The organism is Nocardioides renjunii, assembly GCF_034661175.1.
Lineage (GTDB): Bacteria > Actinomycetota > Actinomycetes > Propionibacteriales > Nocardioidaceae > Nocardioides > Nocardioides renjunii.
In genome coordinates, this window is record NZ_CP141058.1 from 3,941,104 (window position 1) to 3,998,774 (window position 57,671).

46 protein-coding genes, 1 pseudogene and 3 riboswitches (2 of these 50 only partly in view) are annotated in these 57,671 nt (G+C 70.0%); of the genes and pseudogenes, 23 read left to right on the forward strand and 24 right to left on the reverse strand.

The window, feature by feature from the left end:
* Positions 1-666, reverse strand: partial view of an L-talarate/galactarate dehydratase gene (locus SHK17_RS18935; protein ID WP_322920343.1) — the 5' portion only. The gene continues 519 nt to the left of window position 1, outside the view; only the first 666 of its 1,185 coding nucleotides appear in the window; the start codon lies at positions 664-666; its stop codon lies off the left edge, out of view.
* Between the two features lie 87 nt (positions 667-753).
* The gene (locus SHK17_RS18940; RefSeq protein ID WP_322920344.1) at positions 754-1,689 is read right to left on the reverse strand and encodes a 2-hydroxyacid dehydrogenase; all 936 of its coding nucleotides are present in this window, start codon (positions 1,687-1,689) and stop codon (positions 754-756) included.
* Between the two features lie 107 nt (positions 1,690-1,796).
* Here SHK17_RS18940 and SHK17_RS18945 point away from each other — a divergent pair, with 107 nt between their 5' ends.
* The 4 genes from SHK17_RS18945 to SHK17_RS18960 are packed head-to-tail and all read left to right on the forward strand — an operon-like array spanning position 1,797 to position 6,463.
* Positions 1,797-2,708, forward strand: a complete 912-nt coding sequence (locus SHK17_RS18945; RefSeq protein ID WP_322920345.1) for an AEC family transporter — start codon at positions 1,797-1,799, stop codon at positions 2,706-2,708.
* 58 nt (positions 2,709-2,766) lie between these two features.
* Positions 2,767-4,206 (forward strand): FAD-binding oxidoreductase, encoded by a 1,440-nt coding sequence (locus SHK17_RS18950; protein WP_322920346.1) that lies wholly within the window; start codon positions 2,767-2,769, stop codon positions 4,204-4,206.
* 10 nt (positions 4,207-4,216) lie between these two features.
* Positions 4,217-4,615, forward strand: a complete 399-nt coding sequence (locus tag SHK17_RS18955; RefSeq protein ID WP_322920347.1) for a DoxX family protein — start codon at positions 4,217-4,219, stop codon at positions 4,613-4,615.
* 54 nt (positions 4,616-4,669) lie between these two features.
* Entirely contained in the window at positions 4,670-6,463 is a 1,794-nt protein-coding gene (locus tag SHK17_RS18960; RefSeq protein ID WP_322920348.1) for a M12 family metallo-peptidase, read from the forward strand.
* Positions 6,464-6,493: 30 nt separating this feature from the next.
* Here the strand turns inward: SHK17_RS18960 and SHK17_RS18965 are convergent, their stop codons facing one another.
* Both SHK17_RS18965 and SHK17_RS18970 read right to left on the reverse strand, forming a co-directional pair.
* On the reverse strand, positions 6,494-7,327 hold the full coding sequence (locus SHK17_RS18965; RefSeq protein WP_322423343.1) for a CPBP family intramembrane glutamic endopeptidase: 834 nt from the start codon (positions 7,325-7,327) through the stop codon (positions 6,494-6,496).
* 66 nt (positions 7,328-7,393) lie between these two features.
* A complete protein-coding gene (locus SHK17_RS18970) occupies positions 7,394-7,891 on the reverse strand; it encodes a MarR family winged helix-turn-helix transcriptional regulator (RefSeq protein WP_172267271.1) in 498 nt (165 codons plus the stop codon).
* A gap of 116 nt (positions 7,892-8,007) precedes the next feature.
* Between SHK17_RS18970 and SHK17_RS18975 the strand changes: the two genes are divergently transcribed.
* Positions 8,008-8,946: an NADP-dependent oxidoreductase gene (locus tag SHK17_RS18975; protein WP_322920349.1), complete on the forward strand. Its 939-nt coding sequence runs from the start codon at positions 8,008-8,010 to the stop codon at positions 8,944-8,946.
* Here SHK17_RS18975 and clpB read toward each other — a convergent pair.
* The 6 genes from clpB to SHK17_RS19005 all read right to left on the reverse strand — a co-directional run bounded on the left by clpB (position 8,943) and on the right by SHK17_RS19005 (position 19,662).
* Positions 8,943-11,525 (reverse strand): ATP-dependent chaperone ClpB, encoded by a 2,583-nt coding sequence (clpB, locus tag SHK17_RS18980; protein WP_322920350.1) that lies wholly within the window; start codon positions 11,523-11,525, stop codon positions 8,943-8,945. The genes SHK17_RS18975 and clpB overlap by 4 nt on opposite strands.
* A gap of 78 nt (positions 11,526-11,603) precedes the next feature.
* Complete coding sequence (gene cobF, locus SHK17_RS18985; RefSeq protein ID WP_322920351.1) at positions 11,604-12,398, reverse strand: precorrin-6A synthase (deacetylating); 795 nt, start codon at positions 12,396-12,398, stop codon at positions 11,604-11,606.
* A complete protein-coding gene (cobN, locus tag SHK17_RS18990; RefSeq protein ID WP_322920352.1) occupies positions 12,395-16,813 on the reverse strand; it encodes a cobaltochelatase subunit CobN in 4,419 nt (1,472 codons plus the stop codon). The genes cobF and cobN overlap by 4 nt, the downstream gene beginning before the upstream one ends.
* Positions 16,810-17,619, reverse strand: a complete 810-nt coding sequence (locus tag SHK17_RS18995; protein WP_322920353.1) for an ABC transporter ATP-binding protein — start codon at positions 17,617-17,619, stop codon at positions 16,810-16,812. Before SHK17_RS18995 ends, cobN begins: the two co-directional genes overlap by 4 nt.
* Positions 17,612-18,586: a FecCD family ABC transporter permease gene (locus SHK17_RS19000; RefSeq protein WP_322922057.1), complete on the reverse strand. Its 975-nt coding sequence runs from the start codon at positions 18,584-18,586 to the stop codon at positions 17,612-17,614. Before SHK17_RS19000 ends, SHK17_RS18995 begins: the two co-directional genes overlap by 8 nt.
* Before the next feature lie 59 nt (positions 18,587-18,645).
* Positions 18,646-19,662, reverse strand: coding sequence for an ABC transporter substrate-binding protein (locus tag SHK17_RS19005; RefSeq protein ID WP_322920354.1), 1,017 nt, complete (start codon positions 19,660-19,662; stop codon positions 18,646-18,648).
* 27 nt (positions 19,663-19,689) lie between these two features.
* Positions 19,690-19,828, reverse strand: a riboswitch (cobalamin riboswitch).
* A gap of 71 nt (positions 19,829-19,899) precedes the next feature.
* On the opposite strand from SHK17_RS19005, the gene SHK17_RS19010 reads away from it, so the two are divergent.
* Positions 19,900-20,718 carry a nitrite reductase gene (locus SHK17_RS19010; protein WP_322920355.1) on the forward strand — a complete coding sequence of 273 codons (819 nt, stop codon included), beginning with the start codon at positions 19,900-19,902 and terminating at the stop codon, positions 20,716-20,718.
* 83 nt (positions 20,719-20,801) lie between these two features.
* Here the strand turns inward: SHK17_RS19010 and SHK17_RS19015 are convergent, their stop codons facing one another.
* Positions 20,802-21,509: a 4a-hydroxytetrahydrobiopterin dehydratase gene (locus tag SHK17_RS19015; protein WP_322920356.1), complete on the reverse strand. Its 708-nt coding sequence runs from the start codon at positions 21,507-21,509 to the stop codon at positions 20,802-20,804.
* A 68-nt stretch (positions 21,510-21,577) separates the two neighbouring features.
* Positions 21,578-21,655, forward strand: a riboswitch (cobalamin riboswitch).
* Between the two features lie 49 nt (positions 21,656-21,704).
* Between SHK17_RS19015 and SHK17_RS19020 the strand changes: the two genes are divergently transcribed.
* The 3 genes from SHK17_RS19020 to SHK17_RS19030 are packed head-to-tail and all read left to right on the forward strand — an operon-like array spanning position 21,705 to position 24,729.
* A complete protein-coding gene (locus SHK17_RS19020) occupies positions 21,705-22,358 on the forward strand; it encodes a precorrin-8X methylmutase (RefSeq protein WP_322920357.1) in 654 nt (217 codons plus the stop codon).
* On the forward strand, positions 22,355-23,983 hold the full coding sequence (locus tag SHK17_RS19025; RefSeq protein WP_322920358.1) for a precorrin-2 C(20)-methyltransferase: 1,629 nt from the start codon (positions 22,355-22,357) through the stop codon (positions 23,981-23,983). Before SHK17_RS19020 ends, SHK17_RS19025 begins: the two co-directional genes overlap by 4 nt.
* Complete coding sequence (locus SHK17_RS19030; RefSeq protein WP_322920359.1) at positions 23,980-24,729, forward strand: cobalt-precorrin-4/precorrin-4 C(11)-methyltransferase; 750 nt, start codon at positions 23,980-23,982, stop codon at positions 24,727-24,729. The genes SHK17_RS19025 and SHK17_RS19030 overlap by 4 nt, the downstream gene beginning before the upstream one ends.
* Before the next feature lie 67 nt (positions 24,730-24,796).
* Here SHK17_RS19030 and SHK17_RS19035 read toward each other — a convergent pair whose 3' ends face one another.
* The gene (locus tag SHK17_RS19035) at positions 24,797-25,555 is read right to left on the reverse strand and encodes a hypothetical protein (RefSeq protein ID WP_322920360.1); all 759 of its coding nucleotides are present in this window, start codon (positions 25,553-25,555) and stop codon (positions 24,797-24,799) included.
* Between the two features lie 144 nt (positions 25,556-25,699).
* Entirely contained in the window at positions 25,700-25,828 is a 129-nt protein-coding gene (locus SHK17_RS19040) for a hypothetical protein (protein WP_322920361.1), read from the reverse strand.
* A 145-nt stretch (positions 25,829-25,973) separates the two neighbouring features.
* Here SHK17_RS19040 and SHK17_RS19045 point away from each other — a divergent pair, with 145 nt between their 5' ends.
* Entirely contained in the window at positions 25,974-26,819 is an 846-nt protein-coding gene (locus tag SHK17_RS19045) for a DUF6461 domain-containing protein (protein WP_322920362.1), read from the forward strand.
* Between the two features lie 3 nt (positions 26,820-26,822).
* Here SHK17_RS19045 and SHK17_RS19050 read toward each other — a convergent pair whose 3' ends face one another.
* Positions 26,823-28,583: a sensor histidine kinase gene (locus SHK17_RS19050; protein ID WP_322920363.1), complete on the reverse strand. Its 1,761-nt coding sequence runs from the start codon at positions 28,581-28,583 to the stop codon at positions 26,823-26,825.
* Positions 28,580-29,224 carry a response regulator transcription factor gene (locus SHK17_RS19055; RefSeq protein WP_322920364.1) on the reverse strand — a complete coding sequence of 215 codons (645 nt, stop codon included), beginning with the start codon at positions 29,222-29,224 and terminating at the stop codon, positions 28,580-28,582. Before SHK17_RS19055 ends, SHK17_RS19050 begins: the two co-directional genes overlap by 4 nt.
* Positions 29,225-29,377: 153 nt before the next feature.
* Between SHK17_RS19055 and SHK17_RS19060 the strand changes: the two genes are divergently transcribed.
* Positions 29,378-29,770 (forward strand): hypothetical protein, encoded by a 393-nt coding sequence (locus SHK17_RS19060; protein ID WP_322920365.1) that lies wholly within the window; start codon positions 29,378-29,380, stop codon positions 29,768-29,770.
* 1,041 nt (positions 29,771-30,811) lie between these two features.
* Here SHK17_RS19060 and SHK17_RS19065 read toward each other — a convergent pair.
* Entirely contained in the window at positions 30,812-31,468 is a 657-nt protein-coding gene (locus SHK17_RS19065; protein ID WP_322920366.1) for a hypothetical protein, read from the reverse strand.
* 312 nt (positions 31,469-31,780) lie between these two features.
* Here SHK17_RS19065 and SHK17_RS19070 point away from each other — a divergent pair, with 312 nt between their 5' ends.
* The 3 genes from SHK17_RS19070 (at position 31,781) to SHK17_RS19080 (ending at position 34,371) form a co-directional block, all read left to right on the forward strand.
* Positions 31,781-32,482: a hypothetical protein gene (locus tag SHK17_RS19070; RefSeq protein WP_322920367.1), complete on the forward strand. Its 702-nt coding sequence runs from the start codon at positions 31,781-31,783 to the stop codon at positions 32,480-32,482.
* 312 nt (positions 32,483-32,794) lie between these two features.
* Complete coding sequence (locus tag SHK17_RS19075) at positions 32,795-33,520, forward strand: hypothetical protein (protein ID WP_322920368.1); 726 nt, start codon at positions 32,795-32,797, stop codon at positions 33,518-33,520.
* 155 nt (positions 33,521-33,675) lie between these two features.
* Positions 33,676-34,371 carry a hypothetical protein gene (locus SHK17_RS19080; RefSeq protein WP_322920369.1) on the forward strand — a complete coding sequence of 232 codons (696 nt, stop codon included), beginning with the start codon at positions 33,676-33,678 and terminating at the stop codon, positions 34,369-34,371.
* A gap of 114 nt (positions 34,372-34,485) precedes the next feature.
* Here SHK17_RS19080 and SHK17_RS19085 read toward each other — a convergent pair whose 3' ends face one another.
* A complete protein-coding gene (locus SHK17_RS19085; protein ID WP_322920370.1) occupies positions 34,486-35,736 on the reverse strand; it encodes a hypothetical protein in 1,251 nt (416 codons plus the stop codon).
* 511 nt (positions 35,737-36,247) lie between these two features.
* Positions 36,248-37,450, reverse strand: coding sequence for a hypothetical protein (locus SHK17_RS19090; RefSeq protein WP_322920371.1), 1,203 nt, complete (start codon positions 37,448-37,450; stop codon positions 36,248-36,250).
* A gap of 2,064 nt (positions 37,451-39,514) precedes the next feature.
* Here SHK17_RS19090 and SHK17_RS19095 point away from each other — a divergent pair.
* Complete coding sequence (locus tag SHK17_RS19095; RefSeq protein ID WP_322920372.1) at positions 39,515-40,126, forward strand: GIY-YIG nuclease family protein; 612 nt, start codon at positions 39,515-39,517, stop codon at positions 40,124-40,126.
* 25 nt (positions 40,127-40,151) lie between these two features.
* Here the strand turns inward: SHK17_RS19095 and SHK17_RS19100 are convergent, their stop codons facing one another.
* The 3 genes from SHK17_RS19100 to SHK17_RS19105 form a co-directional block, all read right to left on the reverse strand.
* Entirely contained in the window at positions 40,152-40,880 is a 729-nt protein-coding gene (locus tag SHK17_RS19100) for a hypothetical protein (protein WP_322920373.1), read from the reverse strand.
* Between the two features lie 308 nt (positions 40,881-41,188).
* Complete coding sequence (locus SHK17_RS21185) at positions 41,189-41,569, reverse strand: DUF2511 domain-containing protein (protein ID WP_405030384.1); 381 nt, start codon at positions 41,567-41,569, stop codon at positions 41,189-41,191.
* Positions 41,570-42,578: 1,009 nt separating this feature from the next.
* The gene (locus tag SHK17_RS19105; RefSeq protein ID WP_322920374.1) at positions 42,579-44,054 is read right to left on the reverse strand and encodes a hypothetical protein; all 1,476 of its coding nucleotides are present in this window, start codon (positions 44,052-44,054) and stop codon (positions 42,579-42,581) included.
* Positions 44,055-44,629: 575 nt separating this feature from the next.
* On the opposite strand from SHK17_RS19105, the gene SHK17_RS19110 reads away from it, so the two are divergent.
* The gene (locus tag SHK17_RS19110) at positions 44,630-45,481 is read left to right on the forward strand and encodes a hypothetical protein (RefSeq protein WP_322920375.1); all 852 of its coding nucleotides are present in this window, start codon (positions 44,630-44,632) and stop codon (positions 45,479-45,481) included.
* Positions 45,482-45,650: 169 nt separating this feature from the next.
* On the opposite strand, the gene SHK17_RS19115 is transcribed toward SHK17_RS19110, so the two are convergent.
* A complete protein-coding gene (locus SHK17_RS19115; RefSeq protein ID WP_322920376.1) occupies positions 45,651-46,340 on the reverse strand; it encodes a hypothetical protein in 690 nt (229 codons plus the stop codon).
* Positions 46,341-46,684: 344 nt separating this feature from the next.
* Here SHK17_RS19115 and SHK17_RS19120 point away from each other — a divergent pair, with 344 nt between their 5' ends.
* Both SHK17_RS19120 and SHK17_RS19125 read left to right on the forward strand, forming a co-directional pair.
* On the forward strand, positions 46,685-47,884 hold the full coding sequence (locus tag SHK17_RS19120; protein ID WP_322920377.1) for an ATP-binding protein: 1,200 nt from the start codon (positions 46,685-46,687) through the stop codon (positions 47,882-47,884).
* 35 nt (positions 47,885-47,919) lie between these two features.
* On the forward strand, positions 47,920-49,104 hold the full coding sequence (locus tag SHK17_RS19125) for a DUF6414 family protein (protein ID WP_322920378.1): 1,185 nt from the start codon (positions 47,920-47,922) through the stop codon (positions 49,102-49,104).
* A gap of 153 nt (positions 49,105-49,257) precedes the next feature.
* On the opposite strand, the gene cbiE is transcribed toward SHK17_RS19125, so the two are convergent.
* Complete coding sequence (cbiE, locus tag SHK17_RS19130; RefSeq protein ID WP_322920379.1) at positions 49,258-50,472, reverse strand: precorrin-6y C5,15-methyltransferase (decarboxylating) subunit CbiE; 1,215 nt, start codon at positions 50,470-50,472, stop codon at positions 49,258-49,260.
* 18 nt (positions 50,473-50,490) lie between these two features.
* Positions 50,491-50,637: riboswitch (cobalamin riboswitch) on the forward strand.
* Between the two features lie 24 nt (positions 50,638-50,661).
* On the opposite strand from cbiE, the gene SHK17_RS19135 reads away from it, so the two are divergent.
* The 5 genes and pseudogenes from SHK17_RS19135 (at position 50,662) to SHK17_RS19160 (ending at position 57,464) form a co-directional block, all read left to right on the forward strand.
* Positions 50,662-52,752: a magnesium chelatase subunit D family protein gene (locus SHK17_RS19135; RefSeq protein ID WP_322920380.1), complete on the forward strand. Its 2,091-nt coding sequence runs from the start codon at positions 50,662-50,664 to the stop codon at positions 52,750-52,752.
* Positions 52,749-53,465: a 5,6-dimethylbenzimidazole synthase gene (bluB, locus tag SHK17_RS19140; protein ID WP_322920381.1), complete on the forward strand. Its 717-nt coding sequence runs from the start codon at positions 52,749-52,751 to the stop codon at positions 53,463-53,465. The genes SHK17_RS19135 and bluB overlap by 4 nt, the downstream gene beginning before the upstream one ends.
* Before the next feature lies 1 nt (position 53,466).
* Positions 53,467-54,081 (forward strand): cob(I)yrinic acid a,c-diamide adenosyltransferase, encoded by a 615-nt coding sequence (gene cobO / locus SHK17_RS19145; protein WP_322920382.1) that lies wholly within the window; start codon positions 53,467-53,469, stop codon positions 54,079-54,081.
* A pseudogene (locus SHK17_RS21190) lies at positions 54,078-56,527 on the forward strand (cobyrinate a,c-diamide synthase). Before cobO ends, SHK17_RS21190 begins: the two are co-directional and overlap by 4 nt.
* On the forward strand, positions 56,517-57,464 hold the full coding sequence (locus tag SHK17_RS19160) for a cobalamin biosynthesis protein (RefSeq protein ID WP_322920385.1): 948 nt from the start codon (positions 56,517-56,519) through the stop codon (positions 57,462-57,464). Before SHK17_RS21190 ends, SHK17_RS19160 begins: the two are co-directional and overlap by 11 nt.
* Here the strand turns inward: SHK17_RS19160 and SHK17_RS19165 are convergent.
* A protein-coding gene (locus SHK17_RS19165; RefSeq protein WP_322920386.1) for a DUF6069 family protein crosses the window boundary here: on the reverse strand, positions 57,448-57,671 show its 3' end. Its footprint extends 226 nt past the window's final position; only the last 224 of its 450 coding nucleotides appear in the window; the start codon falls outside the window, past its right edge; it ends in the stop codon at positions 57,448-57,450. The genes SHK17_RS19160 and SHK17_RS19165 overlap by 17 nt on opposite strands.

Consider the following 57,671-nt stretch of genomic DNA (forward strand, 5'->3'; position numbering starts at 1 on the left):
CATGAACGCCCCGTCGCCGAGGTGCTCGCGCAGGGCGGTGACGCGGCGCAGGTCCTCGCGCCAGTCGGGCTGGCCGACCTTGACCTTGATGCCCCCGATGCCCGCCTCGAGCGACGCCGTCGCCTTCTCCTTGATTTCCTCGACCGAGGCCTGGAGGAAGCCGCCGGAGGTGTTGTAGACCCGGCACGAGTCGCGGTGCGCGCCGAGCAGCTTGGCCAGCGGCAGGCCGGCGCGGCGGGCCTTGAGGTCGTAGAGAGCGACGTCGAGGGCGGCGACCGCCTGGGTGGCGACACCCGAGCGACCGACCGAGGCGCCGGCCCACATCAGCGACTCGTAGATCTTGGCTATGTCGCTCGGGTCCTGGCCGATCGCGACGTCCATGACCTCCTTGAGGTGGGCGTACTGCGCCTTGCCGCCGGCGCGCTTGGAGTAGCTGAACCCCATGCCCTCGAGCCCCTGCTCGGTGGCGAGCTCGACGAACAGCATGACCGTCTCGGTGAGCGGCTTCTGCCGGCCGGTGAGCACCTTGGCGTCGCTGACGGGATTGGGCAGCGGCAGCACGACGTGCGACAGCGTGATGCTGCGGATGCGGTCGCCGGTGCTCGCCGGGGCGGTCGGGGCGGCGGTGGGAGCGGCGGCGGCGGGCGTGGTGGCGGTCTGCGACATGGGGCTTCCTCGGGTCGTCACGAACTTGTATGATGAGTGTGCAACTCGTCCTACAACTTCGTCAACCCGTCCCAGGAGGTCGCCGTGTCAGTCGGGGACCGGCGTGACGAGCTCGCCCCGGCCGAGGAAGGCGTCGACGTTGTCGAGCACGAGCCGGCCCATCGCCTCGCGGGTCTGGACCGTCGCGCTGCCGACGTGGGGCAGCAGCACCACGTCGTCGCGGCCCAGCAGCGCCTCCGGCACGTGCGGCTCGTCGGCGAAGACGTCGAGGCCGGCGCCGGCGATCCGGCCCGCCGCGAGCGCGGCGACCAGCGCGTCCTCGTCCACCACCGACCCGCGGGCGACGTTGACCAGGTAGCCGTCCGGGCCGAGCGCGTCGAGGACCGCGGCGTCCACCAGCCCCTCGGTGCCGGCACCGCCGGGCGTCAGCACGACCAGCACGTCGCTCGCCGCCGCCAGCTCGACCGGGCTCGGGTGGTAGGTCCACGCCACGTCCTTGGGGCTGCGCGAGTGGTAGTGGACCTGGGCGCCGAACCCCTCCAGCCGCTCGGCCGCGGCGGTGCCGATGCGCCCGAGGCCGAGCACCCCGACCACGGCGCCCCGCACGTCCCGGGTGAGCGGCAGCCGCTCCCCGCGGGCCCACGCCCCGCTGCGCACGAACCGGTCCGCGGCCGTGAGGCCGCGCAGCACGTCGACGACCAGGAACGCCGCGAGGTCGGCCACCGCGTCGGTCAGCACGTCCGGCGTGTTGGACACCGCGATCCCGCGACGACGCGCCTCGTCGACGTCGACGTTGTCGTAGCCCACGCCGAAGTTGGCGACCGCCCGCAGGTCGGGCAGGGCGTCCATCTCGGCGGCGCCGACCGGGGCGCCGCCGCCGGCGACGGCGACCACGACGCCCGCGGGGTCGCCGAGGTCGGCGAGCTCCGGGGCGGCGTACCGCTCGTCGAGCCACTCGCGCAGGAAGGGCATCAGCCCCCCGAGCTGGACGACACGGACCTGGTGCTCGCTGTGGGACGTCACCCCGCCATCCTTGTCGGACGGGGGTCGGCCCGTCCAAGACGACCTCGCTATCGCCCGATGCCCGGCGAGACGACGTGGACGACCGACCCGCAGGAGACGGACACCCGATGGACCTGCTGATCGGCTTCACCACGATCCTCGTCGTGATCGCCGCCGGCGCCGGCCTCGCCCACGCGGGGGTGCTTGACCGCCGCTCACAGCGCACCCTCGGCGAGATCGCGTTCTTCGTGGCCTCGCCGGCGCTGATGGTCGTCACCATCAGCCAGGTCCGCCTCGAAGCGGCGGCCGCCAACCTCGTCGCCTCGTCGGTGTCGCTGGCCGCGTGCTTCGCGGCGTACGTCGTCCTCGCACGGCTGCGCTGGGGGCTGTCGACCGGACCGCTGCTGATCGGCGCGCTCACCTCGTCCTACGTCAACGCCGGCAACCTCGGCATCGCGATGGCGGCCTACGTCGTCGGCGACATCACCGTCGTCGTGCCGGCGCTGCTCGTGCAGATGATGGTCGTCCAGCCGGTCGCCCTCATCGTGCTCGACCGCATCACCGGCCGCGGCGAGGGTGTCGGCGCAGCGCTGCGCCGGCTGGTCACCAACCCGCTCACCATCTCCGCCGTCGTCGGCGTGGTCCTCGCCCTCACCGGCTGGTCGCTCCCGCAGGCCGTCGAGGACCCGCTGGAGCTGATGGCCGGCGCCGCCATCCCGCTCATGCTGATGTCGTACGGCGCCGCGCTGAGGCTGAGCCCGCCGCTCGGCCGCGCCGGCCACAACGGCGAGGTGCTGCTGGCGAGCGCGCTCAAGCTCGCCGTCATGCCCGTCGTCGCGTGGGCCGTCGGCGTCGCGCTCGGCCTCGACGGGCGGGTGCTGCTCGGCGTCGTCATCACCGCCGCCCTGCCCACCGCGCAGAACATCTTCCTGCACGCCACCCGCTACCGCGTGGGCGAGGATGTGGCGCGGGAGACCATCCTGGTCACCACCCTGGCCTCGCTCCCGGTGGCGCTGCTCGTCGCCGTCGTGCTCGGCTGAGCCGGCGCCCCACCACGACGACACCCGACACCCGCCGCCCGACCCACGAGGAGAACCCGTGACCGACCTGCTCGACCGCCTCCGAGACGTCGTCGGCGACGACCACGTCCTCACTGCGGCCGACGACGTGGCGGCGTACGTCGTGGACTGGACGGGCGTGCACGCCGGCGCCGCCCTCGCGGTGGTGCGGCCCGGCTCGACCGACGAGGTGGCGGCCGTGGTGGCCGCCTGCCACGAGGCGGGTGCGCCGGTCGTGCCGCAGGGCGGCAACACCGGGCTCGTCGCGGGCGGCGTGCCCGACGCGTCGGGCAGCCAGGTGGTCCTCTCGCTCGGCCGGATGCGCACGGTGCGCGACGTCGACCCGGTCGCCGGCACCATCACCGTCGACGCCGGCGTCGTCCTCGCCGACGTGCAGGCCGCCGCCGAGCGGGCCGGCCGCCTCTTCCCCATGTCGCTGGGCTCCGAGGGCAGCTGCACCATCGGCGGCAACCTCGCCACCAACGCCGGCGGCACCGCGGTGCTGCGCTACGGCATGACGCGCGAGCTGGTGCTCGGGCTCGAGGTCGTGCTGCCCGACGGCCGCGTGTGGGACGGCCTGCGCGGGCTGCGCAAGGACAACACCGGCTACGACCTCACCCAGCTGTTCATCGGCTCCGAGGGCACCCTCGGCGTCATCGCCGGCGCGGTGCTGCGGCTCTTCCCGGCCACGCCGCGCCACGCGACCGCCTGGGTCGCGGTCCCCGGAGTGGCCGCCGCGGTGGCGCTGCTCGGCCTCGCGCAGGAGCGCGCCGGGGCGCACCTCTCCACCTTCGAGATCGCCAACCGCCAGGCCCTCGACCTGGTGCTCGCCCACCTGCCGGGCGCCTCGGACCCGCTGGCCGAGCCGAGCGACTGGTACGTCCTCGTCGAGCTCGCCGGGACGGCGACCGACGACGGGCTCGACGACTCCCTCGAGGCGATCCTCGGCGACGCGGTCGAGGCGGACCTCGCCACGGACGCGGCCGTGGCGAGCAGCCCCGTCCGGCGCTCGGCGCTCTGGGCGCTGCGCGAGGGCATCTCCGAGGCGCAGAAGGTGGAGGGCGCCACCCTCAAGCAGGACGTCACCCTGCCGATCGCGCGGCTCGCGGACTGGGTCGACGAGATCGGCCCGCGGGTGGCGGGCGTGCTCCCCGGCGTCCGGCCGGTGACCTACGGCCACGTCGGCGACGGCAACCTGCACTACAACCTGAGCGCCCCCGCCTCCTCCCCCGCATCCACCGACGGTCGGGGCGGCGACGCGGACCTCCGGGCCGCGGCCGCTGACCTGTCCACGGCGATCTACGACTCCGTGGCGGCCGCCAACGGCTCCATCAGCGCCGAGCACGGCCTCGGTCGGGCGAAGGCGGCGGCCGCGGCGTCGTACAAGTCCGAGGTCGAGGTCGACCTGATGCGGGCGGTCAAGCGGGCGCTGGACCCCGACGGCCTGATGAACCCGGGCGCCCTGCTCCCGCCGCCCTAGGCTGGTGGGCATGAAGGCGCAGACCATCGGACGTGTCCTGCTCGGCTGGGCGATGGTCGGCGCGGGGGTGCTCCACCTGACCACCCAGCGCGAGGAGTTCCGCGCCCAGGTGCCGGGCTGGTTCCCGGTCGACGAGGACCTCACCGTCCTCGCGTCGGGGGTCGTCGAGATCGCGCTCGGCAGCGCCTTCGTCGCCCCGCCGCGACAGCGCCGCACCGTGGGCGCGCTGCTGGCGGCGTTCTTCGTGGCGATCTTCCCCGGCAACGTCGCGCAGTACGTCGAGGGCACCGACGCGTTCGGGCTCGACACCGACCGCGCTCGGCTCGTGCGGCTGTTCTTCCAGCCGTTGCTCGTGCTGTGGGCCTTGTGGGCGGGCGGACTGCTCCAGAGGTTTGCGCGGCGCCGCTGAGGGCAGGTAGGGGTCGAGAGAAGGGGGACCTCACCCATGCCCAGGACCCACACCATGGTCGGAATAGCCGGCCTCTGCACCATCGCGCTGGCGGCCACCGCCGCACCGCTGCCCACGGCCGTCGCCTCGCCCGCCGAGCGCGACCGTCCCGTCGAGCTGCTCGAGGCGGCGTCGGCGACCACGAAGGCCGGAGGCTCCGGTGAGCGCTCACGCGCCGTCGAGCTCGACCCCGCCGCGCTCGCCGGCACCCGCGCCGACGACCGCCTGACCCTCGACCTCTTCGACGACACCAGCGTCACCGCGGAGATCGGGGAGCGGACCACCGTCGACGGCATCACGTCGTGGACCGGGACGCTCGTCGGCACGACCGGCACGTTCAGCGCCGTCGAGGCCGGAGGCGTCTTCCACGTCAGCCTCGCGTCCGCCGAGGACGGCTCGTTCGAGGTGAGCAGCACGCGCGACGGCGGCTACGAGGCCGTCGAGATCGCCGCCACCACCGCAGCCGGCGACGACGCGGTGCGTCCCGAGGACCAGCACGGGCACGAGCACGAGCACGCAGGGTCCGAGCGGCGCGGCAGGGTGCATCCGGCCGCGGCCGCCGACGACCCCTCGGTCATCGACGTCGCCATCGTCTATCCCGCCTCCCTGCCCGCCACGGTGGGCGCCCCCGCCATGCAGGCGCAGTTCGCCCTCGGCATCACGCAGACCAACCAGGCGCTGGCCGCGTCGGGAGTCAGCACCACGGTGCGACTGGTGGGGACGCGCCAGGTCGCCGCGGCGCAGCTCTCCACGCTCACCGCGAACTACTACGCCCTCGGCACCGCCGGCGACGGCGTCTTCGACGAGGCGCAGGCGCTGCGCGAGGAGACGCACGCCGACCTCGTGAGCCTGTGGCTCGGCGGCACCTATCCCTCGGGCACCACCTGCGGCCTCGGCTCGCTCGGCGGCACCAACCCGCAGTACGACCCGGACCGCGCGGCATGGACGGTGGTGTGGGCCGACAGGTGCGCGACGGGCAACCTCACCTTCGCGCACGAGCTCGGCCACAACCTCAGTGCCGACCACGACGCCGCGGCGTCCGCACCGCCCAACGGCAGCAAGCCCTACGCCCGCGGCTACGTCGACGCGGCCGGGGCGTTCACGACGGTGATGGCCTACGCCAACAGCTGCCCCACCTGCACGCGCATCGGCTACTTCTCCAACCCCGCCGTGCTCTACAACGCCCGCCCCACGGGCACGCCCGCCGCCAACAACGCCCAGGCCATCGCCGAGCAGATCAGCGCCGTCGCCAACTACCGGCAGTCGCAGATCTACCCCGGCGCGGTGTCGATCGCGGGCCAGGCCCGCTGGAAGGGCAAGGCGGCCGCCAGCACCACCCCGTGGGCCCCGGCCGTCACCCTCGGCTACCAGTGGTTCCTCGACGGCTCGCCCGTCGCGGGCGCCACGGAGGGCACGTTCAGGCTCAAGCGCAGGGACATCGGCAGCACGCTGACCCTGCGGGTCACCGGGTCGGCCCCCTACTACCCGGCCGCGATCGCGGACACCGGTCCGGTGGTGGTCGGCAAGGCGCTCTTCAAGACCAAGCGTCCCAAGCTGCGCGGCCTGCCGCGGGCCGGGCGTGTGCTCTCGGCGTCGGTGAAGGGCTGGAAGCCCAAGCCGTCGAAGAAGAGCGTCAAGGTCCGCTACCAGTGGCTCAAGAACGGCAAGAAGATCAAGGGCGCCAAGAAGTCGACCTACCGCGTCCGCGCCAAGGACCGCGGCAAGAAGATCTCCGTCAAGGTCACGGTCAAGGCGAAGGGCTACGACAAGGCCAAGCGGTCGTCGAAGAAGGTCAAGATCCGCCGCTAGGCGTGCTGGTCGCGCACCCCGCCGGGCGGGTCACAGGGTCGGCAGCCAGTCGACCCGCCCGGCGAGGGCGGCGTACCCCACGAACGCACCCACGTCGAGCAGGGTGTGCGCCACCACGAACGGCAGCACCCGGCCCCACCGGCGGAACAGCCAGCCGAAGAGCAGCCCCATCGCGAGGTTGCCGACGAAGCCGCCGAGGCCCTGGTAGAGGTGGTAGCTGCCGCGCAGCAGCGCCGCGAGGCCGATGGCCGCGGAGTCGCCGAGGCCGAGCTGGCGCAGCCGGACCTGCACGAAGCCGAGGACGAGGAACTCCTCGAGCACCGCGTTCTCGGCGGCCGCGAGGACGAGCACCGGGACCTGCCACCACTCCCCCGGCAGCGACTGCGCCACCACGGTGAGGTTGGTGCCGAGCGCGAAGGTCGCGAGGTAGAACACGACGCCGACCGAGCCCACGCCCAGCGCGAGCCAGGCGCCGCGACCGAGGTCGCGCCACGTGGCCCAGCCCCCGTCGCGTGCCCACACCTCGCGCAGCCGTGTGCCCGAGCGCACCAGCAGGTAGGCCGCCAGCGCGACGGGCACGAGCGCGAAGCCGATCCGCAGCAGCTGGTAGGTCAGGTCGAGCCACGGCCGGTCGGGGGCCAGCGAGTTGTTGAGGTTGGCCGCCTGCGAGGACAGCGGGCCGGGCGCGGTGAGCGCGGAGACGATGCTGACGATCGAGTAGACCGCCGAGCGCCCCAGCGAGACGAGCAGCACGATCGCGAGCTCGGTCCACAGCAGCGCGCGGGCGAGGTCGGGCACCCCGCCGGGCACGGGGGTGTCGGGCAGCCGCCACCACGGGCGCTTGTCGACGGTCGACGTGCTCACGGGGGACAGCATCCCCCAGCCGGCTGAGTGACGGCTGAGGGACGGGGGTCCGAGCGTCTACGACGGTCAGCGCCGGCGACGCGGGCCCGCGGAGCGGGGCGGCGCCGCCCGCATGTGGTCGCGCACCGGCACCAGCAGGTCGCGCAGGCGCCGCGTGTCGGCGCCCGACAGCGGCGAGAAGAGCTGCTGGCGCAGCACCTCGACGTGGCCGGGGATGACGCGCGCGATCACCTCGCGGCCGGCGTCGGTCACCGTGACGGTCACGCTCCGCTCGTCGTCGGCCGAGGGCGCACGGCTGACGAGGCCCGCCTTCTCGAGGAGTCCGGCCTGGTAGGTCAGGCCGCTGCGGCTGTAGACCACGCCGTCGGCGAGGTCGGTCATCCGCTCGCTGCCGGTGGGCGAGTTCAGCGCCAGCCGGGCCAGCAGCTGGAACTGCACGTAGCTCAGGTCGCCCTCCTCGCGCAGCTGCTGCTCGACGGCGTGCTTGAGCAACCCGGCCACGTCCATCAGGGCGAAGTAGGCGCTGAGCTGCTCGGAGTCGAGGGACGAGGAGGAGTCGGGCATGCACCTATCCTAGCGATGCTTCACCTTCGAAGCACTTGCTTTGAGTTCAAAGCATTGCTACCGTTGACCATGTGCTTCGAACTCGAAGCACATCCCCTCCAGAGAAGGACACGACCATGAAGGCCATCCGCTTCCACCAGTACGGCGACGCCGACGTCCTGCGCCTCGAGGAGGTCGAGCTCCCGGAGCCCGGCCCCGACCAGGTGCGGGTCCGCGTCGCGGGCACGTCGTTCAACGGCGTCGACGCCAACATCCGCGCGGGCAACATGCAGGGCCCGATGCCGCTGACCCTCCCGCACACCCCCGGCCTCGACGTCGCGGGCACCGTCGACCAGCTCGGCGACGGCGTCACCGACCTCCGGGTCGGCGACCGCGTGATCGGCTTCCTGCCCTTCGTCGTCGACGGCGCCTCGGCCGAGCACGTCGTGGTCGACGCCGAGAGCCTGACCGCGGCGCCGACCACGATCCCGCTCGCCGACGCCGCCGCGCTGCCCGTGGTCGGCCTGACCGCGTGGCAGGCCGTGCACGAGCACGCCGCCCTCCAGTCCGGGCAGCGCATCCTGGTCAACGGCGCCGGCGGTGCGGTCGGGCGCTATGCCGTCCAGCTCGCCGCGGCCGCGTCGGCCCACGTCGTCGCCACCGGGGGCAGCGACGTCCGCGACCACCTCCTCGCCCTCGGCGCGGATCAGGTCGTCGACCACACCAGCACGGACGTACGCTCCGCGGTGACCGAGCCCGTCGACGTCCTGCTCAACCTCGCGCCGGTCACGCCGGAGCAGCTCGCCGACCTCGCCACCCTCGTCGCCGACGGCGGGGTCGTGGTCAACACGACCGTCTGGATGCCCGCGCCGAGCGACGAGTCTCGTGGCGTGCGCGGCATCGACCTCTACGTCCGCAGCGACGCCGAGCAGCTCGCCGGCCTGGTGGCCCGGGTGGACCGCGGCGAGCTGCTGGTCGACGTCGACCAGAGGGTGGCCCTCGAGGACCTTCCCGCGGTGCACGCCCGGGCGGCCGCCGGCCGGCTGCGCGGCAAGGTCGTCGTCACCCCCGCCTAGGCGAGGACTAGCCCGTCGGGTCCGGCGTCGACGGTGACCGAGCCGCCGTCGGTGACCTCGCCGCCGATCAGCTTCCGAGCGAGCGGGTCGCCGATCGCCGACTGGATCAGCCGGCGCAGCGGCCGGGCGCCGTACGCCGGGTCGTAGCCGATCTCGGCCAGCCAGGCGCGTGCCGCGTCGGTCACCGAGATGTTGATCCGCCGCACGGCGAGCCGCTTCTCGAGCAGCGTGAGCTGGAGGTCGACGATGTGGGCCAGGTCGTCCTTGGTGAGCGCGTCGAACAGGACGACCTCGTCGAGCCGGTTGAGGAACTCGGGCTTGAAGTGCGCCCGGACCACGCCCATCACCGACTCCTTCTTGACCTCCGGCTCCATGAGCGGGTCGACCAAGAAGTTCGAGCCGAGGTTGGAGGTCAGGATCAGCAGGGTGTTGCGGAAGTCGACCGTGCGGCCCTGGCCGTCGGTGAGCCGGCCGTCGTCGAGCACCTGCAGCAGGATGTCGAAGACCTCCGGGTGTGCTTTCTCGACCTCGTCGAGCAGCACCACGCTGTAGGGCCGGCGCCGCACGGCCTCGGTGAGCTGGCCGCCCTCGTCGTAGCCGACGTAGCCGGGCGGCGCACCGACGAGCCGCGAGACCGAGTGCTTCTCGCTGTACTCGCTCATGTCGATGCGGACGATCGCCCGCTCGTCGTCGAAGAGGAAGTCGGCGAGCGACTTGGCCAGCTCGGTCTTGCCGGTGCCGGTCGGGCCGAGGAAGAGGAACGACCCGGTCGGCCGGTTGGGGTCGGAGATCCCGGCCCGCGAGCGGCGTACGGCGTCGCTGACCGCGGTCACGGCCTCGCGCTGGCCGATGAGGCGCTCACCGATCACCTGCTCCATCTCGAGCAGCTTGGCGGTCTCGCCCTGCAGCATCCTGCCGGTCGGGATGCCGGTCCAGGCCTCGACGACGTCGGCGATCTGCTCGGCACCGACCTCCTCGCCGACCAGCGGCTCGAGGTCGAGCTGCTCGGCCTTCTCCACCTCGGCGATCTGCTTCTCGAGCTCGGGGATGCGGCCGTACTGGATCTCGCTGGCGCCGGCGAGGTCGCCCTCGCGCAGCTTCTTCTCGGCCTCGATCTTGAGCTGGTCGAGCTGGCGGCGCAGCTCGCCCTCGCCCTGGAGCTGGTCCTTCTCGCGCTCCCAGCGGGCCTCGAGGCCGCGCAGCTCCTCCTCGCGGTCGGCGAGGTCCTTCTGCAGCACCTCGAGCCGCTCGACCGACGCGGGGTCGGTCTCCTTCTCGAGCGCGAACTGCTCCATCTTGAGCCGGTCGACCTGGCGGCGCAGCACGTCGATCTCCTCCGGGGAGGACTCGTGCTCCATCCGCAGCCGCGAGGCGGCCTCGTCGATGAGGTCGATCGCCTTGTCGGGCAGCTGGCGGCCGGTGATGTAGCGGTCGGACAGCGTCGCGGCGGCGACGAGCGCGGCGTCGGTGATGCGCACGCCGTGGTGCGCCTCGTACTTCTCCTGGATGCCGCGCAGGATCTGGATGGTGTCCTCGACGGTGGGCTCGCCGACGAAGACCTGCTGGAAGCGGCGCTCGAGGGCGGGGTCCTTCTCGATCCGCTCGCGGTACTCGTCGAGCGTGGTCGCGCCGATCATGTGCAGCTCGCCGCGCGCGAGCATCGGCTTGAGCATGTTGCCGGCGTCCATCGCGGAGTCGCCGCCGGCGCCCGCGCCGACGACCGTGTGCAGCTCGTCGATGAACGTGATGACCTGCCCGCCGGCGTCCTTGATCTCCTCGAGCACGGCCTTGAGCCGCTCCTCGAACTCGCCGCGGTACTTCGCGCCGGCCACCATCGCGGCCAGGTCGAGCGACAGCACGCGACGACCCTTGAGGGAGTCGGGGACGTCACCGGCGACGACGCGCTGGGCGAGGCCCTCGACGACGGCGGTCTTGCCGACGCCCGGCTCGCCGATGAGCACGGGGTTGTTCTTGGTGCGCCGCGAGAGGACCTGGACCACCCGTCGGATCTCGGCGTCGCGGCCGATCACGGGGTCGAGGCGCCCGTCCTCCGCTGCCCGGGTGAGGTCGACGCTGTACTTCTCCAGCGACTCGTACGACGCCTCGGCGCTCTCGCTGGTCACCCGGCGGTTGCCGCGGACGGCCGTGATCGCCTCGCGCAGGCCGGCCGCGTCGAGACCGGCGTCGGTCAGGACCTTCTGGGCCGAGGACTCGACGGTGGCGAGGGCCACGAGCAGGTGGTCGGTGGCGACGTAGTCGTCGCGCATCGAGCCGGCCAGGTCGAGCGACGAGGCGAGGACGCGGGTCAGCGCCGCCGAGGCGCTCGGTTGCTGGACGGTCGAGCCGGTGGCGCTGGGCAGGGCGCGCTGCACCCGGACGGCCTTCGCCAGCAGGTCGGCGGCGTCGACGCCTGCCTTCTGGACGAGGCTGCGGGTCGCGCCGTCCTCCTGCTGGAGCAGGGCGACGAGCAGGTGGATCGGCTCGGTGTTGGTGTTGCCGCCGGTGGTGGCGGCGAGCTGGGCAGCCTCGATGACCTCGCGGCTGCGGGTGGTGAACTTCTCGGCACCGAACTGGCTCAACTCATCTCCTCTGTGTGCGTGGTGGGGACCACTGTGGTCCCACCTCGTCCAACGCGCCAGAAGTTGAGTCGATTCCCCTCAACTCTGGGGACGTCGCATGGTGTCAGCGCGCCGGAGGAGGTAGGTGTCCATCACCCAGCCGTCGGCGTCCTTCGCCCGCGCGCGAGCCGCCCGGACCTCCTCGACGACCTCGCCGAGCCGGCCGGCGACGAGCTCCTCGTGGGGGCTGCCGAGGTTGGCGCCCCACCAGATGTCCCACTCGCCCTCCTCCGCTGGAAGCAACGTTGCCTGCAGCCGGCCGTCCAGCATCACGACGAGGTTGTCGTGGCCGGCGGCGACCTCGTCGGCGAGCCGGCGCCCGGTCGTCACCAGCACCGGCCGGCCGACCTCGTGGAGCACGACCCGGTGCCGGGCGGCGAGGAGCGAGAGCGCGGAGATGCCGGGCACGACGTCGTACGCCACGCCCAGGCGGTCGACCAGGCGGTCGACCACGCGGTCGACCACGCGGATCGTCGAGTCGTAGAACGCCGGGTCGCCCCACACCAGGAGGCCGACCGTGCCGGGCCGCTGCGCGATCACCGATCCGTACGCCGCCGCGCGGGCGTCGTGCCAGTCGAGGACCGCGCCGTCGTAGCCGGCGCCGTCGAGGCCCGCGTCGCGGTCGCGCGGCGGGTCGGGGACGGCGACCAGCTCGACGCCGACGTCCTCGCAGACCGCGCGGCGCAGCGCGAGCAGGGGATCACCCGGGCCCTTGTCGGCGGCGATGACGTAGTCGCACCCCGCGATGGCTTCGCGGGCCTCGGCCGTCAACTGCCCGGGGTGGCAGCCGATGCCGACGATCCTGACCCGCACGGCCGGTCCCGCCTCGATCACCGGTCCTCCAGCTCGCCCTCGACGTCGAGGTAGACCTGCTGCAGCGCCGCCATCACGTCGGCGTCGGGCGACTCCCACAGCCCGCGCTCGGCGGCCTCGTGGAGCCGCTCGACGATGCCACGCAGCGCCCACGGGTTGGAGGTGCGCAGGAACTGCTGGTTGGTCTCGTCGAGGACGTACTCCTTGGCCAGCGTCTCGTACATCCAGTCGTGCACGACCCCCGTCGTGGCGTCGAACCCGAACAGGTAGTCGACGGTCGCGGCGAGCTCGAAGGCTCCCTTGTAGCCGTGGCGCTGCATCGCGGCGATCCAGCGCGGGTTGACCACGCGCGCCCGGAAGACGCGGTTGGTCTCCTCCTGCAGCGTGCGGGTGCGCACCGCGTCCGGCGTCGTCGAGTCGCCGACGTAGGCCTTGGGGTCACTGCCGGTCAGCGCGCGGACCGTGGCGACCATGCCGCCGTGGTACTGGAAGTAGTCGTCGCTGTCGGCGATGTCGTGCTCGCGGGTGTCGATGTTCTTCGCCGCCACCTTGATCCGCCGGTAGTTGGCGCGCATGTCGTCGGCGGCCGGCGCCCCGTCGAGGTCGCGGCCGTAGGCGAAGCCGCCCCAGGTCGTGTAGACCTCGGCGAGGTCCTGGTCGCTGCGCCAGTTGCCGGACTCGACGACCTGCAGGATCCCGGCGCCGTACGACCCGGGCTTGGACCCGAAGATCCGGGTGGTCGAGCGCCGCTCGTCGCCGTGCTCGGCCAGGTCGGCGCGCGCGTGGGCGCGGACGTAGTTGTGCTCGTCGGGCTCCTCGAGGCCGGCCACGAGGCGTACGGCGTCGTCGAGCATCGCGACCACGTGCGGGAAGGCGTCGCGGAAGAAGCCGGAGATCCGGACCGTGACGTCGATGCGCGGCCGGCCGAGCTCGTCGAGCGGGACGACCTGCAGGTCGTTGACCCGGCGCGAGGCCTCGTCCCACACCGGCCGCACGCCGAGCAGGGCGAGCACCTCGGCGATGTCGTCACCGCTGGTGCGCATCGCGCTCGTGCCCCACACCGACAGGCCGACGGACTGCGGGTAGGTGCCGGTCTCGTCGAGGTACTTCGCCACGAGCGACTCGGCCATCGCGTGGCCGGTCTGCCACGCGAGGCGGGAGGGGACCGCGCGCGGGTCGACGGTGTAGAAGTTGCGGCCCGTCGGCAGCACGTTGACCAGCCCGCGCAGCGGCGAGCCGGACGGGCCGGCCGCGACGAACCCGCCGTCGAGCGCGTGCACCACGGCGTCGAGCTCGTCGGTCGTGCGCGCCAGCCGCGGCACGACCTGGGTCGCCGCGAACTCCAGCACCCGCTGGACCTCGGGGTCGTCGTGGAGCTCGGCCGCGCGGGCGGGGTCCCAGTCGGCCTTGTCCATCTGCTCGACGAGGTCACGCGCGATCGCCTCGACCCGGTCCACCTCGGCCGTTCCCTCGGTGGTCGAGTAGCCGTCGCGAGGAACGAGCGACGGCATATCGAGACCCAGGCCGAGCGCCGCCCGCAGCCCCGGCACCGCCTGGGCCTGCCCGCCGAACACCTGCGCCGCCCGCATGATCGCGAGCACGAGGTTGACCCGCGCCTCGCCGGCGGGCGCCTCGCCGAGCACGTGCAGCCCGTCGCGGATCTGCGCGTCCTTGATCTCGCAGAGCCACCCGTCCACGTGCATGATGAAGTCGTCGAACTCCTCGGCGTCCGGCTGCTCCTCCAGCCCCAGGTCGCGGTGCATCTCCGCGGCGTGCATGAGCTGCCAGATCTCGCCGCGGATCGCCGGCAGCTTGGCCGGGTCCATCGCGGCGATGTTGGCGTGCTCGTCGAGGAGCTGCTCGAGGCGGGCGATGTCGCCGTACGACTCCGCGCGGGCCATCGGCGGCACGAGGTGGTCGACGATCGTGGCGTGCGCGCGGCGCTTGGCCTGCGCGCCCTCGCCCGGGTCGTTGACGAGGAACGGGTAGACCAGCGGCAGGTCGCCGAGCGCCGCGTCGGTGCCGCAGCTCGCCGACAGCGCGGCGTTCTTGCCGGGCAGCCACTCCAGCGAGCCGTGCTTGCCGAGGTGGACCACGGCGTCGGCCTGGAAGCCCCCCTCCTCGACAGCACTGCCCAGCCAGCGGTAGGCGGCGAGGTAGTGGTGCGTCGGCGCGAGGTCCGGGTCGTGGTAGATCGCGATCGGGTTCTCGCCGAAGCCGCGCGGCGGCTGGATGAGCAGGACGACGTTGCCGGCCCGCACCGTGGCGAGGACGAGCTCGCCCGCGTCGTTGACGAAGAGCGACCCGACGCCCGGCCCCCACGCCTCCACCATCGCGTCGCGGAGGTCCTGCGGGAGGTCGCGGGTCCAGGCGGCGTACTGCTCCGGCGTGATCCGCACGTGCGCGTCCGTCAGCTGCGCGTGGGTCAGCCACTCCTCGTCCTGGCCGCCGGCGGCGATGAGCGCGTGGATCAGCGCGTCCCCCTTCTCGGTGTCGCTCGCGTCCCGGCCCAGGATGTCCGTCACCACGTTCCCCGACCCCAGGTCGTACCCCTCCGCCCGCAGCCGCTGGAGCAGCCGGATGGTCGAGACCGGGGTGTCGAGGCCGACGGCGTTGCCGATGCGGGCGTGCTTGGTGGGGTAGGCCGAGAGCACGAGGGCGAGCCTCTTCTCGGCGTTCGGGGTCGTCCGCAGGCGCGCGTGCCGCACCGCGATGCCGGCGACGCGGGCGCAGCGCTCGGGGTCGGCGACGTAGTGCGGCAGCCCGTCGGCGTCGACCTCCTTGAAGGAGAACGGCGCGGTGATGATGCGGCCGTCGAACTCCGGGATGGCGATCTGCGTCGCCGAGTCGAGCGGGCTGACGCCGTCGTCGGAGGCCTCCCACTCGGCGCGGCTCGAGGTGAGGCACAGGCCCTGGATGATCGGGATGTCGAGCGCCGACATCCGCGCCACGTCCCACGACTCGTCGTCCCCGCCGGCGCTGGCGCTCGACGGTACGCTGCCGCCGGCCGCGAGGACGGTCACGATCAGCGCGTCCAGCGTGCCGAACGCCTCGTAGAGCTCGTCGGGCGCGGAGCGGAGCGAGCCGACGAAGATGGGTACGCCGACCGCGTGGCCGGTCGCGTCCACCGCGTCGGCGAGGGCGTGCGCGAAGGCGGTGTTGCCGCTCGCCTCGTGCGCCCGGTAGTAGAGGACCCCGATCCGCGGCAGGTCCTCGTCGACCGCCGGCCGCTCCGCGAACCCCCACTGCGGCAGCACCGCCGGCGGCGCGAACCCCTCGCCGGTCAGCAGCACGGTGTCGGAGAGGAAGGCGTGCAGCTGGGCGAGGTTGTCCGGGCCGCCCTCGGCGAGGTAGCGGTGGGCCTCGGCGGCGACGCCGATCGGCACCGACGACAGCTCCATCAGCTCGGCGCTCGGGGTCTGCTCGCCTCCGAGGACGACGGCGGGCATGCCGGTCGCGGCGACGCGGGTGAAGCCGGAGCAGAGGTCCTGCGGCGAGCCGAGCAGCCGGCCGACGACGAGGTCGCAGCCCTCGATCACCTCGGCCATCGACTGGTGGCCGGGCCGCGCCGGGTTGGCGAGGACGTAGTCGGCACCCGACGCCCGCGCGCTGAGCAGGTCGGTGTCGGACGTGGACAGGAGCGCGATCCGGGTCATGACGGGTCCTCCGGGGTGACGGGCGGTGCGGTGGTCGGGGTGGTGGTCGGGGTGGTGGTCGGGCGTGGTGGCCGCTGCGCGGGTGCGGGCGAGCCGGTGGCCGTCGACGGGGGTCCCGCGGACGAGGTGCTGGGCGACGAGGTCCTCGGCGACGGCGGCGTCCACGCCGCCGTACCAGACGTCGTCGGGCTGGATGCTGACGACGGGTGCGTGGTTGCAGGGGAACTGGCAGCCGGTCTGGGTGATGAGCACGTCGTCGTCGCCGAGGCCGTGCTCTGCGAGGAGCCGGCCGAGCGCCGTCGCCGTCCGGTCGGAGCCGGCGGCGGTGCAGCGAGGCCCGCGGCACACCAGCACCTGGTGCCGGTGGCCGGGGACGGCGTCCCACGCGGACGACGCCAGCGCCGCCTCGCTCCCGGTGATCGGACGGGCGAGGTCGAGGATGCCGCGCAGCGTGGCCGCGTCGTGGCCGTCGAGGTCGTTGCGCAGCACCGCGGTGGCGACCCGCACGTCGGGGCGTACGCCGTCGCGCTCGCGCCACCAGTGACCGGCCACCCGACGCAGCCAGGACTGCGCCGGGGCGTGCGGGCCGAGGCTGACGCCGGCCAGCGAGATCGTCGTCGCGCCGGCGTCGGCCAGCCGGGTGAGCTCGGCGGAGAGGGACGGGTCGCCGAGCTGGAGGTAGCCGACGCTGCCGCCGAGGCGGCTCGCCGCGGCGGCCAGGCGTGCGTGCTCGGCGACCTCGAGGACCGACATCCCGACGAGCAGGTCGTGGGCGCTCACACGCGCACCTCCCGCCGGGGTCCGTTCCAGCGCACGTGCGGCCGGTCGTGGACCGGGTGCGGCTCGACGGTGGCGTCGACGCCGTAGACGTCCGCGATCAACGCCGAGGTGAGCACCTCGTGCACCGGGCCGGCGGCGACCAGCCGACCGGCGTCGAGGACCGCGAGCCGGTCGCAGTAGGCGGCGGCCAGCTCGAGGTCGTGCAGCGCGGCGACGGTGGTGAGGCCGAGCCCGCGGACGCGGTCGAGGAAGTCGAGCTGGTGGCCGAGGTCGAGGTGGTTGGTGGGCTCGTCGAGGAGCAGCACGGCGGGGCGCTGGGCCACCGCGCGGGCCAGCTGGGTGCGTTGGCGCTCACCGCCCGACAGCGTCTGCCAGCTGCGGTCGGCCAGCTCGGCGACGTCGGCGAAGCGCAGCGCCTCGTCGACCGCCTCGCGCTCGCCCGGCGGGGTGTCGAAGACAGCGAGACGCCCGGTGCGGTGCGGGATCCGGCCGAGCTCGACGACCTGCCGCACGGTGAGGTCGAGCGTCGTCGCCGCCTGCTGCTCGACCAGCCCCACCAGCCGGGCCCGCTCGCGCGGCGGCAGGGCGTGGAGGTTGCGGCCGTCGAGCAGCACGTCGCCCGCGGCCGGTCGGGTCTGGCCCGCGACGAGGTTGATCAGCGTGGTCTTGCCCGACCCGTTGGGCCCGAGCAGGCCCGTCACCGTGCCGGGCTCGCAGACGAGGTCGATGTCGCGGACGATCTCGCGGCCGCCGGCCCGCCAGGCCGCGCCGCGCACCTCGAGGCGTACGCCGTGCGCGTCAGGCATGGTGCCCCCCGCGGCGCAGGAGCCAGGCGAAGAACGGCGCCCCGACGACGCCGGTGACGACCCCGAGCGGCACCTCCTGCCCCTCGACGACCGACCGGGCGACAGTGTCGGCGAGCACGAGCGTGATCGCGCCGACGACAGCGCACATCGGCAGCAGCAGTCGGTGGCCGGGACCGGTGACGAGCCGCACCATGTGCGGCACGACCAGGCCGACGAAGCCGATCAGGCCGGCGTACGCCACCAGGCAGGCGGTGACCAGGGCCGTGCCGACGAGCAGCAACCAGCGCAGCCGGGTCACGTCGACGCCGAGCGAGCGGGCGGACACCTCGCCGAACGCGAAGGCGTCGAGCTGGTCGGCCAGGGCGACGATGCCGACCGTGGCGACGAGCGCGACGACGGCGAGGAACACCGACGACTCCCACCGCAGCCCCGCGACGGAGCCGAGGGTCCACGACAGCACCCGGCGCGCGGCCTGGCTGTCGCCGCTGACGATGACGAGGAAGGCGGTGTAGGCCGCGCAGACCTGGCCGACGGCGACGCCGGCGAGGATCGTGCGGGTCGGGGGCAGGCTGCCCGACCGGCCGGCGGCGAGCAGCAGCACGGCGAGCAGCGCCGCCAGCGCTCCCGCGAAGCCGGCCCCCGCGACCGCGGCCGAGCCGACGAGGCCGGCGAACGGCACGCCGAGCACGATGACCGTCACCGCACCGACGGCCGCGCCGCCCGAGATGCCGAGGAGGTAGGGGTCGGCGAGGTCGTTGCGGGTCAGCGACTGGAGCACCGCTCCGCACAGCGCCAGCGCGGCGCCGACGGCGGCCGCGCCCAGCACGCGCGGCATCCGCAGCTGCCACACGATCTGGTCGTGGAAGAGCGCGACGTCGAAGTCGCCCAGGTGCATCCGCCGGCCGACGACCTCCAGCACCTGCGGAACGGGTACGGGGACCGCCCCCACCCCGAGCGACACCGCCATGGCGACCCCGAGCACCACCAGCCCGAGGGCGAGGGTGCCGAGGCCACCCAGGGTCCGGGTCACCGTGCGGCGGCGAGCTCGAGGAGCTGGTCGGAGACCGAGGCGGCGCCGTCGGCGAGACGCACCCCCGGTGTGGTCTCCGAGAAGGGGACGACGACGTACGCCTCGGCGGCGACGGCGTCGAGCTGCCGGAGGACCGGGTCGGCCTCCAGGTAGTCGATCTTGTCCTCGGCACTCGACCAGGAGGCGTCGGCGAGCACGATCACGTCGGGGTTCGCGGCGACGACCTTCTCCCACGTGCCGTCGGCCCAGCCGTCGTCGAGGCCGCCGAAGACGTTGGTCGCGCCGACCGCGTCGAGCACGAGCTGCGGCCCGCCGCCGCCCGCGCCGACGTACGGCGTGCGGTCGCCGGAGTCGAACCAGAGGACGTCGAGCCCCGTGCCCGCCGCGGTCTCCTCGATCCCGTCGAGCAGCGCCTGCTGCTCGGCGACGAGCTGCTCGGCCCGCTCGGGGACGCCGAAGGCGGTCGCGACCGACTCGACCTCGTCCCAGACCGCGTCGAAGGACGGCTCGGGCCGGTCGGCGGCCTCCTCGCACCCGAAGGGCGAGAGGTACGACGGCGTGCCCGCCGCGTCGAGCTCGTCGCGCGTGCCCGCCACCTTGGCGTCGAAGGCGCTGCCGTAGGACGCGTAGACGAAGTCCGGCTGGGCCGCGAGGAGGTCCTCGCGGGAGGGGTACTCCTCAGCGAGCACGTCGACCGACTCGTAGGCCGCCTGCCACTTGGCTGGGACGGCGTCGTCGAGGTAGGCGGTGCCGGCGAGCTGGTCCTCGACGCCCAGGGCGAGGGCGACCTCGGTCGCACCCTGGTTGAGGGTGACGGCCCGGCGCGGCCGCGCCGCCAGCGTCGTGGTGCGCCCGCAGCTCGTGACCTCGACGGGGAAGATCGACGCGCTGCCGCTCGTGTCGGCCGGGCCCGGATCGGACGCGCTGTCCGCCTCCGGAGCCCCGGCGCAACCGCTCAGGACGAGCACAGCGGTGACGGACAGGACGGTCTTCGGCAACAGCGCGATCCGCACGGATCCTCCTCGGGGTTCTCGCCCCTCGTGATGGGATCCGCGTGGGCCAGTGTCTGGCTACGGCCTGCGCTCGGCAGGCCTCACAGTGGCGGAACCGCCCCGGGCTTGCACCGGGTTCCTGGGTCCCACGCGGAGTGGTGCCGCGAGCCTAGCCGGTCTCTCGCCTGACCCTCCAACGATGGTTGAGCAGCGAGGAACGAGCGTGCCGAAACCAAGGCCGTGCCAAGATCTCGCCCCATGACCGACCGGACCCGCGGCGACCTCTGCCCGGGCGTCTTCCGCCCCTGGCCGGCCGACGACGGCGCGCTCGTCCGCCTCCGGGTCCCCGGCGGCCACCTCACCCGTACGACCCTCCTGGCGCTGCTCGACCTCGCCGAGTCGTACGGCGACGGGCGGGTGCACCTGACCAAGCGGGCCAACCTCCAGCTGCGCGCGCTGCCGTCGATCGACGGCGCCCTGCCGGACGCGGTGGTCGAGGCGATCCGCGCGACCGGCCTGCTCCCGTACCCCGCGCACGAGCTGGTCCGCAACGTGCTCGTCTCGCCGCTGACCGGGCTGGTGGGCGGTCGCGCCGACCTGCGGCCGGTCACCCGCGAGCTGGACGAGCGGATGTGCGCGATGCCGTCGCTCGCCGACCTGTCGGGGCGGTTCCTCCTCGTCCTCGACGACGGCCGCGGCGACCTCACCTCCCGCTCGACCGACCTGGGCCTGGTCGCCCTGTCCGCGGACACCGCTCAGCTGCGGGTCGGCAGCGACCGCTGGGGACCGGTGGTCCCGCTGACCGAGGCGGCCGCCCGCCTGACCGAGCTGGCGCGGGACTTCCAGGAGGTCCGCGGAGCGGCGTGGCACGTCGACGAGGTGCCGGGCTTCGGGCCATCGGAGCAGCCGGACCCGCGGGCGCTCGTGTCGTCGGGCCCCCCGGCCTACGGCGAGGTGGTGTCAGGAGTCGTGCACGTGCCGATCGAGGGTGGTGTCGTTGGGAGCAACGTTGCCTGCACGCTCGGGGAGCAGCTGGTCGTCACCCCGTGGAAGTCCCTCGTGTCGGTGGTCGAGTAGCCCGCGAGGAACGAGCGGGCGTATCGAGACCCCCTCGCTGGTCGAGTAGCCCGCGAGGGACGAGCGGGCGTATCGAGACCCGATCAGCCGACCGCCGCCACGTCCACGCAGATGACACCCCGGTTCCCGTCCTGGTCGGCGATGACCGTCATCCCGGGCGCGTCGCTGTCGTCCACGACGGTCCCGCCCGCGGCGACCGCGGCAGCGATCCGCTGCTCGCGCGCCTCGGCCGCGACGTAGACCTCGAGGTGGAACCGCTGACCCTCGGACGAGTCGGACGCGCCGTCGTCGAACCACAGGTTCGGCACCCGCACCGTCGCGTCGCGGACCTCGTCGCCGGGCGACCCGCGACCCACGGAGTCACCGTCGCCGGTCAGCAGCGCCGCCCAGACCGGCGCGATGGTCGCGGACTGCGCGGTGTCGAGCCCGAGCTCGATCTCGCTCACGGCGGCCGGGTCGGCGGCGAGACCCTGGTCGGCGGCGACCTCGGAAATCCGGCGCGCGAGGTCGACGTCCTGCTGCGTCGGCCACTCGACGACGTACTCCGTGCCGTCGTCGTCGCGGTAGATCGCGTCGGGCGTGACCAGCTCGAGGTCGACGTGCCCGCGACCGATCACGACGCGCGGGTGGTGGCCGACCGCGTCGCCCGCCTTGCCGACGGCGGCGACGAGACGCACGGCCCCGGCGAAGTCGTCCACGACGTAGCGGGCGTGCAGGCCCTGGGCCAGCTTGCGCCAGTCGGTCAGCCCGGCCTCGGCGATCTGCGCGCTCCTGATCATGTCCATGTCCATGTCCGGACCCTAGTCACCAGCGGCGACACCGGACAGGGACTGCCCTAGGCTGCCCCCGTCACGCGACGCAGGAACCCGGTGCGAGTCCGGGGCGGTTCCGCCACTGTCACTCCCTCCAACACATCGGAGGGACCAGCCAGACACTGCCCGCGCGACGTACCCGCCGACCAGGGGCGAGAACCCCGAGGAGCAGTGATGAGCCTTCCCGCGCGCCCGCCGCGCCGCTACGACTACGTCGACGACGGCGCCGCGATCTACGACGAGTCGTTCGCGACGATCCGCCGGGAGGCGTCGTTCGACCACCTGCCCGCCGACGCCGAGCGCGTCGCCGTCCGCATGGTCCACGGCACCGGCCAGACCGACCTCACCCGCGACCTCGTCGTCCACCCGCGGCTCGTTGCGGCAGCGCGTACGGCGCTCGAGGCCGGCGCGCCGATCATCACCGACGCCCACATGGTCGCGAGCGGCGTCACCCGCGCCCGCCTTCCCCGCGACAACGACGTCCTCTGCGCGCTGCGCGACCCGGAGGTCCCGGCGCTGGCGCGGACGATGAGCACCACCCGCTCCGCCGCCGCGCTGTCCCTCCTCGCGGACCGCCTCGACGGCGCGGTCGTCGCGATCGGCAACGCCCCCACCGCGCTCTTCCACCTCCTCGAGATGCTGCTCGACGGGGCGCCGCGACCGGCCGCCATCGTCGGCGTACCCGTCGGCTTCATCGGCGCGGCCGAGTCCAAGCAGGCGCTCGAGGAGGCCCCGATCGACGTCCCCTTCCTCACCGTCCGCGGCCGCCGCGGCGGCTCGGCGATGGCCGCCTCCGCCCTCAACGCGCTGGCCCAGGAGCGGGAGTGACCGGGCGGCTGCACGGCCGGCTCTACGGCGTCGGCCTCGGCCCCGGTGACCCCGAGCTGATCACCCTCAAGGCAGCGCGCCTCATCGGGTCCGCCGACGTGATCGCCTTCCACGCCGGCGTCGGCAAGACCTCCAACGCGCGCACGATCGCCGCCGACCTCATCCCGGACACCGCGGTCGAGGAGGAGCTCCGCTACCCCGTCACGACCGGCCCGACCGCGCACCCGGGCGGGTACGCCGGCGCCATGGCTGAGTTCTACGAGCAGTGCGCCGCGCGGCTGGGCGCCCACCTCGAGGCCGGGCGGACCGTCGTCGTGCTGGCCGAGGGCGACCCCCTGTTCTACGGCTCCTTCATGTACCTCCACGACCGCCTCTCCCCGCGCTTCGAGACCGAGGTCGTCCCCGGCGTACCTGCCTTCGCCGCCGCGACCGCCGTCCTCGCCTCGCCGCTGGTGCGCCAGACCGACGTCCTCACCGTGCTGCCCGGCACCCTCCCGGTCCCCGAGCTGGCCCGCCGCCTCGCCGACACCGACGGCGCGATCATCATGAAGCTCGGCCGCACCTTCCCCGGCGTCGTCGACGCGCTGCGCCAGGCCGGCCGCCTCCAGCACGCGCTGTACGTCGAGCGCGCCTCGATGCCCGCCGAGCGCTGGATGCCCGTGGTCGACGTCGACCCCGCGTCGGTGCCGTACTTCTCGCTGATCGTCGTCCCGGGCGACAGCGTGGCGGAGGACCCCCACGGCCGAAGGGCCTCGTCGGGCTCCTCCCTCGCTGGTCGAGCAGCCCGCGAGGACCCCCTCGCTGGTCGAGTAGGCCGCGAGGAACGAGCGGGCGTATCGAGACCCGACCCCTGCCTCGCTGGTCGAGTAGCCCGCGAGGAACGAGCGGGCGTATCGAGACCCACCACCCTCCGCGTCATCGGCCTCGGCCCCGGCCCGGACACGTGGGTCACCCCCGAGGCCGCCGAGGCGCTCAGCAACGTCGACCACGTGGTCGGCTATGCCCCCTACGTCCACCGCGTCCCGCAGCGCGAGGGCCTCACCCGCCACGCCTCCGGCAACACCGTCGAGGTCGACCGCGCCCGCCTCGCCCTCGACCTCGCCCAGCGCGGCGAGCGCGTGGCCGTTGTCTCGGGCGGCGACGCCGGAGTCTTCGGGATGGCGAGTGCCGTGTTCGAGGCAGCGGCCGACTACCCCGACGTACCCGTCGAGGTCCTCCCCGGCGTCAGCGCCGTCCAGGCCGTCGCGGCCAAGGCCGGGGCCCCGATCGGCGCGGACTTCGCGGTCGTGTCGCTGAGCGACCGGCTCAAGCCGTGGCCGGTGATCGAGAGGCGCCTGCGCGCGATCGCCGAGGCCGACCTGGTGCTCGCGGTCTACAACCCCGCCTCGCGCAGCCGCACCACCCAGGTCGCCGACCTGCAGAAGCTGTTCCTCGAGCACCGCAGCCCCGACACGGTCGTGGTGGTCGGCCGCGACGTCGGCCGCGACGAGGAGTCGCTGACCGTGACCACCCTCGCCGAGCTCGACGCCGACACGGTCGACATGAAGTGCCTGCTCATCGTCGGCGCCTCATCGACCACCGTGACCGCCGCCGGCCAGGTCTGGACGCCGAGGTTCGTGGAGTGACCGTCCACTTCGTCGGAGCCGGACCGGGTGCGGCCGACCTCATCACACTGCGCGCGGCGTCCCTGCTCGCTGCAGCCGACGTCGTGCTCTACCCGGGGACCTACCTCGACACCGAGGTCCTTTCCCACTGCCCCGACGCCCGCCAGGTCGACACCCAGCGCCTCGACCTCGACCAGATCACCGCCGTCATGGTGTCCGCGAACGCCGAGGGGCTCGAGGTCGTCCGCCTCACCTCCGGCGACCCGTCCCTCTACTCCGCCCTCTCCGAGCAGACCGCGCGCCTCGACGCGGCGGGCGTCGCATGGGACGTGTGCCCAGGAGTCCCGGCATACGCCGCCGCTGCCGCCGCCGTCGGCCGCGAGCTCACGGTCCCGCTGGTCGCGCAGTCGGTGGTCCTGACCCGTACGCAAGCCCGGTCGACCGCGATGCCTTCGACCGAGTCACTGGCCGCCTTCGCCGCGACCCGCGCGACGCTCGTCCTCCACCTCGCCATCACCCGCACCCGCGAGCTCGCGGCGTCGCTGGTCGACGAGTACGGCGCCGACTGCCCCGCCGTCGTCGTCCACCGCGCTTCACAGCCGGACGAGCTGGTCCTCCGCGCCACGCTCGCCGACATCGCCGACCAGGTCGAGGAGGCGGGGCTCAAGCACGCAGCGGTGGTCCTCGTCGGCTGGGCGCTCGCCCGCGACGGCGCGGAGTCCTGGCTTTACCAACCTGACCGCCCTCGCGAGCCAACCGCTGGCTGAGGAACACCAGCGGGCCCGTCGGAGCCGGGGAGCCAGTCTCAGATCCGGCGATCCCGCCTTAGGCCGCCTACTCAGCGACGGCCCGGGCTGCTTCCTGTGACTCCGCCCGCCACAGCCGGAATTCGCTGCAGACCCTGGCAGTCACTATCGCCGCAGCGGCAAGAAGCGTCAGGACCACAAACACGACCAGGGCATGGTCCCAAGCGTTCCTCGATGACGAGGTTTCGGCCGCGATGAACGCGCCAAGGGCAAGCACCAAGATGGACAACAGCACCACCGCAAGCCATCTAGAAGCCCGGCGCAGAATCCACATGATCACTAGACAGGAAGCGACTAGACCAAAAAGCACTACGAAGGCATATCCCCAGCTGAGCATGCTGCCGAGCGCCAGCCCGGCCAATCCAAGTGACCCGCCGGCGACAACCTCGTTCAACGCTTGCGGAACCATGCGCCGCGCCGACGGCCAGAGCCGACCGGCCAAGGCAGTCAATCCGCCGAGGAGGCCGAGCATCATCGACATGAACGCCAGCGCGAAAGTCGACGGGAAGGAAGGTCGCTCACCGGTCAGCGCGTTGGAGTCGACGCACATACCAACTTGATTCAGGGCCCAGTCTGAGTTGTCTCCAGTTGCCATGGTGGAGTCCCGAGCCATGGTGGTGATCGATCGAACCGGATCGTTCGCATCGACAAAGAGGCCACAGAAGCTCGCAGAGAATCCTGGAGCTACGAGGATGCCTGCCAACGTGACCAGCAACAGTCCCGCCAGGAACGCGCCTAACCCCGCCTTGTCAGAGATGGATCCGTCTGGTGCGCTGTTCGCTGTCACCGGCGCATCGTAGTAAGCAGCGCGAGACAGCCGACGACACCGGGCGCGGGTCTTGGGGTCGGCACGCCAGGCGACCTGGTTCTGGGGGGACAAACGTCAGGAGCCACCGACCGGTGGGGGTCCGGGCCTCCTCGCAGCAGCAGATCAGACTTGCTGGCCCAGCGCGAACTCGACGTTGCCCTCGTCGTCCACGCCGCCGTCGAGCACCTTGTCGGCCAGCATCACGGATGCCGTCTCCTCGACGTAGACGGTGGCACCGTCCTGCTCGAGCACCTGGTCGCCAGGCGCGGCTTGGTCCGCAGGGCTGACGGACAGGGACTGCCCATCGGGCCCGGTCGCATCGTCCCGAGGGCCAAACCGAGGTCCGGGCACAGCCAACGTCCCGCGCGGGTGCCCTCGGTGGGCGACACTGACTGACATGCGTTCCCGGGGACGGCGCACCGCCGCCGCACTGCTGGTCCTCGGCGTGCTTGCACTGGGCGGCTGCGGAGACCAGGACTCGTCCGAGGGCACGTCGAGAGTCGACGGGCTCAATGGCGGCAACGACGAGAGCCCGCCGGAGCCGACCCCGACGCACATCGAACGGGCTCCCACCGCGTCGCCGACGTACGAGCCTCCGGAGCTCGACCGCACCCAGCTGGACGCCAACCTCGCCGCGCTGTCGCCCGACGACCGCGAGCTCGTCGACCACTACCTGCACGCCCGGGGCGACGACCGTCTCGGCGAGGGCACGTGGATCGTCGCGGCGCCGATGACCGTGGAGGAGGCCCGGCTTCGCCTGCTCGGTCCCGACGCACGACCAGCGACCGCCGCCGACGAGGGCGCCATGATGAACGGCAACGCGTCGGCGTACTCCTTCCTCCAGGTGGGCGACGGCGTGGTGGCCTGGGAGGACACCGGCTTCGCGGACCCGCCCAAGCGCCTCCTCGCGGCGCTGTCGCAGGGCGGCGCGGTCAGCGCCGTCGCGACGGACAACATCGAGGCGATGACCCGCTTCGGCTACGCCCGCGACGGCGAGATCGTCTTCGACGCCTTCGAGTACGCCTTCGTCGACAGCCTCGACGAGATCCCGGCCGAGGTGCGCCACCTCGCTGCCCTCGCGTGGGACGACCTCGAAGGCCCCATGGTCGAGACGGCCGACTGGTCCGCAGTCGCCCAGGCGATGAGCGAGAAAGTCACCGGCGTCCGCGCGACGGCAGCCGTCCAGGACGTCGAGGAGTGGTACGTCGTGCCGCTGCCGTGGGGCGTGATGGAGGACTACTGAGCCTCACTCCGACGGCCCCAGCGGGATCGACGCCTCGACCAGACCGCCGTCGCGCGTGGCGTACGCCGTCAGCGTCCCGCCGACCTGCAGCGACCGCTCACGCATTGACGTGATCCCGACGCCCGGGGTCCAGCCGTTCGCAGACCCGCCGTCGTCGCGCACCGCCAGGACGAGCGAATGGTCCTCGACGTGGAGCGACACGTCGGCGTGCGAGGCGGCCGAGTGGCGTACGACGTTCGTCAGCGCCTCGACGACGATGCGGTACGCCGCCACCTCGGTGGCCGCGCTCAGTGCGGGCAACGGCTCGGGCACCCGGACCGTCACTGGCAGCGGCGTGCCGGCGGCCGAGTGCAGGGTCGCCGCGTGCTGCCGGATCGCCCCTTCGAGGCCAAGCTCGTCGAGCGCCGGCGGTCGCAGGCCCTCGACCAGTCGCCGGATCTCGGTGATCGCCTCGGCGGTGTCGGCGCGGAGATGCACGAGCAGCGCGTCGGCCTTGTCGGGGTCGGACCGCACCTGGTTGCGCGCGGCATCGGTCGCGAAGGCCACGCCGCTGAGCGTCGGCCCGAGGCCGTCGTGCAGGTCGCGCCGCAGCCGGCGGCGTTCCTCCTCGACGGCGGCCACGACGGCCTCGCGCGACTTCTGCAGGTCCCGGCTCATCTGCCGCGCACGCAGGGTCTGCGCCAGCAGGGGCGCGACGATCCGCAGCACGTCCTCGTCCGCGGCCGACAGCCCGAAGTCGCCGGCCCGCAGGCCGACGACGACCTCGCCCACCTCGTCGTCGCCGAGCCGCAACGGCAGCACCCGCGTGTGCGTGACCGCTGTCCCCGACGACGCCAGCACCTCCCCGCCGGCACGGATGCTCGCGTAGGGCAGCACGAGCGCCTCGCGCACGGCGTCCAGCGCGAGCGCCGGGTCGTCACCGATGCGGTCCGCCAGCGACGTCGCGGCCGCCAGCGGGTCGGGTCGGTCGCCGAACAGCAGCTGGTCGACGACGCCGCGCAGCAGCACCTGCAGCGGGCGCACCCCGAAGGCGAGCACCGCGCAGAGCACGATCGTGGGCGTGGCCTCCAGCGGGCGACCCCGGGCCGCCTCGACCGCAGAGGTGAGCCCGACCGCGACGGCGACGTACGCCACCACGACGGTCGCCGCCACGACGGCGCGCGTCACGAGACCGCGTACGTCGACCACCTCGGGGCGCACCACACCGACGACCATCGCCACCGGGCCGAGGGCCATGACGGCGACGAAGGCCGCGCCGAGGTCGGGAAAGGTCATGACTCCCGCCGACTCGCTGAGGAAGCCTGCGAACGGCGCAGCGATCCCGGCACTGATCCACGCCAACGAGCTCCAGGTCAGTGCGCGGCGGTACTCGACGTCACCCTGCTCGAGCGCCCACCACACGTGGACCAGCAGTGCACCGACGAGGACGAACCCCATCAGCTCGAACGAGTCCTCCCACGCCACGCTCAGCGCGCCGGCGCCGACGACGACCACGAGCAGGACGAAGGCGACGGGCTCGCGCCAGGAGAGGCGGGGGTACGCCAGCACGGCGAGCGGCAGCAGCAGGCAGCCGGCCAGCCGGAGGACCGGCGAGGGGACGCCGTCCAGGTCGAGCACGACGGCCGCGCACCCGAGGAGCAGCGTGACGCCACCGAGCACCAGGCAGGCGGCAGACCACCGAGACCGGCCACTCTGCCGGATGAACCAGCCCGACGCCGTCGTCACCACGCCGAGGAAGGCCGTGGCCGCGAGGACGGGCGTCATGACCCGCCGAGCCCCTCGCGCCGCGCACGCACGATGGCGGCGGACCGGTCGGCGACGGCGAGCTTCACGAAGATCGAGGAGATGTGGTTGGCGACGGTCTTCGGTGAGAGGAAGAGCCGGTCCGCGATGGCCTGGTTGCGCTCGCCCGCGGCCATCAGGTCGAGGACCTCGCGCTCGCGAGCGGTGAGCTCGGGGAACGGCTCGGCCACCGGCGGTGGTACGGCGAAGTAGCCGAGCACCCGCTGGGCGACGCCCGGGCTGAAGATCGCCTCCCCTGCGACGACGGCCCGGATCGCCCGATCGATCTCCGCCTGGTCAGCCCCCTTGAGCAGGTAGCCCTGGGCGCCCGCGCGCATCGCCCCGAACACCGTGTCGTCGTCGTCGAACATGGTGAGCACGAGGACCGGTACGCCGCTCGCGCGCTCCCGGATCCGGCGGGTGGCATCCAGCCCGTCGATCCCCGGCATCCGGATGTCCATCAGCACGACGTCCGGCTTGGTCAGCACGACCTCGCGCACGCCCGCCTCGCCGTCCGTCGCCGTCCCGACCACCTCGAAGTCCGGCAGCGACTCCAGCAGCGCTCGCAACCCGCCGAGGACGACCGGGTGGTCGTCGACCAGGACGACGCGGATCGGGCTCATGTGCTCATCGTCCTGCCTCGAGGCGCCTTTGGCCCGGGATCCTGCACCTACCCGACCCGGGAGTCGTCCTCGATGATGGGGAACGTGCGCCGATGCCCGCCGGCGGGCGCGCCACGACTCTGGAAGCACCACCACCCGACCAAGGAGCTTCTGATGACCACCACCGCACCCGCCGTCACCTCCACGCCCACCACCTGGAGCACCAAGAACAAGGTCGGCCTCGGCATCGCGATCTTCTACGCGCTGACGAACCTGCCCAGCGCCTTCATGCCGACTCCCAACGGGGAGGACGGTCCGCCGGTGGCGATCCTCTGGGTCTGCACGGTCCTCGCCGCCGTCGCCCTCGTCGCCGGCATCATGGCCTGGCGCACCGGCAGCCGCCCCGCCGCCCGCCTGACCGCCGCCAGCCTGATCGTCGTCACCCTGACCTCACTGCCCGCGTTCTTCGTCGACGTTCCGGCCGCACTCAAGGTCCTCGTCGCTGCCGGAGTCGTGGTGACGGTGGTGTTCACGGTGCTGATCTTCTCGCCGGCGAAGCGGGGCTGAGGTCTGCTGCAGTACGCCGCCGGGCCGTCGGGGTCCGGCGGCGCTGGCCTGCTCATTAGCGGCGCAATGCCGCACCCCGGACGGACGCGGCACTATGACGCGGGCAACTTAGGCGGGTGTCCCTGACGGTCGCAAGAAGCTCAATCGCCGAGAATGGGGCCATGACACTCCCTGTCCCGTGGATCGTCTGGCAGCCGAGTGACCTCTGGGTCGCACGCCGTCGAGACGTCCCCTCGTTGATCGATCCGCACCTTGACGATGGACGGGTACGACATGCGGATCGAGACGAGATCGATTGGGGCCAGATCGCTCGGTTTCTAACCCAGGCGTCCCTGCGACTACCCACTGCGAGGGTCGAACAAGACGGTTGGGGCACAGTGCTGGTCCCGGCTCAGCTCCCGACCGACGAGCGCGCACGCACAATCATCGCCTCGTTTGGGAAGCAAACTACGATGAGCGCGGATTTCGATCCTGGGGATGAGCAGGTATCTAACGGTCGTCATCGCCTCTGGGCATGCTTCAACGCGGCACCGGACGCCGCTCTACCTATTCGGTCCTGCGTGTTAAGTGACCTTCGCTCGTCTGCACATGAAGCACCCGGGTTTCTCGAAATCGTTCGGCGCGAGGTGGCTCGTGTTGAAGGCCAAGCTCGCGCATCCTTCGCCAGCACCACCGAGGCGGCAAATGAGCAATTCCTTGAGCGTCTCAACGCCGTCAATGCATAACCTCGTAAGACAGTCCTTCCAACACTCACATTCTGCTATCTCGCAGCCGCTTGCACGGCGACCCGACCTCAGAACTCCCACTCGACCGCACCCGTTGCTACGCCTTGCGGGCCAGTTGAGTGGCCGACCCCACCCGACCTGCACTCCCAGTAAACCGGATCCTGATGTCCAAGGGGCTGCCACGCCCCCGTCCGACCTGTCAGAGACCGTTGTTCGTCTCTCTGGTTCGATCCGCCGCTGCCGCGTTGATAGCGGCGGTGTGACGCACGTTTGCTACAGCCACCTCTGTCAATATCGGCGTGGTTTGCTCCAGCTACTACTTCTGTGATTCGGCGGCGGCGACATCGGTGAAGGCGAACACGAAGGTGGGTGACTCGACGCCGCCGACATCGGTGATGGACTTCTCGCCGACGCAGTTCTTCTTATCTTTAATGAACTTCCCGCTGAACTCGACCAGGTCGCCTTCGTTCAAGTCTGCGACCTTGCCGTAGACAGGTGAGTCGCGTGTGATGAGTGACGATGCCCCGTCGAGCGCGTCGGAGAATCCGTTGTTCCAGGTGCCGACTGCGATGCGGTCGTCAAGCTCGATCTCGAGCGTGCCGGAGTCGCCGCCCATAGTGGTATCTAGGCCCTTTACGATGCCGTACCAGCCTTTGACAGCCAGGTTCTTGGGGAGAATTCCGCAGATGGCGTCGTTGCGGGTTTCGCGGAGTTGGACGACCTTCATCTCGTTGGCGTCGGCAGCGCCGTCCTTGGCGGTGTTGACGGCGTCGACGAACTCGGCCTGGTCTGCAGGGAACGACTTGGAGGCATCGGCGGCCGCGCAGCTCGTCAGCGCTACAGCAGCGAGCGCTGCGACAATAGCAACGTGGCCTGCCTTGCGGCGACTGCGCGGCTGCTGAGGCCGCGCGAGGTGCCGAGCGCTGTTCTGGTGATTCGAGACCGGACTAGGTAGGGACGAATTGCTGATCACGCAGCATAGGCGAACACATCTGGGGTTAGGTCGTCCGGGGTTTGCGCAAACTTGCTGACTCGCCAGAGATATGCTGGTGAGGACAGAGCTCGGTAAGAAGTTGTTTCAACGCCTCCTCTCCAGCAGGTCGGCTGCTTAGAGCAGCGGCTGACAGGCGGCGCGGTGATGCGTCGTCCCTTTGGAGACGGGCATCTGGTCCGCCGTTGACACCGCAGCTATACCGACAGGACTTCAGACGTGTCTCTGCGCTCTGTTATCCGACTGTGACAAGTTAAGAAACCGGGGTCGTCGCCTCGAACTACGGTCATGCACGTGAAGACGACTCGCCTTGGCCTTACCACTCTCGCTACTGCGACCCTGATGCTGCTTACCGCGTGTGGCGAAAGCGACTCCAGTGATAGCCGCACTGACAGCGCCGCCGGGAGCGCGACCCTTGGAGAAGAGCCCTCTGGGTCCTCCGCCGGAAGCGTGGAGGTCGTGGAGACCGGGTTCGGTCAGCGCGACGAGTACGTGCAGGGCATCGCAGTGGTCACTGCTGGACCGGTGGGGGAGTTCGTCACCGTGTCCATGAACTTCCTCGACGCGTCGGGCCAGGTCGTGGCTACCGAGGAGCAGGTCGAGAGCGTCGCCCGTGACGGCGACGAGCTGGTACTTCCGGTCTGGCTTAGCCTCGATGACCCGAAGGTCAAAATCGCCTCCGTGGAGGCCACCGCGTCCATCAGCGACTACGGCTCTGCCGAGGAGGATTACCCCGACCTGGGCACCTTCGAGACCACAGAGATCATCTCGGACGGCTACAACGCGAAGTTCCGCCTCACCAACCCCACGGACGAGGCGGTCGAGAGCGCCCGCATTGGCGTGGTCTGCTACAGCGCGGGCGGCGACATCATCGGCGGCGGCTCTGACTACCCCAACCTGTGGCCCGCAAACGGGGAGATCGTCGTCGAGGCGTCCATCACAACCTCCGGCAAGCCCGCGAAGTGCGTCGCTCACGCACGCCATGAGGGCCTGTAAGCCGTCCTGGCGTAGCTGTGCCGCCGACCCCGGCGTGCGCTGAACCTTGGGACGGCGGTGGACGCACATGGTGGGTGACCTACCCAGCGCCGGGAGTTCGACGACTACAGAGACTGGCGGCTGCCAAGGAGGTGCCCGAGGAGCGCGACCGAACCGGTGGGCCGACTCACTGGACGGCGACAAGCTCGAGACCAATACCGAGTACTGACCTAGGAGTGATGCCGGGTCCTCAGGCGGCGAAATGGGCTAGGTCCAGGTGTCACCGATTCGTGCGACAGTCCCAGCGGCCCCTGACCGGCCCTACTATCGCGCATGCGCAATCTTCTGGCTGGCGCTTTCGTAAGCCTCCTGGCGTCCATGTTGACCGTGACCGCCTCCCCTGTTGCGCACGCCGACGCGGTCGCGACCCTCGACGTCGCGACCCCGGTCGCGGTGCCCGGAGAGTGCTACGACTACCGCGTCAACTACGACATGAATCTGCCGCCCGGCGCCACGAGTTGGTTTGCCGAACTTAAGGCCAAGTCGGGCGGCAATGGTGGCCAGACGACCACTGACATCGCCTACTACGAGGCACTGAGCGGCAGCGGGTTCACGTCCGTCGACCTGTGTGTGTTCAGTAAGAAGGACTTGAAGGTCGGCCTAGCGTTGACGGGGTCGTACGAAGACGGGGCCGGCGGCGGGACCATCTCGGCAGATCTGTCGATCAAGCTCAAGCCGGCGAAGACTCGCACCAAGCTGTCCGTGTCGACCGTCGCCCCGCGGTTCAATCAGGTCGTTCGGTTCAACGGGCGAGTTCAGTACTACCACGGGGACTTCACGGCCTGGTATGCGCAGGAGTCTGTGTGGGCACAGCTTCAGATCCGTGCCGGAGGTCGTTGGGTGAAGTTCGGACCCGAGCTGTTCACCGCCACGAACGGCACTGACCACATCGACTACCGATGGAACGTGCGCGGCACGTTTCAGGTCCGCCTCCTGGTCCCGGCCGCGGACGGGCACGCACGGTCGGTCTCCGACGTCGTCACAGTCCGCACACGGTGAGGACTAGGCCGGCCTTGCAAGTGGGCCGGAGCGGACTTCCGCTCTCGCGGCGGAATGGACTACGTAGGGCGGAGCGTCGAGCTAGTGGAGCGCAGTTCTTAGATGACTACGCGTTGGGTCAGGATCCCGCTCTGCCCGCCGGCAGGATCGAATCTATGGATGTCAGGCTGCATGGCTTCTTCAGCGAGTTCGTGGAACGTGTCGATGACTACCTGCCCCGGTGCAAGGAACTCGTGAACGCCTGGGGGGACCGTGCGCTTAGCGTCGGCACTCTGCGCCAAGACGGAGCGCCTGCGGGCAACACCTTTAAAGAAAGCGTGTTCTCGCACGTGGTGAAAGAACTCGCGCGTTCTGAGGCCGAGCGGAGTGACGAACATCGATGCAAGTTCGCGAATTTGGAGATTGAGGTGCGGCGTCGCGACAGTCGGCGACACCGCGCACTCGAGCAAGAGATCGAGCGTGCGACCGAACGGGCGTCCGTCCTGTCCGACGAACTCTCGCGTGTCCGCTCGAACGTCGCAGATGCTTCGAAGCAACTGGATGTCCTTGAGTCTGGTGAAGGCTTTCGACTCGGATTGCGGGTCCTCGGACTAGTCTCAACTCTGGTGATTGTCCCGCCGGTTGTCCTTCTTCTCCTCAGGCCGGACGGTTGGGGTGCCTGGTGGCCAGCGTTGGCGGTTGCTGTTCTGTTTGGGGGTGGGGTAGCGGTCACTCTTCGCTACCTGTACGTCTATTCGTCGTTCATCCAAGGGCGCGTGACGTTGCCTCACTCGCCGCTTCAGCTCCTTCGATCGCAGACGGCAGCGGCGCCTCCTCGAGCCAGCGGCACAAGTGAGCGGCTAACGCACTAAGGATGCGACTACGGTGGCTGGCCTTCATCGTCGGACCGGATCGCGGCGGAATGGGTCATTCATCGCAAGGTCCTGGCAAGGTGCATAGCCTGGCGCCGGCGCGGACGTTGGCCTTCAGCGCCGGCCTCCCGAGTCAGTGTCCGCGAGCTCGGCACGCAGAACATGGAACTGACGCCCACTACGCGGCATCCATCCGACCGCCGCATGGCCGCTGTCTCCAAGGGCGATGGTGTAATCCGCTGGAGGACTGCCTTCGCGCGTCACGTTCAACGGCGCAGTCCATCCTCGTCCGGCTTGCTTGTACCTGGCCCGCAACTGCGCCTTCTCGCCTTTGGCCGCCCACACCACCAAAGCGTCCCCGCGCCGGTTCACCGCGAGCTGCGCGTCGGGATTCACCGAACGGGGGCGCGTGACGCCGACGGCGAGGATGCACGGGCGGCGCCACTCGCCATCCGGGCGACTCCACCTGACCAACAGATGGCCACCGTCCCACCACCCCATCAGCGCTCGCCCATTCGCATCCGTGCCTACGGGATTCCAGAAGAACCCATCACTCGGGGCCGGGTGCCGGACCGGAGACTGCCAGCGGCCTGAAGGGGTCATCCGTACAGTGAACTGCGACCCAGGCATTGGGTCCCCTTCGTAACCAGTGCGATCACGCAGCACCACGGCGGAACCGTTGGGGCTGACGGTCAAGTCGTGCCCCAAGAACCCGCCGCCGGGGAGACGTTCCGGGGAACCCCACCCACCCTCGACAGTACGGCGGACGGCGTACAGGCGTTCACGGGCGTTGATCCCGCGGCTAAACAGCAACACGACCCGCCCCGCATCGTCGATACCGGCTCCCTGCAGCGACGCGTCCTTCGCTACCAGCTCCGCCGGCGCCCATCCTGCGCCGGCGGCCGGACGGTAGGAGGTGTACAGGCGCTGGCGTCGCCCCTCGAACTGGTCCCAGGACATGAGAGCGGCGCCGGACGGGTTCACCGCAAGCGCATGACTCGAGACGAAGCCGGCTCCCAGCACCGCTGGCGAGCTCGACCACGCGCCGCCAGCCGGGCCCCGGTCAGCGACCGTGACCTCGAAGATCTCGTTGAACTGCGACGGTCCGCCGGTGTAGCCGAGCCCGTCTGAGAACCACACCAGCGTCTGCACACCTGCTGCGTCCGCAGCCAGGACGTTGTGAAAGCCAGACCCGTGGAACACCTGGCGGTGCTCTGGGTCCGGAGGCCCCGCGGGTGACTGAGGGTCACCGGGCCCGGCCGGGACGTCCATGGTTCGAACCTCGCCGGCGTCCAACGAGACGGTCCACGCGACCGTCGCCGTGCCGGTGCGACTCACGAACACATCGTCGAGCGTCCCGTACACGGGTAGACGGTGAGTCACGGTTTCGCCCAAGCGCCGCAGGCGCTTCGGCTCCGACGGGCAAGGCGCCGGCCCCTGGTCGGCAGTTTCTCGCATTGTGCCGACCTCGGTTGCTGTCTCGGTGGTAGCCGCTGCTTCTTCCGATAGCTCGCCTTGGGAGCCAGACGAATCTTCTGCCGCACACGCAACTGCGCTGCCCAGCAGCAGCGACACCACCGTCAAGCTGTGAGCAGTGCTCAGTCTGTGGGTGCCCATGCGTCGAGTGTGCGCCGCCCATCGCGCTTCCGCCCAGGGCTACCGTCCCGATCAGGCCGGGAACTTCAGGCACATGCTCATCGGCACGAGCGTCGCTCCGCAGGCGTCGGCAGGCGGCGAAAGGACGCAGGTCGGCGACTCTGGATCCCATGCGGTGCTGAAGCGACGGAGGGGTGGACGGCGCACCGTCACTGAGACGCGGAGACTCAACGACTCGAAGCGGGAGAATAGCGATGCCCTGAGGATCCGTGAGGTGCCCTTACAGGATGGCGGAACCGCGGCTCGCGGGGTTTGCGCTCACCGGCGGAAGGGGGGCCAGAGCCTCTTCGAGCAGGGAGTCGATCTGGTCCACCGGTATCGACGTCTCACCCACCCGCAACTGTTCACCATTTGAGGCCTCAAGCTCGCGGCGCACATGGTGAGCGGCTCGCCGCGTCTCCGGCGTGGCAGTGGTCTTCTCCGGAGGTGGAGGCGTGGCACCGGTGGTCAGGTTCTGGCGAGTCGACACAACCGCATATCCGAGCAGGACCAATCCGCTGATGATTCCGATTGCCTGGATAAATCCGTCGGTCGCAAACTCCGTATTGAGCACGGCTAGGAGAATGCTCGCGAGTTGACCAAAGGTGGCCGTGAGCGTCACGACGGCGCCGACAAGCAGGCCAGCACTCGTTACGTAGAGGCCTGAGGGGACACTGCCAGTTACGGCCTTGCCTCCGACCTTCGTGGCCGGCACTTCGGGGCACCGCCTGCGGAGGACCTGCACAATCATCGGGCTGAGTCCGACTAGCCCCAAGGACAGCGCGCTGACCACGAGAGAAACAGCCAGAACGTCGGGTGTTTCGCCCTCGCCCAGCAGTGCCTCGGTGACCTTGTCGGCACCGAAGACAGCGGTTACGAGCGTCGTCAGAACGGTCGCGTTGGTAGCCCACCCGTCGGCGAACTTCCACGTCGCATCAAGCCCTGGCAGTGGCATCCACCAGCCCTTCTTCTGGGCGTTGTCCGGGAGCCTCCACAGACTGAAGGTCAGTATCGCAACAAGCATCGACAGACCCGCACCGACCGCGTATGCGGTAATGGCGTCGTCCCAGTTAGGGCTAGGCGCGGAGGGGGGTTTGGCGACCAGCTTGAACGGATCGGGCGCGGTCGCAACCTCAACAACAAACGGCGTTCCCGCGGTCCTCTCGATGTCGCAGGCGGCAGAGAACGAGATCTCGAATACCTCCTCGCGGTAGGGATTCAACTGGGCGCCATCTCCAGCGCTGACAGCGCATCCCTCCGCCGCGCCCGTCCCTGCCGAAGCCGTCACGTCGAGAGGATCAGGGCCCTGGTTCTGGAGTGAGACCTCCGCGGTGGCACCGTCGTCCGAGGCGGTCATCGAGATGGAGTCCTCGTCGCTCGTGAGTACAGGGGCGTCGTCGGCGAGCGCGGGCGGCCCGAACCACACGCCCATGAACACGATCATGCCGACTAGGACGACTCGTCTCAGCACCGCGGACCCCCGTTGCTCCGTGGACCAAAGGTCCCGTCCACTGATGGTCGCGCCACATCTCGGCGTCAAGCAATACATGACACGCTCTAGCTTCATTGGAGGCAGGGTGGACTGGACCGCAGCACGTTTGGTTATAGCGCTGCGATGGCCAGGCCAGAGCGCACCGTCGTTGCGTGGGAGTTGGATCTGAGTTCCTTGAAATGACGTCAGGGAGAAACGGCTTGCACTGACTCCGGGCGCAACGGCGCCCGTTATAGCCCCCGGTCGCGCAGATTCAGCGGTGAGCAGATGTACCGCACCATGAAGCGGCTGGGTGACATTGACGCGTACAAGCGGCGGTAAGACGCACTCATCCCGGCTGGTTCCGTGGTGAGTCCGCCACTTCCTCAATCTGCCTTGCAGAGAGCGCTCGGGACCGTGACGATGGTTGTGCGGGGCGGTGGCAATTCCGCATCGCGAGGAGCAGGCATGTCACCGCACCCGGTACATCACCGATCGAGCACCAGCGTCGGGTCGCTGCGCCGCCGGCGTCCCCGCACGATCGCGACGCTCGGTCTGGCTCTTGTCATGTTCTGCGCGGCGGGGGGACCGGGCCCTGTGGTGTCGGCGTCACCGCCGGCGCGGCCGAGCGAAGCGGGCTGTGAACCGCGCATGCTCGTCTTGCAGGGGTTGACTTCGACCAGTGACGCCAGTGTTGATGCTGTAAGTGACAGCGGCTGGGTGGCCGGTACCTCATGGGAGGACGCGGCACCGCGCACTGCGGTGGTCTGGACGGACCCGGAACGGGTTATCGACACGGGGGTCGGTGGCGTGACGCTCCCCAATGGCAGCACCGTTACCGCTCGGGTGATTGACATGAACGAGGGCGGGACGGTCGCTATCGACCGGTTGACGTCGAGTCCAAGAGGCTCGGTCGTCGCGCAAGACGCCGTCGTCTGGAGCGAGGAAGACGGCGTCGCCGTGTTACCTACCTCGACATATCGGCCAGTCGCTTCCATTACGGCGATCAACGATGAAGGTCACGTACTCGGATGGGTCGCAAGTCTTAGGCACGGGAGTGTTCCCGTGGTCTGGAGGGACGGTCAGCGGTCGCGGCTCCCGGTCCCGCCGCAGGTCGAGGCGTATGCGAGCGACATCAACAATGATGACTTGGTCGTGGGAACGGCTCACAGTCGTGACTTCTCCGTGGGGTATTCATGGACATGGAGCGGCGGGCCCAAGCTCATACCGCTCCGTCCCACCGACACCACGGCAGCGGCGGACGCAACCGACATCAACGACTCCGGGCTCATCATCGGCGGGCAACACGTTGGGCCTGGAGACGGGATGCGGACCATTGTGTGGCGCAACCGAACTGCTTCCCCGCAACGCCTAATGCGCATACAGAGCGTCGACCTGCACAACAGCGGATACCTCGCGGCAGTTGAACCCGGTTTTCGTGGATACGGCGCGACGGCTTACGTCGGACACCGCCGCCGCGAGGGGGTCAAGGCGCAGCTCCCGCGACCGCCCGTTGCAGTGGGCTCTCGCGGGTGGACAAATGTGCGTGCGGCCGCAGTGCGCGCGGCCCCTCGAGCTTTGCGCCCCAAGGCGGCGTCACAGTCGGAGGCTTTGCTCAAGACTTCGACGTGATGATCTCCCAAGCGATCCTTTGGACCTGCAGTCAAGGTTGGCTGAATCGCTGAAAGCCCAGGGACCAGGCGTGACGACGCGCCGATGCGAGGCGCGACGCGCGGACGTGCGGCGGCGCGCATTTGGCCCGCCGCTGGGAGCGGGCACTGCGCCGCTGGCCATACTGCGCGCATAGCCATCCGTGATGGGCCCACCCTCACGAGCCAGATGCCTCCAAGCAACCAGCCGAGCTGGCCGCCGACGGACCCGTCATCGTGACCGCAACGGTGCTCGCGAACCGACCTCGGCGTCGCAGTACATCCCCAACAACGGCGTGACAATGCCTGACGCGATTGCTGGTCCGGACGCGGCGGAATGACTCATCTTGCGAGCGTCGTTCGCTGGATGGGACAAGGATGTGCAGTTATGGCCTCGGACTCCCCGCTCGCGCACGCGCTGATCGACCTCGCTGGAGTGAGGCACACCCACGCTGACGCTGGCGAACTGGTTCCGAAGGCGGCTGGTCTCTACGCCTTCTACGGCGACGACCAGGCGTGGTCAGACCTCGACTTGTCTCCCGCGTTCGACGATCAACCGCTCTACGTCGGCAAGGCCGAGAGCAGTCTGAACGGCCGTGACGTCAGTACTCACTTCGCGACCGGCAAGACTGGCTCTTCGACCGTGCGCCGCAGTCTTGCCGCGCTATTGAGGACCCAGTTCGACCTAGTGGCGGTGCCGCGGAACTTGGTGCGACCTGACGGCAGCGCAAACTACTCGCTTGAGCCCGCGGGCGACGAACGACTGAGCCGATGGATGGGGGAACGCCTGCTATTGGCGACCTGGGTCAAGCCGCAACATGTCCTGCTTGATGAGGTCGAAACCGCGGCACTCCTGCGGCTCCGGCCGCCCCTTAATCTCGACAAGGTCGGTGAGCCGCGCGAGCGGCTGCGCCAGGCCCGACGCGCCATGGCGGCCGAATCGAGGAAGTGGACCGTCGGTTGGGAGGCGAGTTCGCCGCGGCCGAAAGAGCAGCCGTAGCCAACTGGCGGCGGCGTGACGCACTTCAATGGTTGCCGCGGGCAGGTCGAATCGAGGCGTGGAGCCGATGCACGTCCTCTCGAACCGCTACGGCAACTGGGCTGTCGTTCACATCGCCGTTTCGAGTGAAGATCACTGCGCGGACTGGCTCATCATCCTCTCCGAGGACACGAATCACTTCTGCCGCGGTCGCGTCTAGACGTAGCGAGACAGCGACTTCACTTGGCTCAGCGAAGTCATGGAGTCGGCTCACCGGCGTAGTCAGACGTACTTCGTCTCCGTGCGCAAGCTCATGGGCCAGCCAACGACCGATCGCGTTCGTCGTTAGCAGCCCGACATAGGTGTCGCCGTCATAGATCGGAAACTGAGAGAAGTCCGCTTGAACATGGGCCAGGACTGTCGCCAAGGCGTCGGCTGGTGAGACGGACCGAATGGGAAACCGCTCTAGAAGATCCAACGCCCGGGGCGGTTGCTGCAGGTGGTCCAACAATCGTCTGGCCTCATCGATTGTCGTTTGGTGCGGCGTCGCTATTGGGCTGCCTTGTCGATAGGCCTCATGGCTCAGAGCGTTCCGGAGATCTGCAAGAGCAATCAGGGCCGTGTATTGATCCTCTGTCAGTGCGCCGGCCATACGCGAGGATTCGGCCAGCGTCTTGAGCGGCGTGAACTTTCGCCCTCGCATACTGAAGGCCAACACGGATTCGATGCTTGCAATGACATCGAGAAACTCCCGGGCGGGGTCACGATCAGTCATCTGCTGCGCCCACGGGGGGGATGTGCGCGTTCCTGTAGACATCGACAGCCAGCGACGCAACAGTTTTCACGCTTGGCGTGGTGGCCGATCCCCTGACCGCTCGCAACGCCTCGACGGGCGTTGGTGCTCTGGCCGAGATGACGCCGCAAGCGACGGGTTGGCGTGCGATGAGACGCAGTGTGTCGCTTGCGGGGCGTGGCGACCTGCGGGCGCGTCTGGGGCGAGGCACCCAAGACATGCACGTGCGCCAACCGAGTTGTACCCCCGAGTTGGTGCACGACGGCTCCCGCCGCAGCACTCAGGTGGACTCACCGGGGACATAAGGAGAGGCCAAGGTCGATCAGCGGGCCGATGTCCTTCTTCGTTCCGCCCAGAGCCGTGCTGTCAGACCAGATCTTGCGAATGTTGACGTATTTCCGTGTCGACATGGCGCTGCCATTAACGGCGTACTCGAGCCCGTTTGGCGCAGTGAAGACAACTTCGCTAGCGCCCACGCATCGGAGCGCGCCCCTCTGTACGTCGAGCGGCCACTCTTTACCCATGCTGTCGCGAGAGACGTTAACGCTCCGAGGTTCGGTCTGACCCTCGTCTGGTGTGCATGCGGTCGATCCCACAAGCAGGAGACTGGCCGCAAGTACCACGACGCTATGGCGCGTGGGACGTCGACCGCTGGGGCGTCGGGTCATCATTACTCGCTACGACGAGCGACCGAAGCGTCTGCGAAGAGGACCAACCCATCGGCTCGTCATCGCGTTCTTGACCGGGCCAGTAGTCACCTCAGAAATGCGCCACCAGTAGGCGAGCCGGACGTCGTGACCGATGTGCGCGTTCCAAGTTCTGTGCAGGCCCAATTCGGTGATGCGGCCGTCGTCTGGTCCGAAGGGCCGGTCGGGACGTGGGGTACCGAGAAGGGGACCGAGCGCGTCGATCGCGGGCTTCCAGAGCGAAGTCCAGTTGCGACCAGGCGCGAACTCGAAGGCCACGTCCAAGGCTACTGGAACGCCGGGCGACATGTCCGGGCGTACATCAGCGCAGGCGCGGTGAATGCGCTCCTTCCAAGCACGGTGTTCATAATTCCCAGAGACTCGGAGCTCGAGGCTAGGTTCAGGGCCAGGATTGACGGGGGACGTCGGTCCGCACCGCAACACGGACTCAGTCTGAACGGCCTTGGTCCCAAACACGGCGCAGAACCGATGGCGTCTGAGACAATTCGCGACCGGTAGAAGGTAGTTATCCAAGTCGCGGTCAACTATCAGTTGCCTTCGCGGAAGACCGACGGTCAGTTCGATGGCCAAGTTGCCGTCCATGCCGGCAAGCCCGGCTTGCACGATCGAATCCACCTGTTCGAGGTAGGCCTTCAAGCGCACCTGGTCCGGGTGTTCCGCGCTGTTCCAACTCGCGAGCCTTGGCTGCGGAATCCGCAAAGGCGCGGTGGTGGGTCGCTCAAACCGCGTGGGCACTCAACCACGGTACGACGCTGACCGGTTACAAAATCAAGACCGTCAGCGGCGAGGTGACCAGACTGTGGGGCGCGGACGGCAGGGGCCGCAGCGTGTCTGGCCAGGCGGGGCACGGGCCGACCGAGGCGGCTCGACCCGAAAGGAACTGGGAGATGTGCGCGGAAGCGGCGGATTGACGCACCGAACGATGCGCCAGCTGACGTGTGGTGCTGTCAACTGGCAAACACGGTGTCGTGGACTATCTGGACCTGCCCGACCGAGTTGTGACTCGCGGGACGGCGACTGTGGCGATGCACACCTCCACGAGTCTTCCGTCGACTCGATAGGTGTGGTGCGGCCAAGCCTCTACAGGTCCATCGGATGCGCCTGCGAAGCCGGCAGCCTGGGTCGCCCATTCCCTTGTGCTTCGTTCACCTACAGAGAAATCTTGCTGCCGACACAGGGATAGCAGGACGGCCTGCGTAGACCGTGCCGTGAGGTACCGAAAGATCTGGTCTTCGAGAGCTTCGCGAATGTCTGCTTGAGCGTCTGCGAACTTGGACTCGCACAGGAAGACCTCAGCCGGCCCGGATCCTTCGGCAAGAACGTTTGCAGAGACGTGAATGTCGACCCTGCCGCTTCGCGAGAACACCTCGCGCCCGGCGTGAGGCATGGTCGCGTTCAGTGTGGCGGCCAAAAGGTCGCTGATCGAGTCCTCATCTAGGTGGCCGAAGCCGCGTGGGTTACGTTCGACCGCGTCTGCCCACGTTCGAATGGCTCGGAGTACCTCGGCGAACGACTTGGGGCTGAGTCGGTAGCTCATCTCACGCAGGTCAAGGTCAGTGGAAGCGGCGCTTGCTTCGCTTGCTGTGTTAGTGACTTCCACCGTGCGTGCGTCGGCTTCTTCGGAGGCGCCAACCTGTCCGTCGTCGACCAGCGTCTCGATGGGATGCGCCTCGACCACAGCCTCCTCAAGTTCGAGCGGAGCGCCTGCCCACTCCGGTGGCACAGTCAGGTCCTTCAGCAACTCCGTTCGGTTGATCAGCACCCGACGGCGCTCTGCAAGCACCGCGCGCGCGAGCGTAGGTAGCTCGATCTCAAAGTAGTCACGCGCCTGCAAAACGATCTCGTCGAAGATCGCCCTCATTTCCTGACATCGTTCCCTGATGAGAGGTTCTAGGCCGCCGGAGCTTGCGAGGGCTTCTTCCTCCTCGGGCGTGAGATCTACGAAGGTGTAAATCGCCCACTGGTGCTGGTCGAGATCAACGAGGTGGAGTTGCCACGTTGGCTGGAGACGCCAGTACTCCTTGGCGTCATCGTCAGAGGCACTCGCAAGACTGGCGTAGCCGCCAATGCGCTCCATAAGTTCGTGGTGTACCGACCTAAGAGACTGCTCGCTCTTGTCGGGCCAATACCCGAGCATCTCGATGTCCCCGGACACGGGAAACTTGACCCAGAAACGGGTCGTGGCGGCTCGCACGCCTTGACCGACGTGCCTGAGCTCGCCCCCTTGCTCAACAACGCTGGCAGACTGCAACTGTCCGAGCTGCGGGTACTCAGGACGCACCTCCGCTAGGCGCTGATCGAGGGCAGCCTCGACGGCGTCAAGCTGGTCGAGAGACCGGGTCGTTCGAATCTCTTGGAGCAGGCCCCGCGCCTCGGGTCGCCCCTGCAGGTGGTTCGAGAGCGAGCGCTCTTCGCGCATGAACTCGGTGAACAGGCCCTGGTCGCTCATGTGGGTAGTCTCTCGTGCGTTCGGTCAGAGATCGGCACGAGGCTGCCTTAATATTTCTGACAGGACTGGAGATGTCAGCCAGCGGCACGCAACCTCTCCTACTAGGTCTGCTCGACAGTTCGGCGTTTCGCTCGTCTTTGTGCACCCCCTATAAGCAATCGGCGGCGGATGAGCGCGTCCACTCCCACCTCCACCGCTGCAGCGTCGCGAGCGACTGGCATGGCGCAGGATGTGCAATCTCTAGAACGCCTCGTCGATAGACGGACGATCCGATGGAGGCGGCGCCCCCAATACGTCGGGAGTGGGCGGCGCATTCACCTGCGGCAAAGCACAAGCCGGTCAGGTCGCCGCCGTCAGCTACAGCGGCCGAGTGCCTGGTTCTGCTGGGGCAGCCTCCTCGTCAAGCGGGTCGCGCCCGCTGGCAAGGACGGTCCCATCGCGAAACCGGGTCTTGACGTGTTGGGACTAGTCTCCTCGCCGTCTGTCTGTTTGGGTTGGGGATCATGCGGGGGACTACGGGGCGAGAGCGTCTTCTGCTCGCGTACTTAGGTGCGCTCGGCCTCGGGATATACGTCGTGGCCTGGGATCTGGATTGGAGTTCCGTGGAGTCTAACGACGTTATGCTTTGGGCGCGACTGATCTTGGACTACGTCAAAGCCTTGGCTTGGCCGCTGGTGGTCGGGCTCATTGTCTACGCATTTCGCGAGAAGATCGCCGATAAGATTGGCGACCTGAAGGATGCGAAGACCCCCATCGGTGAGGCCAGCTTCTTTGACCGTGAGGCAAGGGAAGTGGAAGCGAAGGCTGACCGCGCGGCGGACCGCCAGCAAGAAGGGACGCCGCCACAGTCCGATCCACAAGCAGGCGCAGGAGCGACTTCGAAACCAAGCGGGCAGGCGGAGCCTAGGGATCCTGGGTCGGCAGACGCGCGCAAACAAAACGAAAGACACAGGGAATTCGTTCAGCGGGAGGCCGACCGACGCATGCTGACGCGTGCATGGGTCGAGTTGCGCGAGATGCGTTACGACACGGCACATTCCATCGCTGCGACCGCGCCCACGGCTGCTGTGATGCTGGCCTACGCGAACTTGGAGCGAGCGGTGCGGTCGGCGTGGACGATCACGAAGGTAGAAGAACCGAAGACGTTCTCAATCACTCGCCTAGTGAAGGACCTCACCGAGACCGGTCTGGACGCTGAGTTCTGGGCTGTCTCCCGATCGCTAATGAACTTGCGAAACAAGGTTGCTCACGAAGGCGCAGAGGTATCGGTTATCGGATCATTCGACTTTATCGGAGCGTGTGAGCGACTCACTGCAGCTTTGGAGGCGAATGCAACCTCGAAGCTCATGCACCCCTCTCGGAACCACCTGACGAGCGACCTTCTGGAGACGATGCGGGCGGATGGCCACAGCCGGACCGAGACCTGACGGGCTCCCCGTTCGGATTTGCGTTAGGCACAAGCAGCGAAGTGGCGCGGTAATCAGAGGCACCTACAAGATCAGTCCGAAGAGTGCTAGCGAGTCGGAGCTTGCCTGAGACCTTGGTGCGCGAGGCGGCCGGGCAGCGCGTTCCATGTCTGGGCAACCAACGGGTGCGTCACTGCCGGGCAAAGTAGTCGTAGGCGGCGACTTGCTCTGCTTCGGCCCGCCAGGCCGGCGGCAGCGCCCGCTTCATCTCGGCTATGTCGCTGCGGCTGTCCAGATATCGGGGAGCGCTGGCCAACATAGAACCCAGGAAGACGACGTACGTCATGCCTGAGTCGGCCAGTTTGGGCAGGTAATGGGCAGATGCGCGCCGGCCAACTTGCTTGTGCGCCCAGCCGTTGTACAGATGGGAAATGAAGATCGCTAGCGTGTCGATTTGTGTCGGCGTTCGTGTATCGGCTGTCACTTCACCAGTTGCTAGATTCACTGCTCCTGTCGCCATTGCCCAACCGATCAGAGGACAGGTAGGTAGCTCGGTCGCGGCGAGCGCGTGCCCGGCGGCGGTACTCATCGCCGTCGCCATGAGTCGAATGTCCGGACTATCGACGAAGGTGGCGCCGTGCCCGACCCGGGATTTGTACGTAGCCACGGCGCCTTCTCGAGCGAGGTGAGCAATGGGGCCGTCGTCCCGGCGGTAGTCAGCGGCGTGAGAGCGCACTTGAAGCACGATGTGACTGCCATCCAATACGGCTCGGTCGCTTAGCCACTTCGCGGAGAGCTCTACGCGGTCGATGAGCCAATCTCGGCGCCCGTCCGCCCACGGCGCCCAGGCCGCGGCTGTTGGCAAGTTGACCTTCAGCATTCGATTGTCCCTTCTGAGCACATGACTGCGAACTCTGGGACCCCAAGGTCGTCCTGCGATGACCCAATGAGTCCCGACGAGACCAAGGGTGCAGGGCACCACCGACAGCGACGATGGTGTCCCTCAGCACTCTGCAGTGACGGCACGCAGCAACTGCTCGGCGGCGGACCAGGAGCTTTTCGACATGCGGCGAAATGACGCGCCTGGTGGGTACGAGTGAAATCGCGGCGGACTTGGCGGGTGGCACGGCACGCCTCGCGTGGCGTTGACCTCTAGTGTGAACTGCCAGGATAGCTGGGACCGCCGATGTGTGCCCACGATGAGCGCTTCGCGAAGGAGGCAAGGTGCCGATCGAGGCGTTCTTCTTGCGCATCATTGGGCCAGACGGGGCGGGTGGTCTCACCTGCGAAGGGCGCGATGGGTCGAAATTTCCAGTTCCGGATTACGTAGACGAGCCGTTCAGCCCAGGCGACGTGGTCAGGGTAAGCGGCGAGGACTGGGTCGTTGTGGACCCAAACAATTGGGTCGAGAATCGTACGGTTGGAGTCGTCCGAGCGATGACATCCACTGCAATAGTGGTCGACACGGGCACAGCGCAGGTCGCAGCAACGAACTCGCGCGGTGCATCACTATCTGTTGGTAACACCGTGGTCTTGGATGCCAGGGCAGATGTTGTGGAGGTAGCTTCACCGACGCCACTGGAGAGATTGCCGATCCATATTGACCGTTCGGACGACGAGTTCGATCCGGACTCGTTCCTTCAACCGCCGCGCGCTGAGCGGTTGCGGTGGAGCGACTTCGGCGGATTTCCAGACATCGTTGAGCAAGCGAAAGAAATTGTACAGGTACACCTAAAGCGCCGTAAAACGTACGCCAGCCTTGGCGTTACTCCGTTGAGGGGGGTCATCTTCGAAGGCCCTCCGGGCACGGGAAAAACGTACTTAGCGAGGATTATGGCGGCGAAGGCTGATGCGGCCCTCTTCGTAGTTAGTGCATCCGAACTGGGCGGCCGGTTGGTTGGCGAAAGCGAAGGCCGGTTGCAAGCGCTCTACGACCGAGCCGCTTCCCATCCGATCGCAATCGTTTTCATCGACGAGCTTGATGGCATAACGCACCACAGAGGCGCCGAGAATGCTGGCCATGCCGACAGGCTTGTAAGCACCTTCCTAGTGAACATGGACGGATTCAGGGCAAAGAACAACATATTAACGATTGGCACAACGAATCGAATCGGGGACATAGACCACGCATTACGCAGGCCTGGCCGGTTCGGCTCTGAGGTCACGTTCCGGCGGCCCGACCGCTCTGACCGCCTAGCCGTACTTCAGGCTAGTTCTCGGAGCCGCAAGACGACTGGACCGTTGTCGCACGAGTTGCTCGCAGACGTGACCGACGGATGGTCGGCGGCAGAATTAGAGGACATCTGGACGGCCGCAGCAACGCTGACGGTGAAAGCGCGTAGAACCCGAATTGGTGACGACTTCTACGTTATGGGCTACGAGCGCGTCAAGCAGCGACGTAGCGAAAAGCGAGGCATGTCTTGAACGGTCCAAGCTGGTGGCGACGCAGCGTCGCGTGGGTGCGTTTCAGGGCGCGGCTGGGAGCAATCCGCGGCCTTCGACTATTCACAGGGTCCACCAGCGAACTTCGCCAGTTTGTCTATCTTGATGAGGTAGCGCTTCGCAGCTTGATGGCCGCGAGATACGGCGCCGAGGACGTGAAGGTGATTGAGTCGCTTACCCGCGCGCGCGAATACGGGGGGTCAGCGCGAGCAGACTTGAACGTGCCAGCAGTCAGCGGCGTGCGAGGAGAAGGCCGCTTCAAGTCCACTACTAGTCGCGCTCGCCAGGTCGAGCGACAGACAACCGTTCAGTCGATGTTCAAGGAATTTCTCGATCGCGAAGTCAGCAGTAATGCGATCACCTGGGATGCTACAGCGGGGGCCACCCCAGGGCCCGAGCCTTTCCACTTGCGCAGGGGCGAATTGATTCAGGTTCGGGTCGAACTAGCCGCTGACCCTACGTACAGAATCAGTGCGTTCATCGCAGAGTACTCTGAGATGATGAGGAGTCTGTCAGATGACGGTCTCAGCCCGATGGACGAAGTCACGCAACTTAGCGGCCTCCTCGAGCGACTCATGGTCGGACAGATTCCGATACGGGCGCGAGTATTCGGATACGACTCCTTGACGGCTGCAACTAGTGAGCCGTTGCATGGTGCCCACGACGACACGGCAGGACCGCTATACCTGGTGGCAACAACCGAGCTTGACCAGTACTGGACTGACACGCGAAGAGTGCTGTTCGGCGAACAGTCTTACACCGTTCTTGCTCGCGTAGTAGAAGACGGTCCTACGGAAAACTGGTCGCCGATCAAACTTTTCGACATGGTGCGAGGGATCCTGCCGGACCTGCAGGACAAGTTTACTGAGCTTCAGGCGGTGTTCGAAGACACCCCGATGGCCGCGAGCCATCCTCCCGCCGAGTTACCCGCGCTAGAGACGGCGCTTACCCACTACGCAACGGAACTGGGATTGCCGGTGCGCGAGGAAGCGGTCCGGGAGCAGATCCGACTCGTGGCAGCGGACGCAGTCGAGCACGTTCCGAGCGCGACACATGTCAATGGCAGTTTCGACAGCATCGACGGCCTCGCCGTCCGCCTCGGATATGACCGTCCACGCGGATTGGAAGCTCTTGAGCTTAGAAGCGCGGCACGCCGGCAGAGCGCCTTGAATGCTCGAGGGGAGGTACCGCCCAGCGTCTAATACGTGAGCCGCCCAGTGGGCGTCGCGCAATCATTCCTCGAAGTGGAGATCATTGCGATCTACTGGTGAGAGACACGCTGTCGGGGGCCGATCGAGGAGCTTCACCCGTTGCGATGGCGCCCATTCTGGGCGAAGAGCCGTAGGTCGACCGTCTCAGGCGAATGGCCCGACAAGCGCCCACTGTGTGACCACTCGCGCGGGCGTCCAGCCGGTGAAGGCGCCGACCGGCGCAGCCGTCTCGACGCTGACGCGCGTGAGCTCGCCACCGTGGTCGGCGTACACCTCGGCGAGCAGCGTCTCGGTCTCGAGGGTGACGCCGTGGACGACGAGGCGGCCGCCGCTCTTCAACGCCGCGAGGCAAACGTCGAAGACGCCTTCACGGGTGGCGCCGCCGCCGATGAAGATCGCATCCGGCGCCGGTAGCCCGGACAGGGCGTCAGGTGCCCGGCCCTCGACGACCTGCAGGTCGGGAACGCCCAAGGTGTGAGCGTTCCGACCGATACGCGCGGCTCGTTCGGGGTCGGACTCGATCGCGATCGTGCGACAGGTCGAGTGTGCGCGCATCCACTCGATACCGACCGAACCGGCCCCCGCGCCGACGTCCCAAAGCAGCTGGCCGGGGGCGGGCATGAGCCGGGCGAGGGCGGAGGCGCGGAGGTCGCGCTTGGTGAGCTGGCCGTCGTGCTCGTACGCGTCGTCGGGGAGACCAGGCGCCCACGACGCCTGGCCGCTCCCCGCGACCTCGATCGCGATGACGTTCAACACTGATGACTCAGCGGACCACGACGAGGCGACACCCGAGACCGAGGACTCCGTTGACGAGCCGAGATCGCCAAGGACGGTCAGCCGCGACGAGCCCCAGCCGGACGAGGTCAGCAGAGATGCGACGGCAGCGGGCGTCGAAGCGTCCGAGGACAGCACCAGAGTCCGACGGCCCGGTGCTAGCTCTAGCGCCAACCGTTCGAGAGGCCGGCCGACCAGCGAGACAACGGCGCAGGACTCGAACGACCACCCCATCCGAGCGCGCGCCAACGCCACGGACGAGACCGCCGGCACCACCCGCACCGGAGCCCCGAGGTCGAGCAGCGTCGAGGCAATCCCCGACACCAGCGGATCCCCCGACGCCAGCGCGACGACAGGACGCCCGGCGTACTCCGACAGGAGCCCCGGCAGAGAGGCAGCCAGCTGCGAGGGCCACGGCACCCGCTCTTGACCAGGGACGGAAGGCACCAGCGAGAGGTGCCGCGAGCCACCCCACAGCACCGACGCCTCGAGCACGAGATCACGGGAGGACGAAGGCAGCGAGGCCCATCCATCGGCCCCGATCCCGACGACAACGACCTCCGTGGGCACCCCAGTGGCAGACACGACCGCAGACGCTATCGTGACGCGCACAAGGCGAGAGGTGCCCCGAAGTCTGGGGAGAATCTGGGAAGCCGGTGAGAATCCGGCACAGGGCCCGCTGCGGTGACTCGAGACGTCGAACAAGGCGTATCGAGAAGTCCGAAGACCGGCCTCCCGCCACCCATTGAGCTGGCAACGAGAGCGGGAGCCCCCATGCCACTGCAGTACCCCCTGTCTGCCGTCGTCGCCCCCCAGGCCGACCGGGCCGACGACATGACCCTCGCCCTGGTCCTCACGACCATCTCCCCCGAGGTCGGCGGCGTCCTCGTGCGCGGCGAGAAGGGCACGGCGAAGTCGACGACCGTTCGCGCCCTCGCCTCCGTGCTGCCACCGATCGAGGTGGTCACCGGCGACCGGTTCTCCAGCGCGCCCGGCGACACCTCCCCCGACGGCACGTGGCCGCTCGACGCGGAGACCGAGACCCGACCCGTACGCCTCGTGGAGCTGCCCGTCGGCGCCACCGAGGACCGCGTGCTCGGCTCGCTGCACCTGTCGAAGGTGCTGGCCGACGGCGTCGCCGAGTACGAGCCCGGCCTGCTCGCCCGCGCCCACCGCGGCATCCTCTACGTCGACGAGGTCAACCTCCTCCACGACCACCTCGTCGACTTGCTGCTCGACGCCGCCGCGATGGGCCGCTCGACCGTCGAGCGCGACGGCGTCTCGGTCGCGCACGCCGCCCGCTTCGTGCTCGTCGGCACCATGAACCCCGAGGAGGGCGAGCTCCGCCCCCAGCTCCTCGACCGCTTCGGCCTCACCGTCGAGATCGCCGCGCCACGCGACCCCCGCCTGCGCGCCGAGGTCGTCCGTCGCCGGCTCGCCTTCGACGCCGACCCCGAGGCCTTCGTCGCGTCGTACGCCGACGCCGAGCGCGCGCTGACCGACCGCATCGTCGCTGCCCGCAAGCTGCTCCCCGAGGTCGAGCTCACCGACGCGGTGCTCACCAAGGTCGCCGAGGTCTGCGCCGCCTTCGAGGTCGACGGGATGCGCGCCGACATCGTCACCACGCGGACGGCGGTCGCGCACGCCGCGTGGCACGGCCGGACCACCGTCACGAGGGCCGACATCCGCCAGGCCGCGCTGCTCGCGCTGCCGCACCGGCGGCGCAGGAACCCCTTCGACGCGCCGGGGCTGGACGAGGACCTGCTCGACGCCATCCTCGGGGACGAGGAGCCGGAGCCCGAGCCGCCGCTCCCGCCGGAGCCGGAGGGGGACGGTGACGGTGAGGGCCCGGACTCAGATAGGGAGGGTCTCGATACGCCCCCTCGTTCCTCGGGGGCTACTCGACCACCGAACAACAGTGACGGCGGCGACCAGCCGAGTGAGACCGAGGATCGGGGTCTCGATACGCCCCCTCGTCCCTCGGGGGCTACTCGACCACCGATTGAGGGTGAGGGGGCTACTCGACCACCGAGTGAGGGTGAGGGCGGCCAGGGTCCAACGTCGGTCATCGGCGCCAGCGACCCCTACAAGGTCCGGCGGTTCGAGGTCACCGGCACGGGCGCCGGGGAGTCGGGCAAGCGGTCCCGCGCGCTGACGACCAACGGCCGCCGGGCCGGCATCGACCCGACCGGCCAGGGCGGGCTGCACCTCGTCGAGACCATCCGCGCGGCCGCGCCGCACCAGCGGGGCAGGGGCCGGACCGACGGGCGGATCAGGTTCGAGCAGGCCGACCTGCGCACCGCGCGACGCGAGGGCCGCGAGGCGAACCTCGTCCTCTTCTGCGTCGACGCGTCCGGCTCGATGGCGGCGCGCAAGCGGATGGAGCAGGTCAAGACCGCGATCCTCAGCCTGCTGCTCGACGCCTACCAGCGCCGCGACAAGGTCGGGCTGGTCACCTTCCGCGCCGACTCGGCCGAGGTCGCGCTGCCGCCGACCCACTCGGTCGACATCGCTGCGAAGCGGCTCGCGGACCTGCCAGCCGGAGGGCGTACGCCACTCGCCGAGGGCCTGCTGGCCGCGGCCGAGGTGCTGCGGATCGAGCGGGTGCGCGACCCGCGCCGGCGCCCGCTGCTCATCGTCGTCACCGACGGCCGCGCGACGCACGGCACGGACGCCGTGACGAGGAGCCGACAGGCCGCGGGTTGGATCGCCGAGCAGGGCACGAGCGCGGTCGTCGTCGACTGCGAGCAGGGCCCGATGCGGCTCGGCCTCGCCGGCCAGCTCGCGACGCACATGCAGGCCACCCACCTCCCGATCGCGGAGATCAGCGCCCGGGCGCTGGCGGGCGTGGCGAGGGTGGCATGAAACTCACCCCACGACGTTCTTCTCCTCCGCTTCGCTGCCCCGAACAACGCCGCGGGGACCCCGTAAACTCCGAGGAGCTCACCGTTTCCAGCCGGGACCTCTACGACGTCATTTCCCGCCGGCGCGACGTACGGGCCGAGTTCAGCGGCGAGGCCGTCGACTGCGACGTCCTCCGTCGGGTCCTCCAGGCGGCGCACGAGGCGCCGAGCGTCGGGCACAGCCAGCCGTGGGACTTCGTCCTCGTCGCCGACGAGGCCACGCGAGACACGTTCGCCGAGCACGTCGAGACCGAGCGGCAGACGTTCGCCGCGCAGCTCGACGGTGAGCGGCGCGAGACCTTCGAGCGGATCAAGGTCGAGGGCATCCGCGAGTCGGGCCTCGGCGTCGTCGTCACCTACGACCAGGCACGCGGCGGGCAGCACGTGCTCGGCCGCCACGCGATCGCAGACACCGGCCTCTACTCCACCTGCCTGGCCATCCAGAACCTCTGGCTCGCCGCGACCGCCGAGGGCCTCGGCGTGGGGTGGGTGTCGTTCTACCGCGAGGAGTTCCTCGCCGACCTCGTCGGCCTGCCCGACGGCGTACGACCGGTGGCGTGGCTCTGCCTCGGACCGGTGACGCGGCTGCAGGAGGTGCCCGACCTGGTCCGGCACGGCTGGCGGAAGGGGCGCTCGCTCGACGACGCCGTCCACCTCGAGAGCTGGAGGGGCTGAGATGCCGCAGGGAGTGCCGACCACCGTCCCCGACGACGGCCTGACCACGCGCGAGCGCCGCAACCGCCCGCTGATCGTCGTCCACACCGGCCCCGGCAAGGGCAAGTCGACGGCCGCCTTCGGCCTCGCGATGCGCGGGTGGAACCAGGGCTTCAGCATCGGGGTCTTCCAGTTCGTGAAGTCCGCCAAGTGGCGCATCGGCGAGCAGACGGTGCTCGAGCGCCTCGGTGAGCTGCACGAGGAGACCGGCGAGGGCGGGCCCGTCGCCTGGCACAAGATGGGCTCGGGCTGGTCGTGGTCGCGCAAGGCCGGCACCGAGGAGGACCACGCCGCCGACGCCGCCGAGGGCTGGCAGGAGATCAAGCGGGCGCTGGCCGAGGAGCGGCACGACCTCTACGTCCTCGACGAGTTCACCTATCCCATGAAGTGGGGCTGGGTCGACGTCGACGACGTGGTCGCCACCCTCGTGGAGCGACCCGGCCGCCAGCACGTCGTCATCACCGGCCGCCACGCCGACCCGCGGCTCGTCGAGGCCGCCAACCTCGTCACCGAGATGGGCCAGGTCAAGCACCCGATGGAGGTCGGCCAGAAGGGCCAGCGGGGCATCGAGTGGTGACGCTCCCCCGCCTCATGGTCGCGGCGCCCGCCTCCGGCCACGGCAAGACCACCGTCGCCACCGGCCTGATGGCCGCGCTCGCCCGCGCCGGCCACACCGTCAGCGGCCACAAGGTCGGCCCCGACTACATCGACCCCGGCTACCACGCGCTCGCCACCGGCCGCCCCGGCCGCAACCTCGACCCGCACCTCGTCGGCGAGGAGCGCCTCGTACCCCTCCTCGTCCACGGCGCGACCGGCGCGGACCTCGCGGTGGTCGAGGGCGTGATGGGGCTGTACGACGGCCAGATCGGCGGTGACGGCTTCGCGTCGACGGCCCACGTGGCCGCCGTCACGCGCACCCCCGTCGTCCTGGTCGTCGACATCTCGTCGGCCTCGCGCACCGTCGCGGCGACGGTCCACGGCCTCCGCACCTGGGCGCGGCCGCCGGTCGACGTGGTCGGCGTGATCCTCAACAAGGCCGGCTCTGCCCGTCACGCCGACGAGGTCGTCCGGTCGATCGGCGACCAGGTGCCGGTGCTCGGCATCCTCCAGCGCGACGACGGGATCGAGGCGCCGTCGCGGCACCTCGGGCTCGTGCCGGCCGCCGAGCGCGGGGACGCCGCGGCGGCGCTCGACCGGCTGGCGGGGCAGATCGCCGAGCGGGTGGACCTCGAGGCGGTCGTACGCCTGGCGTCGGCGGCGCCGGACCTGCACGAGCGGGCCTGGGACCCCGCCGCCGGGGTAGTCCAGTGGCAAACGGCTGCGGATGGGCCGTCCGGACGACCGCGGGTCACTGGACTACCCGGGCGGGGGGCGCGGATCGCCGTCGCAGCCGGCCGGGCGTTCACCTTCCGCTACGCCGAGACCGTCGAGCTCCTCGAGGCCGCCGGGGCGGAGGTCGTCGACCTCGACCCGCTGACCGACAGGCGGCTGCCGGAGGGCACGACCGGGCTCTACCTCGGCGGCGGCTTCCCCGAGATGCACGCGCTCGACCTGGCCGCCAACGAGCAGCTCCTCGATGACATCCGCGGCGCCGTCCAGCGCGGCCTGCCGACCGTGGCCGAGTGTGCCGGGTTGCTCTACCTCTGCCGCACGGTCGCCGGCCCGTCCGGCCAGCCGGCGCACATGGTCGGTGCGATCGGTGCCGACGCCGCGATGGCGCCGCGCCTGACGCTGTCCTACCGCACCGCGCGGGCCGTCGGCCACGACCTGCTGTCGCGGCCGGGCGAGCAGGTCACCGGCCACGAGTTCCACCGCACCGGGCTCCTCGGCGACCCCGGCGGCCGGCCCGCGTGGTGGCTCGACGGCCCGGACGGGCCGCTCCCGGCCGGTGTCGCGACGCGGACGCTGCACGCGTCGTACCTCCACGTGCACTGGGCCGGCCACCCGCACCTGGCCGCGCGGTTCGCGGAGGCGGCCGCGACCGCCGTGCCGGTGACCGCCGCGCTGCGGTGAGCACGGTGACCGACCTGCGCCACCACGGCGACCGCGAGGCCACCGCCGGTCTCGTCGACTTCGCCGTCAACGTCCACCCCGCGCCGATGCCTCGGTGGCTGCACACCGCGATCGCCGCGTCGATGACCGACCTCGCCCGCTACCCGGACGCCACGCCGGCCGAGGCGGCGCTCGCCGATTGCCACCGCCGCGACCCCGCCGACGTGCTCGCGACCTCAGGCGCCGCGGAGGCCTTCACCCTCGTGGCCCGGCTCCGGCGCTGGCGCAGGCCGGTCGTCGTGCACCCCCAGTTCACCGAGCCCGACGTGGCCCTGCAGGCCGCCGGGACCACTCCCGTGCACGTGTCGCTCAACATCGACTGCCTCTTCACCCTCGATCCCACCCACGTCCCCGACGACGCCGACCTCGTGGTCGTCGGCAACCCGACCAACCCGACCGGCGTACGCCACCCGGCCGCAGCGCTGCGCAGCCTGACCCGGCCCGGCCGGCTCGTCGTCGTCGACGAGGCCTTCAACGACGACGGCGCCGAGAGCCTCGCCGACGAGCCCGTCCCCGGACTGCTCGTCGTCCGCAGCCTCACCAAGCTGTGGGCCATCGCCGGGCTCCGGGCCGGCTACGTGCTCGGCGAGCCCGACACCGTCGCCGCCCTCCGGGAGCTGCAGCCGCCCTGGTCGGTCTCCACCCCGGCCGCCGCGGCGATGGTCGCCTGCACGAGCGACGCCGCGCGGATCGAGGCGCAGGTGCGCGACGCCCGGGTCGCCGCGTGGCGCGACCACCTCCAGCACGGCCTCACGGAGGCGGGCATCCCGCACGTCCCGAGCACCGCGCCGTTCGTCCTCGCCCGCCCCGGCGCCGGCGTGCGCGCGGCCCTGCGTGCCCGGGGTTTCGCCGTACGCCGCTGCGACACGTTCCCGGGCCTCGACGACTCCTGGGTCCGGATCGCCGTGCGCCCGCCCGAGGTGTCCGCCCCCCTCCTGGACGCGATGGAGGCGCTGGCGGATGTCACCTGACCGGCGGCACAGCCGCGCGCTCGGCCTGGTGCTGGGCCACCTCGCGGACCGGGCGTTCGGCGACCCGCGCCGGGGGCACCCCGTCGCGGTCTTCGGCACCGCGGCAGCCGCGCTCGAGCAGCGCACGTACGCCGACTCGCGCGCCCGAGGCGCGGTCCACCTCGCTGTGCTCGTCGGCGCGGTGACAGCGGCCGGCGCGATCGCGGAGCGGCGAGCGGGCAACCGTTTCGTCGTGCACACCCTCCTCACCGCCGCCGCCACCTGGACCGTCCTCGGCGGCACCTCGCTCGGCCGGGAAGCCCGCGCCGTCCACGACCTTCTCGCGAGCGCCGACCTGCCCGGCGCCCGCCAGCGGCTGACGCACCTCGTCGGCCGCGACCCGACCCACCTCGACGCAGCCGAGGTCAGCCGCGCCACCGTCGAGTCGGTCGCGGAGAACACCTCGGACGCGGTCGTCGCCCCCCTCGTCTGGGGTGCGCTGCTCGGCGTCCCGGGCCTGCTCGGCTACCGGGCCGCCAACACGCTGGACGCGATGGTCGGCCACCGCGGCGAGCGATACGGCCGGTTCGGGTGGGCGTCGGCGCGGTTCGACGACCTGCTCAACCTCCCCGGCGCGCGGGTCAGCGGCCTCCTCGCCGCGGCCCTCGCCCCGGTCGTCGGCGGCTCGGCAACGGCCGCCATCGGCGCCTGGGCCCGCGACGCGCGCCACCACCCCAGCCCCAACGCCGGCGTGGTCGAGGCGGCGTTCGCCGGCGCGCTCGGCGTGCGGCTGGGCGGGCGCAACCACTACCCGCACGGCGTCGAGGACCGGGTCCTGCTCGGCGACGGCCCGCCTCCCACCACGGACGACATCGACCGCTCCGTCCGCCTGGCTGACCAGGTCGGGACCGGAGCGGTCGTCGTCGCGGTGCTGCTGGCCCTCAGGAAGGGCCGCTGACCCTCCGCAGGAGCCGGGTGAGCGCCGGGACCATCACGGCCGCCGCCACCAGGTGCAGCACGACCAGCCCGACAACGGTGTCCGTGCCCGATCCCCACAGGACCGGCGGCACCAGCGACAGCGCCGTCAGCACGACCGCGGTCCGGAGGAAGTGGTCCGCCGGACGCCCGCTCCACCGCAGCAGCGCGGCGGCGATGACGACGCCGA

What these genes read in the sequence shown, in the direction of transcription:
- SHK17_RS18945 (WP_322920345.1), top strand. Translation starts at nt 1,797, where the DNA reads ATGGACCTGCTGATCGGCTTCACCACGATCCTCGTCGTGATCGCCGCC.
- SHK17_RS18955 (WP_322920347.1), top strand. Translation starts at nt 4,217, where the DNA reads ATGAAGGCGCAGACCATCGGACGTGTCCTGCTCGGCTGGGCGATGGTC.
- SHK17_RS18960 (WP_322920348.1), top strand. Translation starts at nt 4,670, where the DNA reads ATGGTCGGAATAGCCGGCCTCTGCACCATCGCGCTGGCGGCCACCGCC.
- SHK17_RS18970 (WP_172267271.1), bottom strand. Translation starts at nt 7,891, where the DNA reads ATGCCCGACTCCTCCTCGTCCCTCGACTCCGAGCAGCTCAGCGCCTAC.
- SHK17_RS18975 (WP_322920349.1), top strand. Translation starts at nt 8,008, where the DNA reads ATGAAGGCCATCCGCTTCCACCAGTACGGCGACGCCGACGTCCTGCGC.
- SHK17_RS18995 (WP_322920353.1), bottom strand. Translation starts at nt 17,619, where the DNA reads ATGCCTGACGCGCACGGCGTACGCCTCGAGGTGCGCGGCGCGGCCTGG.
- SHK17_RS19000 (WP_322922057.1), bottom strand. Translation starts at nt 18,586, where the DNA reads ATGGCGGTGTCGCTCGGGGTGGGGGCGGTCCCCGTACCCGTTCCGCAG.
- SHK17_RS19010 (WP_322920355.1), top strand. Translation starts at nt 19,900, where the DNA reads ATGACCGACCGGACCCGCGGCGACCTCTGCCCGGGCGTCTTCCGCCCC.
- SHK17_RS19015 (WP_322920356.1), bottom strand. Translation starts at nt 21,509, where the DNA reads ATGGACATGGACATGATCAGGAGCGCGCAGATCGCCGAGGCCGGGCTG.
- SHK17_RS19020 (WP_322920357.1), top strand. Translation starts at nt 21,705, where the DNA reads ATGAGCCTTCCCGCGCGCCCGCCGCGCCGCTACGACTACGTCGACGAC.
- SHK17_RS19045 (WP_322920362.1), top strand. Translation starts at nt 25,974, where the DNA reads ATGCGTTCCCGGGGACGGCGCACCGCCGCCGCACTGCTGGTCCTCGGC.
- SHK17_RS19050 (WP_322920363.1), bottom strand. Translation starts at nt 28,583, where the DNA reads ATGACGCCCGTCCTCGCGGCCACGGCCTTCCTCGGCGTGGTGACGACG.
- SHK17_RS19055 (WP_322920364.1), bottom strand. Translation starts at nt 29,224, where the DNA reads ATGAGCCCGATCCGCGTCGTCCTGGTCGACGACCACCCGGTCGTCCTC.
- SHK17_RS19060 (WP_322920365.1), top strand. Translation starts at nt 29,378, where the DNA reads ATGACCACCACCGCACCCGCCGTCACCTCCACGCCCACCACCTGGAGC.
- SHK17_RS19075 (WP_322920368.1), top strand. Translation starts at nt 32,795, where the DNA reads ATGCGCAATCTTCTGGCTGGCGCTTTCGTAAGCCTCCTGGCGTCCATG.
- SHK17_RS19080 (WP_322920369.1), top strand. Translation starts at nt 33,676, where the DNA reads ATGGATGTCAGGCTGCATGGCTTCTTCAGCGAGTTCGTGGAACGTGTC.
- SHK17_RS19090 (WP_322920371.1), bottom strand. Translation starts at nt 37,450, where the DNA reads ATGATCGTGTTCATGGGCGTGTGGTTCGGGCCGCCCGCGCTCGCCGAC.
- SHK17_RS19095 (WP_322920372.1), top strand. Translation starts at nt 39,515, where the DNA reads ATGGCCTCGGACTCCCCGCTCGCGCACGCGCTGATCGACCTCGCTGGA.
- SHK17_RS19100 (WP_322920373.1), bottom strand. Translation starts at nt 40,880, where the DNA reads ATGACTGATCGTGACCCCGCCCGGGAGTTTCTCGATGTCATTGCAAGC.
- SHK17_RS21185 (WP_405030384.1), bottom strand. Translation starts at nt 41,569, where the DNA reads ATGATGACCCGACGCCCCAGCGGTCGACGTCCCACGCGCCATAGCGTC.
- SHK17_RS19105 (WP_322920374.1), bottom strand. Translation starts at nt 44,054, where the DNA reads ATGAGCGACCAGGGCCTGTTCACCGAGTTCATGCGCGAAGAGCGCTCG.
- SHK17_RS19115 (WP_322920376.1), bottom strand. Translation starts at nt 46,340, where the DNA reads ATGCTGAAGGTCAACTTGCCAACAGCCGCGGCCTGGGCGCCGTGGGCG.
- SHK17_RS19135 (WP_322920380.1), top strand. Translation starts at nt 50,662, where the DNA reads ATGCCACTGCAGTACCCCCTGTCTGCCGTCGTCGCCCCCCAGGCCGAC.
- bluB (WP_322920381.1), top strand. Translation starts at nt 52,749, where the DNA reads ATGAAACTCACCCCACGACGTTCTTCTCCTCCGCTTCGCTGCCCCGAA.
- cobO (WP_322920382.1), top strand. Translation starts at nt 53,467, where the DNA reads ATGCCGCAGGGAGTGCCGACCACCGTCCCCGACGACGGCCTGACCACG.
- SHK17_RS19160 (WP_322920385.1), top strand. Translation starts at nt 56,517, where the DNA reads ATGTCACCTGACCGGCGGCACAGCCGCGCGCTCGGCCTGGTGCTGGGC.